Origin of the sequence: Chryseobacterium sp. HR92 (assembly GCF_045689405.1) — a bacterium.
In the GTDB taxonomy this organism is placed as follows: domain Bacteria; phylum Bacteroidota; class Bacteroidia; order Flavobacteriales; family Weeksellaceae; genus Chryseobacterium; species Chryseobacterium viscerum_A.
Genome location: NZ_CP139139.1, coordinates 4,748,187 through 4,805,857, shown reverse-complemented (window position 1 = coordinate 4,805,857; position 57,671 = coordinate 4,748,187). Strand labels below are relative to the sequence as shown.

Annotated in this window: 49 protein-coding genes (1 of these 49 only partly in view); 13 read left to right on the top strand and 36 right to left on the bottom strand. The window is 36.7% G+C overall.

Features of this window, described 5'->3' with window-relative positions; genetic code table 11:
• From SFA27_RS21760 to SFA27_RS21750, 3 genes are all read right to left on the bottom strand, one after another.
• On the bottom strand, positions 1-1,683 hold the 5' portion of the coding sequence (locus SFA27_RS21760) for an ABC transporter ATP-binding protein (protein WP_264518839.1). 156 nt of this gene lie to the left of the window's left edge; only the first 1,683 of its 1,839 coding nucleotides appear in the window; it begins with the start codon at positions 1,681-1,683; the stop codon falls past the left edge of the window.
• A gap of 235 nt (positions 1,684-1,918) precedes the next feature.
• A complete protein-coding gene (locus SFA27_RS21755; protein WP_407294844.1) occupies positions 1,919-2,839 on the bottom strand; it encodes a M28 family peptidase in 921 nt (306 codons plus the stop codon).
• A 168-nt stretch (positions 2,840-3,007) separates the two neighbouring features.
• Positions 3,008-3,397 carry a DUF4293 family protein gene (locus tag SFA27_RS21750; protein WP_255813508.1) on the bottom strand — a complete coding sequence of 130 codons (390 nt, stop codon included), beginning with the start codon at positions 3,395-3,397 and terminating at the stop codon, positions 3,008-3,010.
• Between the two features lie 143 nt (positions 3,398-3,540).
• On the opposite strand from SFA27_RS21750, the gene rho reads away from it, so the two are divergent.
• Complete coding sequence (gene rho / locus SFA27_RS21745) at positions 3,541-5,370, top strand: transcription termination factor Rho (RefSeq protein WP_264518838.1); 1,830 nt, start codon at positions 3,541-3,543, stop codon at positions 5,368-5,370.
• A gap of 197 nt (positions 5,371-5,567) precedes the next feature.
• Positions 5,568-6,164 carry a superoxide dismutase gene (locus SFA27_RS21740; RefSeq protein ID WP_047376388.1) on the top strand — a complete coding sequence of 199 codons (597 nt, stop codon included), beginning with the start codon at positions 5,568-5,570 and terminating at the stop codon, positions 6,162-6,164.
• 71 nt (positions 6,165-6,235) lie between these two features.
• Here the strand turns inward: SFA27_RS21740 and SFA27_RS21735 are convergent, their stop codons facing one another.
• Both SFA27_RS21735 and SFA27_RS21730 read right to left on the bottom strand, forming a co-directional pair.
• Complete coding sequence (locus SFA27_RS21735; RefSeq protein ID WP_047376390.1) at positions 6,236-6,655, bottom strand: DUF6146 family protein; 420 nt, start codon at positions 6,653-6,655, stop codon at positions 6,236-6,238.
• 51 nt (positions 6,656-6,706) lie between these two features.
• Entirely contained in the window at positions 6,707-7,897 is a 1,191-nt protein-coding gene (locus SFA27_RS21730; protein ID WP_047376393.1) for an endonuclease, read from the bottom strand.
• Between the two features lie 250 nt (positions 7,898-8,147).
• On the opposite strand from SFA27_RS21730, the gene SFA27_RS21725 reads away from it, so the two are divergent.
• Both SFA27_RS21725 and SFA27_RS21720 read left to right on the top strand, forming a co-directional pair.
• Complete coding sequence (locus tag SFA27_RS21725) at positions 8,148-11,024, top strand: carboxypeptidase regulatory-like domain-containing protein (RefSeq protein WP_407294839.1); 2,877 nt, start codon at positions 8,148-8,150, stop codon at positions 11,022-11,024.
• Positions 11,025-11,050: 26 nt separating this feature from the next.
• Positions 11,051-12,475, top strand: coding sequence for a DUF5689 domain-containing protein (locus SFA27_RS21720; RefSeq protein ID WP_407294836.1), 1,425 nt, complete (start codon positions 11,051-11,053; stop codon positions 12,473-12,475).
• Between the two features lie 137 nt (positions 12,476-12,612).
• Here the strand turns inward: SFA27_RS21720 and SFA27_RS21715 are convergent, their stop codons facing one another.
• The 7 genes from SFA27_RS21715 to SFA27_RS21685 all read right to left on the bottom strand — a co-directional run bounded on the left by SFA27_RS21715 (position 12,613) and on the right by SFA27_RS21685 (position 17,478).
• Positions 12,613-13,161, bottom strand: coding sequence for an inclusion body family protein (locus SFA27_RS21715; RefSeq protein WP_047376397.1), 549 nt, complete (start codon positions 13,159-13,161; stop codon positions 12,613-12,615).
• 278 nt (positions 13,162-13,439) lie between these two features.
• On the bottom strand, positions 13,440-13,910 hold the full coding sequence (locus SFA27_RS21710) for a DUF6702 family protein (RefSeq protein WP_228408605.1): 471 nt from the start codon (positions 13,908-13,910) through the stop codon (positions 13,440-13,442).
• A 58-nt stretch (positions 13,911-13,968) separates the two neighbouring features.
• Positions 13,969-14,721: a TIGR00730 family Rossman fold protein gene (locus SFA27_RS21705; protein ID WP_052184639.1), complete on the bottom strand. Its 753-nt coding sequence runs from the start codon at positions 14,719-14,721 to the stop codon at positions 13,969-13,971.
• An 8-nt stretch (positions 14,722-14,729) separates the two neighbouring features.
• Positions 14,730-15,443 (bottom strand): nucleotidyltransferase family protein, encoded by a 714-nt coding sequence (locus SFA27_RS21700; RefSeq protein WP_047376403.1) that lies wholly within the window; start codon positions 15,441-15,443, stop codon positions 14,730-14,732.
• Positions 15,444-15,513: 70 nt separating this feature from the next.
• Entirely contained in the window at positions 15,514-15,930 is a 417-nt protein-coding gene (locus SFA27_RS21695; protein ID WP_264518834.1) for an RNase adapter RapZ, read from the bottom strand.
• A gap of 85 nt (positions 15,931-16,015) precedes the next feature.
• The gene (locus SFA27_RS21690) at positions 16,016-16,420 is read right to left on the bottom strand and encodes a GxxExxY protein (protein WP_407294832.1); all 405 of its coding nucleotides are present in this window, start codon (positions 16,418-16,420) and stop codon (positions 16,016-16,018) included.
• 32 nt (positions 16,421-16,452) lie between these two features.
• Entirely contained in the window at positions 16,453-17,478 is a 1,026-nt protein-coding gene (locus SFA27_RS21685) for an aminoglycoside phosphotransferase family protein (protein WP_407294829.1), read from the bottom strand.
• Positions 17,479-17,719: 241 nt separating this feature from the next.
• Between SFA27_RS21685 and xrtF the strand changes: the two genes are divergently transcribed.
• Both xrtF and SFA27_RS21675 read left to right on the top strand, forming a co-directional pair.
• Positions 17,720-18,250 (top strand): exosortase family protein XrtF, encoded by a 531-nt coding sequence (xrtF, locus tag SFA27_RS21680; RefSeq protein ID WP_264518831.1) that lies wholly within the window; start codon positions 17,720-17,722, stop codon positions 18,248-18,250.
• The gene (locus tag SFA27_RS21675; RefSeq protein ID WP_407294825.1) at positions 18,237-18,677 is read left to right on the top strand and encodes an exosortase F system-associated membrane protein; all 441 of its coding nucleotides are present in this window, start codon (positions 18,237-18,239) and stop codon (positions 18,675-18,677) included. The genes xrtF and SFA27_RS21675 overlap by 14 nt, the downstream gene beginning before the upstream one ends.
• A 13-nt stretch (positions 18,678-18,690) precedes the next feature.
• On the opposite strand, the gene SFA27_RS21670 is transcribed toward SFA27_RS21675, so the two are convergent.
• From SFA27_RS21670 to SFA27_RS21575, 20 genes are all read right to left on the bottom strand, one after another.
• Entirely contained in the window at positions 18,691-19,689 is a 999-nt protein-coding gene (locus SFA27_RS21670; RefSeq protein WP_264518829.1) for a cation diffusion facilitator family transporter, read from the bottom strand.
• A 57-nt stretch (positions 19,690-19,746) separates the two neighbouring features.
• Positions 19,747-20,739: an aspartate-semialdehyde dehydrogenase gene (locus SFA27_RS21665; RefSeq protein WP_255813522.1), complete on the bottom strand. Its 993-nt coding sequence runs from the start codon at positions 20,737-20,739 to the stop codon at positions 19,747-19,749.
• A gap of 67 nt (positions 20,740-20,806) precedes the next feature.
• The gene (locus tag SFA27_RS21660; RefSeq protein ID WP_034691532.1) at positions 20,807-21,238 is read right to left on the bottom strand and encodes a hypothetical protein; all 432 of its coding nucleotides are present in this window, start codon (positions 21,236-21,238) and stop codon (positions 20,807-20,809) included.
• Positions 21,239-21,324: 86 nt separating this feature from the next.
• Complete coding sequence (locus SFA27_RS21655; RefSeq protein WP_264518828.1) at positions 21,325-23,907, bottom strand: TonB-dependent receptor; 2,583 nt, start codon at positions 23,905-23,907, stop codon at positions 21,325-21,327.
• 218 nt (positions 23,908-24,125) lie between these two features.
• Positions 24,126-24,986: a carboxylating nicotinate-nucleotide diphosphorylase gene (gene nadC, locus SFA27_RS21650; protein ID WP_047376421.1), complete on the bottom strand. Its 861-nt coding sequence runs from the start codon at positions 24,984-24,986 to the stop codon at positions 24,126-24,128.
• Between the two features lie 10 nt (positions 24,987-24,996).
• The gene (locus SFA27_RS21645; protein ID WP_407294821.1) at positions 24,997-25,629 is read right to left on the bottom strand and encodes a hypothetical protein; all 633 of its coding nucleotides are present in this window, start codon (positions 25,627-25,629) and stop codon (positions 24,997-24,999) included.
• A 14-nt stretch (positions 25,630-25,643) separates the two neighbouring features.
• Positions 25,644-27,215, bottom strand: a complete 1,572-nt coding sequence (nadB, locus tag SFA27_RS21640) for an L-aspartate oxidase (protein ID WP_407294819.1) — start codon at positions 27,213-27,215, stop codon at positions 25,644-25,646.
• Positions 27,216-27,248: 33 nt separating this feature from the next.
• Positions 27,249-27,875, bottom strand: coding sequence for an NAD(P)H-dependent oxidoreductase (locus SFA27_RS21635; protein ID WP_047376427.1), 627 nt, complete (start codon positions 27,873-27,875; stop codon positions 27,249-27,251).
• Between the two features lie 121 nt (positions 27,876-27,996).
• The gene (locus tag SFA27_RS21630; protein WP_407294817.1) at positions 27,997-30,255 is read right to left on the bottom strand and encodes a T9SS type B sorting domain-containing protein; all 2,259 of its coding nucleotides are present in this window, start codon (positions 30,253-30,255) and stop codon (positions 27,997-27,999) included.
• 159 nt (positions 30,256-30,414) lie between these two features.
• Positions 30,415-32,673, bottom strand: coding sequence for a lectin-like domain-containing protein (locus SFA27_RS21625; RefSeq protein ID WP_407294815.1), 2,259 nt, complete (start codon positions 32,671-32,673; stop codon positions 30,415-30,417).
• Positions 32,674-32,837: 164 nt separating this feature from the next.
• Positions 32,838-33,314 carry a ribonuclease HI gene (gene rnhA / locus SFA27_RS21620; RefSeq protein WP_407294812.1) on the bottom strand — a complete coding sequence of 159 codons (477 nt, stop codon included), beginning with the start codon at positions 33,312-33,314 and terminating at the stop codon, positions 32,838-32,840.
• Positions 33,315-33,379: 65 nt separating this feature from the next.
• On the bottom strand, positions 33,380-34,966 hold the full coding sequence (dnaB, locus tag SFA27_RS21615; protein ID WP_047376434.1) for a replicative DNA helicase: 1,587 nt from the start codon (positions 34,964-34,966) through the stop codon (positions 33,380-33,382).
• A 155-nt stretch (positions 34,967-35,121) separates the two neighbouring features.
• The gene (locus SFA27_RS21610; RefSeq protein WP_407294808.1) at positions 35,122-37,269 is read right to left on the bottom strand and encodes a T9SS type B sorting domain-containing protein; all 2,148 of its coding nucleotides are present in this window, start codon (positions 37,267-37,269) and stop codon (positions 35,122-35,124) included.
• A 102-nt stretch (positions 37,270-37,371) separates the two neighbouring features.
• Complete coding sequence (locus SFA27_RS21605; protein WP_047376439.1) at positions 37,372-39,444, bottom strand: T9SS type B sorting domain-containing protein; 2,073 nt, start codon at positions 39,442-39,444, stop codon at positions 37,372-37,374.
• A gap of 168 nt (positions 39,445-39,612) precedes the next feature.
• The gene (locus tag SFA27_RS21600) at positions 39,613-40,218 is read right to left on the bottom strand and encodes a lipopolysaccharide assembly protein LapB (protein ID WP_264518823.1); all 606 of its coding nucleotides are present in this window, start codon (positions 40,216-40,218) and stop codon (positions 39,613-39,615) included.
• A gap of 303 nt (positions 40,219-40,521) precedes the next feature.
• Positions 40,522-41,757 carry an MFS transporter gene (locus tag SFA27_RS21595; RefSeq protein ID WP_047376443.1) on the bottom strand — a complete coding sequence of 412 codons (1,236 nt, stop codon included), beginning with the start codon at positions 41,755-41,757 and terminating at the stop codon, positions 40,522-40,524.
• Positions 41,758-41,849: 92 nt separating this feature from the next.
• The gene (locus SFA27_RS21590; RefSeq protein ID WP_047376445.1) at positions 41,850-42,212 is read right to left on the bottom strand and encodes a hypothetical protein; all 363 of its coding nucleotides are present in this window, start codon (positions 42,210-42,212) and stop codon (positions 41,850-41,852) included.
• A 69-nt stretch (positions 42,213-42,281) separates the two neighbouring features.
• Entirely contained in the window at positions 42,282-43,781 is a 1,500-nt protein-coding gene (locus SFA27_RS21585) for a GH3 auxin-responsive promoter family protein (RefSeq protein WP_407294804.1), read from the bottom strand.
• Between the two features lie 135 nt (positions 43,782-43,916).
• A complete protein-coding gene (locus SFA27_RS21580; protein ID WP_047376449.1) occupies positions 43,917-44,210 on the bottom strand; it encodes a hypothetical protein in 294 nt (97 codons plus the stop codon).
• A gap of 182 nt (positions 44,211-44,392) precedes the next feature.
• Positions 44,393-44,788, bottom strand: a complete 396-nt coding sequence (locus SFA27_RS21575) for a hypothetical protein (protein ID WP_047376451.1) — start codon at positions 44,786-44,788, stop codon at positions 44,393-44,395.
• A 244-nt stretch (positions 44,789-45,032) separates the two neighbouring features.
• On the opposite strand from SFA27_RS21575, the gene mfd reads away from it, so the two are divergent.
• The 7 genes from mfd to pth all read left to right on the top strand — a co-directional run bounded on the left by mfd (position 45,033) and on the right by pth (position 53,870).
• Positions 45,033-48,401 carry a transcription-repair coupling factor gene (gene mfd, locus SFA27_RS21570; protein ID WP_407294800.1) on the top strand — a complete coding sequence of 1,123 codons (3,369 nt, stop codon included), beginning with the start codon at positions 45,033-45,035 and terminating at the stop codon, positions 48,399-48,401.
• Between the two features lie 372 nt (positions 48,402-48,773).
• Complete coding sequence (locus SFA27_RS21565; protein WP_047376455.1) at positions 48,774-49,595, top strand: hypothetical protein; 822 nt, start codon at positions 48,774-48,776, stop codon at positions 49,593-49,595.
• Positions 49,596-49,597: 2 nt separating this feature from the next.
• Entirely contained in the window at positions 49,598-50,416 is an 819-nt protein-coding gene (locus SFA27_RS21560) for a hypothetical protein (protein ID WP_407294796.1), read from the top strand.
• 8 nt (positions 50,417-50,424) lie between these two features.
• On the top strand, positions 50,425-51,162 hold the full coding sequence (locus tag SFA27_RS21555; RefSeq protein WP_407294794.1) for a hypothetical protein: 738 nt from the start codon (positions 50,425-50,427) through the stop codon (positions 51,160-51,162).
• Between the two features lie 152 nt (positions 51,163-51,314).
• On the top strand, positions 51,315-52,187 hold the full coding sequence (locus SFA27_RS21550) for a hypothetical protein (protein ID WP_407294792.1): 873 nt from the start codon (positions 51,315-51,317) through the stop codon (positions 52,185-52,187).
• A gap of 100 nt (positions 52,188-52,287) precedes the next feature.
• Positions 52,288-53,220, top strand: coding sequence for a hypothetical protein (locus tag SFA27_RS21545; RefSeq protein WP_047376462.1), 933 nt, complete (start codon positions 52,288-52,290; stop codon positions 53,218-53,220).
• 86 nt (positions 53,221-53,306) lie between these two features.
• Positions 53,307-53,870: an aminoacyl-tRNA hydrolase gene (gene pth / locus SFA27_RS21540; RefSeq protein WP_047376464.1), complete on the top strand. Its 564-nt coding sequence runs from the start codon at positions 53,307-53,309 to the stop codon at positions 53,868-53,870.
• Between the two features lie 138 nt (positions 53,871-54,008).
• On the opposite strand, the gene SFA27_RS21535 is transcribed toward pth, so the two are convergent.
• The 4 genes from SFA27_RS21535 to SFA27_RS21520 all read right to left on the bottom strand — a co-directional run bounded on the left by SFA27_RS21535 (position 54,009) and on the right by SFA27_RS21520 (position 57,425).
• Positions 54,009-54,644 (bottom strand): carbonic anhydrase, encoded by a 636-nt coding sequence (locus tag SFA27_RS21535; protein WP_047376466.1) that lies wholly within the window; start codon positions 54,642-54,644, stop codon positions 54,009-54,011.
• A gap of 52 nt (positions 54,645-54,696) precedes the next feature.
• Positions 54,697-56,289 (bottom strand): SulP family inorganic anion transporter, encoded by a 1,593-nt coding sequence (locus SFA27_RS21530; protein WP_047376468.1) that lies wholly within the window; start codon positions 56,287-56,289, stop codon positions 54,697-54,699.
• Between the two features lie 146 nt (positions 56,290-56,435).
• Positions 56,436-56,735 carry a hypothetical protein gene (locus tag SFA27_RS21525; RefSeq protein ID WP_047376470.1) on the bottom strand — a complete coding sequence of 100 codons (300 nt, stop codon included), beginning with the start codon at positions 56,733-56,735 and terminating at the stop codon, positions 56,436-56,438.
• 21 nt (positions 56,736-56,756) lie between these two features.
• Entirely contained in the window at positions 56,757-57,425 is a 669-nt protein-coding gene (locus tag SFA27_RS21520) for a carbonic anhydrase (RefSeq protein ID WP_047376472.1), read from the bottom strand.
• Positions 57,426-57,671 lie beyond the last annotated feature (246 nt).

Here is a 57,671-nt window from a genome sequence, read left to right as displayed (position 1 = left end):
AGTTCTGTTTTCCATCATTTTCTCCAGGGCATCCTGTACGAATCTTTCAGATTCCGTATCCAGTGCAGAGGTTGCTTCATCCAGAATCATAATTGGTGGGTTTTTCAATACGGCTCTCGCAATAGAAACTCTTTGCTTTTGACCTCCGGAAAGCTTACCGCCATCATCTCCGATATTGGAATCATAGCCTTCAGGAAGTGTGGTGATAAATGCATCTGCATTGGCAATTTTTGCGGCAGCAATCACCTCTTCTCTTGTAGCATCAGGTTTACCCATCAGAATATTATTGTAAACGGAATCATTAAATAATACGGATTCCTGTGTTACCATCCCCAAAAGTTTGCGGTATTCATCTAGCTTTAAATGTTTAACATTGGTTCCGTCTATCATGATTTCTCCTTCGGAAACATCATAGAATCTTGCTAAAAGATTGGCAATGGTTGTTTTACCACTTCCACTTTGCCCAACAAGAGCAACCGTTTTCCCTTTTGGAATGGAAAGTGAAAAGTTTTTAAGAATCGTATGATCTTTATCGTAGTAAAAGCCAATATTATTAAACTCGATAGAATGATTTAATGTTGAGATAGAAACAGGATTGGCTATTTCATCAATTTTTACATCAGCATCCAGAATTGCCAAAACTCTTTCAAGAGAAGCTTCTCCTTTCTGTACATTTGAAATTGACTGAGATAAACTTTTTACAGGAGGTAAAATCTGGAAGAAAATACCCAGAAAAACTAAGAAATCAGCAGGTGAAATACTTTGTTCTACAATGATTTGTTTTCCTCCATACCAAGCGATAATTAAGAATGTAACCGAACCTAAAAATTCGCTCATCGGAGATGCAAGTTCCTTTTTTCTGCCTAATCTTATGGAGCTGTTGATCCATTTCTGCATAGACTGCATAAAACGGTTGTCCATTATTTTTTCTGCACTGAAAATCTTAATCACCTTTGTAGATTTCAATGTTTCGTCTACAATGGAGAAAATAGTTCCCATTTCATTTTGGGCTTCGTGGGAGTCTTTTTTCAGGCTTTTTCCTATTAAAGCAATCATAGTTCCCATTACAGGCAATACCAGAAGTGAGAAAAGGGTCATCTCTGTACTTAAAAAGAAAAGTGTCACCAGTGTGCTTATCAGCATGAAAGGTGCATTGATCAATTCCACTAAACTTCCCAGAATATTACCTTCAACTTCACCCACGTCATTTGACATACGAGACATCAGGTCTCCCTTTCTGCTTTCTGTAAAAAAGGAAACGGGTAAAGAAAGAATCTTTCTGTACATCGCTCCACGAAGGTCCTGGGTAACACCTACACGATAATTGATCAGTAAAAATGAACCCAAATATCTGAAAAGGTTTCTCAGTAAAAACATAAAAGCCGTTATCACGCAAAGCCAAGCCAAAACATTAAGTGCTCCATGCTCAGTTACTAAACTCTGAACATAATAATTGGCGTACTCTTTTGCATAAGAGAAAAAATCTAGAATCTCTCCCGAATACACAGGTGGATGGCTGTATTTTTTAGCCTCAATGGTTCCGAAGAGCATTCCCAAAACCGGTAGAATAGTTCCTAAGGAAGCAATCTGAAAAACAGAATACATAAGGTTGAAAAACAAGCTCCCGTAGATGTATTTTTGGTGAGGTCTTGCGAACTTCAGTATTTTAATATATTGGTTCATTCAATGAAAAAATTGGATAGCAAAATTACGTAAAATTAAAAGATAAGACGTCCTTAATCCTGTTTTACTTTAATGGATAAGTTTCAAAAAATGTCTTTTTGTTACAACTCAGCGGTATTAAGCTTTATTTTTTGAATAAATTAAACCTGATGATGACGTGAAAATAGAAGATAAGAAGGTATTACTGTTTAATAAAAAAAACCACTATTTCAGCGGTTTTGATATAATGATTGAATTAAAAATTCACCTGGTCATTATACTTTGGAGCAAAATTTTTAGGATTCAATTTATCCAGAGTTTTTCCAAAATTATTGATGATCTGCGTCATATTATCAAAATCTACGATGTTGATGTCATCGTTTTCATGATGATAATGAGATGCTTTCGTCATGTCTACTGTGGAGAATGAATGGGCAATGATTTTCTTTTTTACAAAGCTTACATTGTCTGAACGGTAGAACAGCTGTTGTTTTGCATAAGGATCTGCATTGAGTTTTAATCCGTTTACTGCATTTTTATTGAAAAGCTCATCAAGATCAGAGAATCCGTCTCCTGTCATATATAATGCGTTTTTTCCCCACTGAGATTCTGTGGCTACCATTTCAAAATTGAAAAGTGCAGTCATCTTATTATAAATAGGGTCCAGATTTTGATCTGTGGAAATAGCTGTTGAACCTAACATTCCTTTCTCTTCGCCGTTGAATGCCATAAATACCATAGAGAATTCAGGCTTTTTGTTTTTAAAATAATCGGCAATACCTACCAGAGTAGTAATTCCGCTGGCGTCATCATCTGCTCCGTTATAAATATTGTCGCCACTTTTGTCACTGGTTCCGATATGATCAAAATGCCCTGAGAATCCAAGATACTTATCTGTTTTTCCTTTTTTGATACCACAGACATTGTATACCGTTTTCCCGTTATAATCAAACGGTACCAGATAGGATTTTCCTGTGCAGTATTCCAGATTGTTTTCTTTGAAAAGCTTCGCTATATAATTGGCTGCATTTTCATTTTCCTGAGTTCCGATTTCACGTCCTCTCATTTCATCTGATGCCAGTGTGGAAAGGACTGTTTTCACCCTTTCTTTTGAAACTTCCTGCGCAAAAGTGAATATGGAGAATAGTGATAAAGTAAGAAATGTTAGCTTTTTCATTGTCTTTTATTAAAATTATATGATTTGTTGCGTTTACAACCGAAAAGTTGCATGAATGTACATAAATTAATTGATCTGGCAGAGGAGATGATGTCAATTAAGAGTATGGGATAAATAAAAAACAGCTCCTAAAAAGAAGCTGTTCTCACTCAAAAAATCGTTGTAAGGCTATCGAAGTCTGTCTACAGATTTTACGAGCCTCTCATCTTTACGGATGTAAATGTTTGCAATAAGCAGACAGATTACCGCAATTAATGGGAAAATCGGCTCAATACCCTTCTCAGGAAAATGAATTCCTCCGGATAAGTTTAGTAACCAGTACGCCAATACACCAATCAACAAAACGTTTATAATGATGCTGATGGTATTCAGCAAAATTTGTCTTTTTCTGTTTTTGAAACTAAAAATACTTAATGCTCCGGTAATAACCAGCACTATACAGCCGATATTAAGTAAAGGAATACTGTCTGAAATGACAACATCCTGTCCCGTTATAAAAAGGAAAACAGCAGCTAAAACTGCTAATAAAGTCCATATAGTTTGTATTCTCTGTAGCATTGAATATTAAATTCTTGGCAAAAATAACATAAATTTTGCACAATTCAAAAATAAGTGTAGATTTGCATTATACAATGTACTTGAAAACCAAAGTCGCCGGACTTACTTTTCTTACTCACAATTAATTACATTTTTACATAAATATGTTTAACATAGAAACGTTAAGGTCAAAATCCGTAACGGAACTGACTAAAATCTTAAAAGATTTGGGCGTTAAAGTTGCAAGAACCAGCAATGAAAATGACAAGATCTTTGCTATTCTTGACTTTCAGGCTTCTAACCCTAAAGTTGCAAAAGATTATTTCAACGCCACAGAACCCGCCAGTGTAACTACTGAAGAGGCCCCAGCAGATAAACCTGCTAAAGCCCCGGCAAGAAAAGCTGCTCCCAAAAAACCAGCAGCCAAGCCAAAAACAAATATAAAAGCTCCGGCAGAAGAACCTAAAGCAGAAGAGAAAGTAGAAGAAATGGTACCCGCTTCTGAAGAGATAAAACAGGAAGAACCCAAAGCTGAAGCAGCTGCAGTAACTGAAGAGTCAGCAGCAAGCGCCCAGGCAAAAAAGAAAAGAAAAAGAGTTTCTACCAATACAGGTAACGCAGAAGTATCTCAGGAAAAAACAGAAGCTCCAAAAAACACAGAATCTCAAGAGCCGGTTCAGGCTGAAGAAAAGCCTAACAATCCTCAACAGCAACAGGCTAACAGACCTCAAAAAGGACACAACCACCCACAAAACAGTGGAAACCAACATAAAAATCAAAACCAAAACCAGCATCAGCAGCATCAAAACCAAAATCAGAATCAAAACAGACATTCTGAAAAGGCAGAAGAGCAGCATGACCATAAAAAAGAATTCAATTTCGATGGATTGGTAAGTATAGAAGGTGTTTTGGAAATTTTACCGGATAACTACGGATTTTTACGTTCTTCAGATTTCAGCTATATCTCTTCTCCAGATGATGTGTATGTATCTACAGCGCAGATCAGGAATTATGGTTTGAAAACCGGAGATACCGTGAAAGGAATTGTAAGACTTCCAAAAGAAGGTGAAAAATACTTTTCATTATTAAAACCTACAGAAGTTAACGGACGTGACCTTGCATTCATCAAGGACCGTGTTGCTTTTGAATATCTTACTCCACTTTTCCCGGAAGAAAAATTCAATTTGGCAGGAAACAATTCTACGATTTCTACAAGAATTGTAGATTTATTTGCCCCTATTGGAAAAGGTCAGAGAGCAATGATCGTTGCACAGCCTAAAACAGGTAAGACGATGTTGCTTAAAGATATTGCTAATTCTATTGCAGCCAACCACCCGGAAGTATACATGATGGTTCTTTTGATTGATGAACGTCCGGAAGAGGTTACTGATATGGAAAGAAGTGTAAATGCAGAAGTTATCGCTTCTACATTTGACGAGGCAGCTGAAAAACACGTGAAAGTAGCCAACCTTGTTCTTGCAAAAGCACAAAGAATGGTAGAATGCGGGCACGATGTAGTAATCTTACTGGATTCTATTACAAGATTGGCAAGAGCATACAACACGGTAACGCCTGCATCAGGTAAAGTTCTTTCCGGTGGGGTAGATGCCAATGCTCTTCACAAGCCGAAAAGATTCTTCGGAGCAGCAAGAAAAATTGAAGGTGGAGGATCTCTGACGATTATTGCAACCGCATTGATTGATACAGGATCTAAAATGGATGAAGTAATCTTTGAAGAATTCAAAGGTACTGGTAACATGGAACTTCAATTAGACAGAAAAATTGCTAACAGAAGAATTTATCCTGCTATCGACTTAATTTCTTCCAGCACACGTAGAGATGATCTGCTTCTGGATGAAGTAACTTCTCAGAGAATGTGGATCTTCAGAAAATATCTTTCTGAAATGAATCCTGTAGAAGCAATGGAATTTGTAAATAAGAATATCAAAGGAACTCTCAATAATGAAGAATTCCTGATGTCTATGAATAAATAAATTTAATTTAATATTGTTAAATAGAAAGCACGGATCATTTGGTTCGTGCTTTTTGTTGGCTGTAAATAAAAAAAAATAAAACTTAATTCATTCTAAATCAATGTATCAATGTTAAAGATTTATTAAAGTAATCTACAATCCTTGATAATACCTTAAATATTGGCTATTTTTGGATTATAACATTAAAAATAAAGTTTATGTCATTTGAATTACCAAAACTAGGATATGCATATGATGCATTAGAGCCGACTATTGATGCAAGAACTATGGAAATCCACCATACAAAACACCACCAGGCATATATTGACAATTTAAATAAAGCAATTGAAGGAACTGAACTAGCAGGAAAAACAATCGAAGAAATCTGCCAGACAGGAACTGACAAGCCAGCAGTAAGAAACAATGGAGGAGGACACTTCAACCACTCTTTATTCTGGGAAATTTTAACTCCGGGAGGAAGCAAAGAACCTGTAGGAAATGTAAAAGCAGCTATTGAAAACTATGGAGGTCTTGAAAAATTCAAAACTGATTTTTCTGATGCAGCTAAAACAAGATTCGGTTCAGGATGGGCTTGGTTAGTAAAAAATGCTGACGGTTCTGTATCTGTTTCTTCTACACCTAACCAGGACAACCCATTAATGCCTGTAGCAGACGTTAAAGGAACTCCGGTTTTAGGATTAGACGTTTGGGAACATGCTTATTATTTAAACTACCAAAACAGAAGACCTGACTATGTTTCTGCATTCTTCGATGTAGTAAACTGGGATAAAGTAGAAGAATTATTCAATAAATAATTTTCAGCTATTATAAAAATGAAAAGGTTCAGAATTTCTCTGAACCTTTTTTGTTGAGTATTATTTAAAATTTACCTTATTGCATCACTTCCGGATAATCCATTCATTCTGAGTTTATATTTCCAGTTCACATATACGAAAACCTGATATAATTTATATTCAAACTTGATCCCGTAATTTTCCTGCGGATCATAATCTATTCCGGATTCTATGATATTTCTGTATCTCCCGGAATTATAATAACTGTTCCATTCGTTCACCAAAAATGTATTTTTCGTCTTCAGATAAGATTCTGTATACTGGCTGATGGGTTTGGCAACTGCACTCAAAAAATAATCAAATTGTGTATCAATGACCGTAAGATCCCATTCTCCGTCTTCGTTTTTAGAAGGCTTCATTTCATGTTGTTCTTTATCTTTCTTTGGTGTTTCCTGAGAAAAACAGCTGTAAGGTATCAATGCTATCAATACCAATAAAATAATATTTTTCATGATTAAGGTATTTACATAAAAAAAGCACTCCAATAAGAGTGCCTAACTTTTTTATGGTTCTTTCTGGAGAACTACAAATGCCGGGAAGTGGTCACTGTATCCACCTGTGAACTGGTCTCCATTCCAGGATCTGAAAGGATAGCCTTTATAATTTCCTTCTTTATTGACTAAATAAGCCGGTGCAAAAATTTCTGTTTTATATACAGAGTATTCTTTGGTTACCTGATCTGAAATTACGTTTTTAGAAACGATAATCTGGTCAAACAGGTTCGGTGCATCCTGATAGGCAAGAGATGCTACTCCTTTCTTGTATAAAGGGTACATCAGATTAAGGTATGGTGTTTCCTCACTTAAGTCTTTAGGTGCTGCCTGAGCCTTCAGATGATTTTTTAAACTCGGGCTTACAGGATCATCATTAAAGTCACCCATTGCAAAAAGCTTCGTTGTAGGGTCTGCAGCTCTTATACTATCCATCTGTTGTTTCAATAAAGCAGCAGCAGCATTTCTTTTAGGTAAAGAAATTGCTTCACCTCCTCTCCTTGAAGGCCAATGGTTCATAAAGAATGCCACTTTTTCATTATCTAAAAACCCTGTTACAACAAGAATATCTCTGGTATATTCTCTTCTTCCGTTGTCACCGTAGATTACCAATTCTTTTTTTAATGAATTGGTAGGAGTGAATCTTCTTTTCTGATAGATCAATGCAACGTCAATTCCTCTGTAGTCATAAGAGTTGTAATGAATGATTCCGTAATCATATTTCTTTAAAGCAGGTTCATTGATAAGATCCTGGATGACCTGTCTGTTTTCAACCTCAATTAACCCCACTACTGCAGGAGCTGTTTTGGTATACTGTGCTCCCATTTCAGAAATTACTTTGGCTTCGTTGGCCAATTTTGCTTTATAGATTTTGGTTCCATAATTCTTTGCGCTTTTTGGAGTAAATTCTTCAGAACCACCTTGTTCTCGCACTACTTTTTTACCAATTAAAGCACCATCACTCCATGGCCCGTCATATTTTTCAGCTTCCAGAAGTTTGATAGAATCCATAGGAATACTTCTGTGAAAAGCAGGATTTTTAATGTCTTTCGTTCCATCAATATAATCTGCTGAACGGATAGTGTCCCACAGGTTTTCTACATTTAAAAAGCCTACGGTAGCTACTTTTCTCAGTTTTCCTTGTTGCTGTGAAAATGCCATGATCGAAATAATAATGGCAAACAGACTCGAAAATCTCTTCATCTTCTTTGAGTTATTATTAATACTATTTAATTTACAAATTTACTTTTTTTAATTTATTGCATTTTAAATATTTGTAAATTTAAAAGCAATTATCTCAGTATCATTTATATAATGATTCTTAAAAGCTTGCAGTATTAAGGAAAAATACTGTTAAAAAAATTGTGAATTACAAAATTTGATTAAATTTGTGCCCCCAACTTTTAAACTGTTGAAAATTAACAAGAAAAGTATTAAAAAAATAAACATACTCATGATTAAAAAATTATCATTGATCTCTTTATTTACTTTGCTGCCTGCGTCATATTATTATGCGCAGACAACTGTGTTTGCGTATCTTAAGGATGCAGACGGTAAGCCTGTAGAGCAAGCAAATGTAGATTTAAAAGGAGCAGGAAATGATGCAACGGCAGACAAAATCGGATATTTCCAATTTAAGGATTTGATGCCTGGACATTATCAGATTATGGTTACCAAGCCGAATTTTGAAACTAAAATTTTTGAATTTGACGTAACCAGTGATGAGAAAAGAAAAGATCTTGGAGTAATTACTCTTTATTCTGCATTGAACGGTGCAGATCAGGGGTTGGCTATCATAGAAGATTCTGGAGAAAATGATGGCGGTGGTGCACAGCAAACAGCAACGGTAGGATTATTACAATCATCTCAGGATGTTTTCAACAGGATTGCAAGTTTTGATTTAGGACCATATTGGTTCCGCCCAAGAGGAATTGATAGCAGAACAGGTGAGAATATGATCAATGGGGTTTCTATGGCTGCTGCAGATAATGGAGATGTAGACTTCAGTACCTGGGGAGGATTAAACGAAATTACCCGTTACCCGGAAATTGCAGCTAATCATGCACCTTCCGAATATGCTTTCGGAGGAACTACCGGAGTATTTTATAAGAATACAAAAGCCAGTGAGTACAGAAAAGGAAGCCAGCTGACATACTCTCTTACCAACAGAAACTATACCAACAGATTATCTTACAGATTTTCCTCCGGAATGAATAAGAATGGATGGGCATTTACAGGAATGATTGCGAGAAGATGGGCACAGGAAGGGATCCAAGATGGTACTGCTTATGATGCATACAGTGGATATATTGGTATTGAGAAAAAATTCAGTGACAGTCATACCATGACCTTAAATGCTATTGGTTCTAAATATGCGAGAAGCTCTTCAAGTCCAAGCACTCAGGAAGTATATGACTTCAGGGGAGTTCATTACAACTCTTATTGGGGATGGCAAAACGGAGATAAAAGAAATGAACGAGTAAAAAGAGGTTTCCAGCCAATGATCCAATTGCAGGATTTCTGGAAAATCAATAAAAACTCTCAGCTATGGACGTCTGTTTCTTACCAGTTTGGGAAAGAGTACAGTTCAAGACTGGATTGGTACAGAGCAAATAACCCGTCTCCAACCTATTACCGTAATTTACCAAGCTATTGGCTAAATTATAAAGATCCATCTCCGGAACAGGCTGCAAACATCGGAATTACAAGAGACTGGTGGACCAATGATGATCAGTCTCATACACAGATCAACTGGGATAATCTTTACAATGCGAACAGAAACGTAGAATACAATGCGTTACTAGGCGGAAGAAGAGCAGCTTATTATCTTGTGGATGATGTAAAAGATGATAAAGTGTGGAATCTGTCTACTCACTATACTTATAACTTTAGCGATACGTCCCGTTTCATTTTAAACTTATCTTACCAAAACTACAGATCTGAGCAGTACAGAGAAGTAAATGATTTGTTAGGTGCTGATTTTGCACTGAATATGGACCCGTTTGCATCCAATACAACAGCAGGAAGTGTTTGGGGTAAATTTAATACAAGAGAAAGTGATACTGATGTTGCGAAAAGAGAAGGTGATAAAATAGGGTACAGCTATATTTTCAGAAGACAGGAATTTAAAGTAAATCCTGCATTCAAATTTTCAACTGGGAAATTTGATGTTTTCATTTCCGGATTATTCGGATATACAACGAACAGCAGAGAAGGATTGTTCCAACACTATCTGTATGAATCTTCTTACGGAAAAGGAGCAGACCAAAACTTCTGGAATGCAGGGGTTAAAGGTCAGGTTACGTATAAAATCAATGGGAGAAACTTCCTTGTTTATAACGGAGCTTACTTTTCACAATCTCCTTTCTTAAATGATATTTATTTTAATACAAGAGTAAGTGGTGTTACAACTCCGGGGATCAAGAACGTTGTTGTAGATGCCAACGATCTGAGCTATGTAATTTCTACTCCAATTGTAAAACTGAGATTGACAGGTTACCTTGTTAACACTCAAAATGAAACAAGTGTACAAAGATATTTCGCACAGGGAGTTAAGCTGACTACTCTGACTGAAAGCGGAGATCAGACTCCTGTACAGGATGGTGCTTTCATTACACAGGTATTGGCAGGAGCCAATAAGAGAAATATAGGTATTGAGCTTGGTGCACAGGTAAAAGTTACCCCTACTTTAACGGCCAGCGGATTATTAAGCGTAGGGCAATATACTTATACTAATAACCCTACTGTTTATTTTGCCTCTGACGCTGTTGGAACATTCAGAGAACTTGACGGAAACGGAAATATCGTATCAAGATCTTATACAAACATGGGTGAAGCAACCCTTAAAAATTACAGACAGGGCGGAACTCCTCAGGAGGCATACACATTAGGTCTTCGTTACAGCAGCCCTAAATACTGGTGGGTAGGAGCTACATGGAACTATTTCGGACATTCATTTCTTGATCCTTCTCCGGTAACCAGAACAGAAAGATTCTATATGAACCCTAATACACCGGGAGTACCTTCTGATAATGTAACGGAGGAAGAACTTGCAAGAATTCTTACTCCTACAAAATTACCTTCAGCATTCTTCTTCAATGTGAATGCAGGGAAATCCTGGATGATTGGTAAGTATTATGTATTGGTGTCAGCATCTGTAAATAATATCCTTAATAACAGAAACTTTATTACAGGAGGGTTTGAGCAGACGAGAAACGTTAACTATACTGACTATGCTAATGATTATGACAGCGGAAATATGGTATTCGCTCCTAAATATTGGTATAATCAGGGTAGATCTTATTTTGTTAACCTTCAATTCAGATTCTAAAAAAATTAAATTAAAAATCGAAAACAATGAAAAATATATATTTTAAAGCGGCGATCTTTACAGCCATTTCAATGCTGGCGTTCTCGTCTTGTGTAAAAACCGATGATTATGACGTGCCGGAAATCAAATGTACTAACAAATTTGCAGCGGCTAACCACCAGTTATCTGAGATTACAACCATTGCAAAAGCAAAACCCGGTGAAGCCGATATCATTAAAGAAGATTTCATCGTAGAAGCTTACGTTTCTTCAAGTGATGAATCTTCAAATCTTTACAAAATGATGTTCCTTCAGGATAAGCCTGAAAATCCAACTCAAGGTATTGAGATTGATATCGATGGTGGAAGCCAATATCTTGCTTACCCGGTAGGAGCTTTAGTAAGAATCAACCTTAAAGGATTGATCGTTCAGGGAGTTAATGGAAACATTAAAGTAGGTACTTATGACCCTAATTATCCTATCGGTAGAATCAACCCAAATAAAGTTTCAAATTACATGGCAAGAGTTTGCGACGGACAGAAGCCTGTAGTAGCCGCAATGAAACCATTAGAGTTCAACTTTATCTCTGATGCCCTGAAAAACGGTGCGCACATTAACCAGCTTGTGAAAATAAAAAACGTTCAGTTTGAAGAGCCAGAATTAACAAAGAACTTTGCTGACGAATCAGCTACAGGGGATCGTTATATTACGGATAAAAAAGCAGGCAGATTAGATCTTCGTTTCAGTAACTTTTCAACTTTTGGAAAATCTCCAATTTCTCCTAAATATGAAAAAAGTGGTGATATCGTTCTTGTTTTAAGCCGTTTTACAAGCTCAAATAACGCGACGGTTTTCACAGATCAGGCTTATATAAGGGATCTTAATGATATTAACTTCCCGAACGCCAGATTCACCCCAGGGGAGCCGGAGCTTCCTTCTGCGAATGCCGTAAATCTTTTCCCGAGCTCTGATTTTGAAAACTGGGCATCTTTCCTGTCAAGTTTAAATAGCTTTGGGCTTATGCCTTATGCATCTCAGGGTAGTGGTTTGGGGTATAACGGTACAAACTCTCTTCAGATTAAAGGTACACCTGCCAATAATGACTATGTATTTACAGCGAATGCTGCGTCAGGAATACCAGCAACTCCAAAGAGAATTACAATGTATATCAAAGGTACTGTATCAGGGAAATCACTTTCTTTCAATGTATACAGAGCAACACCACTAGCTCCTAATACGTCTGCTTTCTATACATTCAATTTAGGAACATTCTCTACAGGTGCTACTTTAAGCCCTGAAAGTACCAATTCATATACCGGGTCAATCAATACGAACGGACAATGGAGGCTGATTGAGCTTACCCTTACAGGTCTTACCGATCTTAATATTACCTCTGGAAAACCTATGTTTGCCCTTAAAACAGGGAAAGATGGTATTTATGATCTTCAGATCGATAACATCAAAATTGAGTAATACATTAGGATAAAATATATTCTGATACAATTCTTAAAAATAGAATCGGGCAGCTTGAAAAGCTGCCCGATTCTATTTTATGAGTTAAATAAAATACATCGAAAAACACACATCAGCAGTGGTTTTATTATTTTCGTTTACTTAACCGTAATTGTTGGATCCCAGTAAAAGTAACCGTACAAGATCTGTTTGTTACTGTCATTCGGATCTAAAATGTAAAGTCCAAACTGTACGTAGAAGTTCTCTTTCCCTGTTGCTTTTACTTTAGAGTCGATACTGGCAAAAGTGATATCGGCAGCAGCGGCAGGAAGACCATTCTGAGAATTTAAATTAGGTACAGCAGCCTGTCTTCTTTCAACAGAATTGTATATAAAACTGTTGAAAACCTGATCTCCAGACCAGTATTTAATATTGTAGATGATGACAGCATCATCGGAATTCTGGTAGATGGATGTTCCTCTGAAAGAAACCGTATCTCCGGCTCTTGCACTGAAATTCAGATCAGCGGAACCTTGTCCGGAAATAGCGTTGGCATTGGAAACAATCATATGCTGGCTGTTATGATCAATTCCTGTAGGATTATTAGGATCTTTACTTGGGTTTTTATAAGTATCTCTTACATAATCCGTGTCAATAACAATCAGGACATCTATTTCCTGACTCGATGATTTAAGTTGTTCGTCCATGATATTTGGTTTTAGTTTGGTGTTTTCTTACTCATTTGGCTTTTCAGATTCTGCCCCGTTATTTAAGTGATTCCGGCTTCACATCTTGGTGTAATTACAATACAAATGTACATTGCTGAAATTGAATATTTTACGGTGTAAATGCTGAAATTGTTAATTAGGTATTTGTACGTAATTAATCTCTTTGATGTGATTTGTTTTAAGTATAAACAAAAAAATACCCTGAAAAGTTTTACTTTCCAGGGTACCCATTTTATAATGGTTAAATCTAATTCACGTTAAAAAGAAACCTCATTCACTTCTTTTCCTCTCTGAAAGTTCATTGTTTTCTGGCTGCCTTTGTAGGCAATGTTCACCAGATTGATCTGCTTAGGAAAAGCGCTTAAAAGGATCGTATTTTTAATCTTTAAGGTGTTGATATCTGAAACGCCTCCGGTTTCAAAATACACCCATACAGTTTCTCCACTGACCTGACTTCCTGTAAAGGTTATCGTTTTAGGAGCCCCATTGACAAATACATCAAAATTATTGTTCACATATTTTTTTACCTCTGCTTCAAATCCAGCCGTGTTGGGGTTGATCTTGATTGCATCAGAGATGTGGCTTGTATTCATTTTTGTGGTAAACTTCAATGTCTTGCTTCCATCAACATAATCCACTTTGGTCATTGAAGAGAAAAAGTCTACATACATAAAACTCATTAACACAAAAAATGTTAAAATTCCTGATATATATAAAAGTTTTTTCATCTTAATTAATAGATTTACAATCATACCTGTTAGTTATAAGTCACAAATAATATGCCAATTAAAAATTTACATTCACAGAATACTTATCATAAAAGGCTTTAATATGTGCTACAGCCTCGTCAGCGGTATCTACCACACGATAAAGATCCAAATCATCTTCAGCAATCATTCCTTCTTTTAACAAAGTTGCTTTGAACCAATCCAGTAATCCTCCCCAGAATTCACTTCCTACCAGAACAATTGGAAATTTTCCTATTTTGTTGGTTTGAATAAGAGTCATTGCTTCAGTAAGTTCATCCAATGTCCCGAAACCGCCTGGCATTACTACAAAACCCTGAGAATATTTTACAAACATTACTTTCCTTACGAAAAAGTAATCAAAATTCATAGAATAGGATTTATTGATATAAGGATTAAAATGCTGTTCAAAAGGAAGATCAATATTCAGTCCGATAGATTTTCCTTTAGCATTGAAAGCTCCTTTGTTTCCTGCTTCCATGACCCCCGGACCGCCTCCGGTAATAATTCCGAAACCTAATTTGGTGATCTTTTCCGCAATATCTACAGCCATTTCATAGTATTTGTTCTCTGGCTTCAGCCGTGCAGAACCAAATATAGAAACGCATGGACCAATCTTGGCCAGTTTTTCGTAACCGTCTACAAATTCAGCCATGACCTTGAAGACCATCCAGCTGTCTTTGGCGATTGTTTCGTCCCAGGTTTTCTGTCTGAAACTGTTATGTAGTTTTGTTTCGTTAATGTCAAGTTCCGGATTTATTAAACTTTCATCCCTAGTTCCATCAATTTCCATTGCAAAATTTATTTAAAATGTTTTTCGGCTTCTGTTACAGATGAGGGTCTTCCGACGTCGATAAGAATACTGTCGTGTACAAAACCATGTATATGCTCGGTCTGCATCAGGTCCAGATATTCTTCCATAACAGAAAATTTGCCTGTTCTTTTTATTTTTTCGAAGATCGTAGGATTGATACAATGAATTCCACTGAAAGCAAGGGCTTTAAAGCCTTTGTTGAATTCCGCCAGCCTTTGTTCACCAGTTTGTACATTCAGCCAGCCTCTCAAAACCATATCATCATTGAAAAGGAGTTTTCTCGAACTTTCTCTGTCGGAAACCGCTAAAGTAGCAAAATCTTTTATCTTTTTATGGTATTCCACCAGCGCATTGATGTTCAGGTCGGTGAGGATATCCGCATTCATGATTAAAAAATCTTCTCCATGATCAAGAAATTTTCTCGCAAAAATCAAGCCACCTCCTGTTTCAAGAAGTTCGTTGGTTTCATCAGAGATTTCAATCCTGCATCCGAAATTATTATTTTTATTTAAAAAATCAACAATCTGATCTCCGAAATGATGGATGTTAATCACAAAATCCTTTATTCCGAAACTTTTCAGATAAGTAATATTTCTTTCCAGAAGTGGAATTTCGTTTACTTTTGCCAAAGCTTTCGGATGATGATCTGTAAACGGTTTAAGTCTGGTTCCTTTTCCTGCAGCGAAAATTAGAGCTTTCATAATAGTATAAGTAATGAGTGATAAATAATGAGTAATAAATAAGCGTAATAAGAAGATTACTTATTGCTCATTACTGATTACTAATATTCAATTGCGGCTGTTCATCGTGGTGAAGGGTGATCTCGGTTCCTTCAGGATATTTTTCCCGGATAAAATCAGCGATTTTTATAGCGGAATATACCGATCTATGCTGTCCGCCTGTACACCCAAAGTTGATTTGCAGATGTTCAAATCCTCTTTCAAGGTAGTTGTCGATATTGATCGAAACAAGGGATTTTACCAATTCTAAAAACTTTGGCATTTCCGTTTTTGTCTCCAGATATTCCTGAACTCCGATGTCATTTCCGGTCTGAATTTTATATTCTTCAATTCTTCCTGGATTTAAAATTCCACGGCAGTCAAAAGCGAAACCGCCTCCGTTTCCTGAATTGTCTTTAGGAATTCCTCCTTTCTTGTATGAAAAACTGTGTATCTCGATGTGTAGCATATTCTTTTATTCTTTCTTTTAAATTTTTAAACCATTAAGATTTATTTAGGTTTTAAGGTAAGTTAAGATTTTGATAAATCAAAATTTAGTCAGGAAGCTCTTTGAAAAATTCATTGATAAAGGGTTTCATTGACTTGGTAATATTGTTCGTAAAAAAGTTAATAAGAAGGCCCTGTGGCTTTTTAAGAACTTTCATGTAAGTGAGTAGTTGTGCCTCATGTATTGGTAAGACTTCTTCTACTGCTTTTAACTCTATAATAATTGTATCATTGACGAGGAGATCTACAACAAGTTTTGTTTCAATTTCTATCCCTTCATAATTGATGGAAAAATACAACTGTTGCTTAACTTCATAACCGTTTTTAAGAAGTTCAATCTTTAAACATTCTTCATAGACACTTTCAAGGAGACCAGGACCAAGAGCCTTATGGACTTTAATGGCAAAGCCAGTAATTTCATATGACAGTTGAGTAATTTCTTTTTTGGTCATAACCTTAATATTCTTAATAGCTTAAAACTTTCTTAATGGTTTAAATTAATTGTTTCTTCAATTTTTTGTTTTGCTTTCTCTGATGTCAACTGTTGAATTACCTTCTTCAGCTCCGGATAATCATTCATCTGCTCCCATGAGTCGGCAAATTGCGTAATATTCTGAATCCCTTTTTCAAGGCTGGCCATAAAATGCTGTTTTCTCTGAATCAATCCTCTGAATCCGTAAGCACCCAAAACCTGCAAAAATCTCATCATCTGAATAGGCATCACCGCATCTTTTAGTTGAGTTCTTGTTTCAGGATCTTCAAACTGCTGAATATAAAATTCCAGCATTTCCTGTTTGAAGTCTTCTGTGAAGTTGGCTTTGGCCTGAAAAAGAAAAGAGATGACGTCGTACATTAACGGGCCCTTCATTGCAGACTGGTAATCGATGAAAGAAACTTCATTTTTTTCATTTATCATGATATTTCTTGCCTGGAAGTCCCGGATCATGATTCCTTTAGGCTCAAGATTTTCAATAAGTAATGCAATCTTTTTGAATTCCTTTAAGAGTGTCGATTTGTTGTATTCAAGCTCCAGAAAATCAGCTACAAAGTTTTTAAAGTAATAAAGATCATGAATCACAGGCAGTTCATCATAACTTTCATACTCGAAGGTTTTTGAAAAATCAATTTTTCCCTGTGTCTGTGTCTGCATTTGGAAAAGACACTTCAGTGTCTGTTGTACCAAAGACCTTACAGCCGGGGATTGCTGTTCTTTTGTAATAATCTCCGAAAGGGTGTGCTGTCCCAAAAATTCCTGGATGTACATTGTTCTGTCATCAGAAACAGCAAGAATAGAAGGGGTATTAAGTTTCAAATTTGAAAATACTTCAGAATAGTAAAGAAAACTTTCATTTTCTGGGATATTTTCATTGTACGTGATGATGTATTTTTCAGTGCCGGCAGTGGCCAGAAAATTTACCCTCGCAGAGCCGCTTTGAGCTAATGTGACGAATTCGGAAGATTTTTTACCTAAATGGTTTTCAAAAAATCGTTTTGCGTTTTCAGAAGTCATAATATGGAAACAAATATACTAAATTAACATGAGTTGGGAATTATAGTTTAAAGAAGTGAAAATGTGAAGAGAAGAGACCGCTGTAATGAGGATCTGAAAGAAGTGTTGAATATTTATTTTACTGAGTATTTTAAAGAAAAATTTTCAGTATTATGTGTGCGATTGTAGAATCTGATGGGTGTTTTTTTAAGTTTCTTAATTCAAATTCAGGATATTACAGGCTAATTTTTATCTTTGCAGAATGCTGAAAGACTTTAAACCTGTTTTAGGTATCTTATTGCGTTTCATTATTATTTACCTGGTACTTCTTTTTGCCTATCAGTTCTATCTGAATAGCGGTAAAAGTTCCGGGTTGGATTCTTTTTCAAGAGTAATTGCCAATCAGGCGGCGGCTTTGCAGAATGCCATAGGTTATCCTACGGAACTTTATGATGATGTAAAGAATGAACAGGTTTGGTTTTATGTTAAACAACGTTATGAGACGAGAATGGTGGAGGGCTGCAATGCTGTTTCTGTTATCATTCTGTTTGTCTCTTTCGTTTTTGCTTTTTATAAAGGAATGAAGACTTTTGTCTTTGTCGGGGCAGGGTTGATTATACTGTACATAATGAATCTTCTGAGAATTATAGGATTGAATATCGTCATGACAGATCATAAGGAATATGGTAAAATGTTCCATGATTTTATTTTTCCTGCCATTATTTATGGAAGTGTCGTTGTACTTTGGCTGGTCTGGATTAAATTTTTTGCTTTAAAACATGAAAATTCTTAGTTGGCTTCTGGTTATAGCAGGAATCTGCGGGTTGATAGGTGTAAGAGTTCTGGAAGGAACTATTTTTTATGATCCGTTTCTGGACTACTTTCATGAAGCAAATAAAAATATCGAATTCCCTGCATTTGAATGGGGAAAGCTGATTGGCGGACATCTATTTAGATTTGTTTTAAACCTTTTGTTTTCCTGCCTGATTATCCATGGGTTGTTTAAAAATAAACAATGGACATTGCAGGGCGCTGTAATGATGGTTATTGTGTTTATGATTTCTCTTCCAATTTATCTGTATTGTATTTCTGACAGATTCGAGATAGGATATCTTTTTTCTTTTTATATGAGAAGGTTTGTGATCCAACCTTTGATTATACTTCTGATTGTTCCCATGTTTTATTACAGAAAACAGATGATGAATAAAGAGGTTAGATAAGTGAATTTATCTATTATTCTACGGTATGCTTGTCTACACTGGTTACATTTTCAGGAGTCCATTCTACGCGTTTCACAAAGTCTTTCTCACGGACAGGGCATTCTTTGATCTGACATACCGGACATGAAATCGGTTTACAGTCATCCATATGGAAATTGAACTCAATAGTTCGTTTCATGTTTTTGGCAAGAAGAATAATTACTTTTTCCATCTCTCCATGGGCATCACGAAGGTCATAATACCATGGCAATGTTATATGAGCATCAATGTGTAGAGAAGAACCAAACTGTTGGATTTTCATATTGTGTACATCAATCCATTCTATGTGTCTGTTTTCTTCAAGGATTCTAATGACCTGATTTAGTATTTCAGGATCCTGCTCATCCATAATGCCGCTTAAAGATTTTCGGACAATTTTATAGCCTACGAATATGATATAAAGCCCGAAAGATAGTGCTACTACAGAGTCCAGCCAATAAATTTTGGTGAAGTAAACAATAATTAAGCTGGCAACTACTCCAAGAGTGGTAATAGTATCGGACTGAAGGTGTTTACCGGATGAAATAAGAACCAGAGAATTTTCTCTTTCTCCTTTCTTTATAGAAATATACCCCAGCAGATAATTGATAATTGCAGTGGCAGCAATAATCCATATCCCAAGATCTATTTTGCTCAGGGTTTTCCCTACGATAAGGCTGTGAACTCCTTCATAGATGATCATAACGCCGGCAATAGCGATAAGAGCTCCTTCAATACCGGAAGTTACGAATTCTACTTTTCCGTGACCGTATGGATGGTCCTCATCTTTAGGCTTGGCTGCAAGATGAAGGGAATAAAGTCCCATGAATGCACTGATGACATTGACAATACTTTCCATGGCGTCGGAAAATACTGCATCGGAATTGGTGAGTTTCCAGGCAATAATCTTTCCGATAAAAAGGATAACTCCAAACACTGCAATGAGTTTTTGGAATCCTATTTTCTCTTTGTGGGTATTTTTCTGGGTATTCATATAAAGTTTGATAAAAAAAAGAATCTCAATTTTGAGACTCTTTTTTATTTTGTTAGTTTATACTAAGTTGTTTGCTACAAGGTATTCTGCAATTTGTACAGCGTTTGTTGCTGCCCCTTTCCTCAGATTGTCTGCTACGATCCAGAGGTTGAGCGTTTTAGGCTGTGAAAGGTCCCTTCTGATTCTTCCTACGAAAACTTCATCTTTTCCTTCCGAATATAAAGGCATCGGGTAGTGGTTATTTTTCACATCATCCATTACGATTACGCCAGGAGTTTCGGATAAGATTTTTCTTACTTCATCCAGTTCAAATTCATTTTCGAATTCAATGTTTACACTTTCAGAATGTCCTCCCTGAACCGGAACTCTTACAGCTGTTGCTGTTAAGTTAAAGGTGTCATCTCCTAGAATTTTCTTAGGCTCCTTCATCAGTTTAATCTCTTCTTTCGTGTAATCATCATCAGAGAATACATCACAGTGTGGCAATGCATTTTTGAATATCTGATAAGGATATACTTTCGCAACTGAATCATCTCCGTTGATTTCTCCGTTTAGCTGATCTACAGCAGCCTTACCAGTTCCTGTTACAGATTGGTAGGTAGAAACAATTACTCTTTTTAAATCATATTTTTTGTTCAATGGTCCCAGAACCATTACCAATTGAATGGTAGAACAATTCGGATTTGCAATGATTTTATCTTCTTTTGTTAAAACATCAGCATTGATTTCAGGAACTACCAATTTTTTATCAGGGTCCATTCTCCAAGCTGAAGAATTATCAATCACTGTGATTCCTGCTTCTGCAAACAGAGGGGCAAATTCAAGGGAAGTAGAACCACCTGCAGAGAAGATTGCAATATCCGGTTTGGCAGCTATAGCGTCCTTCATGCTTACGATGGTAAATTCCTTCTGTTTATACTTCACCTTCTTGCCTACAGATCTTTCGGATGCTACCGGGATTAATTCTGTTACAGGGAAGTTTCTCTCCTCCAAAACTTTAAGCATAACTTGTCCAACCATTCCTGTTGAACCTACTACAGCTACTTTCATTGATTTAATTAAAAATTTAAGATTAAACTATTTATAAATTATAACGCATATAATTTCTTTGTCTGTTTTAAGCTCCAAAGACTCTTGTCCAAGGGAACGCGAATGCAAATAAACCTACCGCAATCAGTCCCATAATCACTACTCCTAAAGAAATAGTATCATTGGATTTTACCTTTTTGTTGACGATAGTCATCAAAACGGCTGCAATAAGCATAGAGAATGGGTGTTCAACATATTGGAATCTTAATGCTGCATTTTTCATTACTTCTCCCATGTTTAATCCTTTGCTAAAAGTTGTGATCAACATAATGATTCCCAATAAAAACTGAACGTGGAAGAAAATCATCGTGAATAGAGTAGTTTTCTTCAAAAATTTGTTCACTTTTCCACTGAAACCGAACATGGTAGCTAAAAGTGCAATAACAAATAATGTTACCAAAAGAATTTCAAGATACCCGAAACCTTTGTGGGCATTAAGTAAAATGTTGTAAAAATCCATAATCCTATTTTTTTGTACACAAAGATAACAAAAATCCCGGCTCAAAGCCGGGATTGATATTTATAAAATCTAATATTGTGATATTATTAGAAGTTGAATGATAAGTTTGCCGCCCATGTTCTTCCGAATCCGAAAAGTACACGGTTAGTAGGATCAATTCCTTTGTATAATGAAGATTGATAAGCCTCATATTGAGCTGCTGTAGCAAACTGATCACTAGTTTTTGTGAATACGTTTGTTGAAGCATCAGAGATATAAGTAGTATCAAATAAGTTGTAAACATTTGCACCAATAGTGAAATATTGAGAGCTGTCTCTTAATCTGATTTTGTAAGAGAATCCTACATCAAACAGATTGAAATCCGGTAACTTCATTACTCCTTTTTCTTGTGCAGCCTGATTAGAGAATGTAGCAATATCAATTGATGAGTAAAGTTTACCTACATATCTCCAAGTTCCGAAGATGCTAAGATCTTTTACTGGTTTTACAGTAGCACCTAATGATGCAGTCATCTGAGGAATACTGTTATTACTTGTTCCTCCTACTTTTACTTTATCTAAATAAAGAGTTGTTGATGTAGAAGTACCAGCTAAAGTAAGTGGATTATTGTTGTCGTCAAATGCAGCACCTGTAGCGTTTCCTTTATAATAGTAATCTCCCCATGAGAACATACCCTGGAATTCAAGATAATTAGTTGGTCTGTAAACAGCATCAAATTCAACACCTTGGTGAACTTCAGTAATACCACTGATTTCTGCGTATCCTGTAGTTGTTGTATTATCAGGTAGAGTAAACGTCTGGTTAGTTCTTCTTAACCATCTGTCTCCCCATTGGGTTCTGTATATGTTAACATTTGCGCTTAACTTTTGAGATCTGAAACCATATCCAACTTCAGCAGAGAAGATTTTTTCATTAGTTAAAGTTGGGTTAACTACCTGGAAGTTACTTGGGTATACAGAGTTGAAGAATGGCTGCTTGCTATAATATCCAACATTTGCGAAAACATTGTGATTAGCATTGATGTTATAGTTAGCACCTCCTTTAATGTTATATCCAAAAAGGTTTTTGAATCCTGTTTTTGTATTAACAACCTGTCCTTGTTGTTTCGTTACACCATCTTGGATGAAGTTGTCAATTCTTTGGTATCCTTGATTAGAAACTGATCCTTGCAAGAATGCTGAGAAATCATTTTTATTAAATTCAACCTGACCAAAACCACTGTACCAGATAACTTCACCGTCATTACTGTAACCAATCTGATCTTGGATAGGAGCTGTTTTTCCTCCAAAAGGATTCCAAGCTAGCTGTTGATAATCATAAGTTTTGTTAACAATATTAGGAGCAATATTTTTGTTATTGCTATCCTTATATCCTGAAGCTCCATATAAATCAGAAGCTACCTGATAATGGTATCCGTAGTAATATCTGTCATCTGTACCTACTGAGAAGTTCCAGTTATCATTAATTTTGTGTTGGAAATTTGCCAAGATACCATACCAGTTGTGAGAGTTGATACTTGATCTACGGATCAAAGTACTACCAGCACCAGCAGTATTTACGTTAACAGCTTTGTTCGCAGCAAAAATAGCATCGTAGTTGAAATGACCGCCTCCATCAATGAAAGAAGCATCAGTGATTCCTTTTCCGCCAACTCTACCAAGTTCACCAGTTCCACCACCTCTACCGTTAGACATGTATAAAACTGTACTTAACTTAGACTTTTCGTTCATTGTCCAGTCCCAGTTTACCATCATTACCGGCTTAGAGTAATAGTTTGCTCTGTTAGCTAATGATACTTTATTTCCATTTGCATCAGTGTAGTAACCATAATCAGAGTTGTATTGTCTGTATGGTGTTCCGTCTTGATCCGGATTGTACTTGATATAATTTTGGATTGTTGGAGAGAATGTTCTCTGATTATGCCATTGTGGTGCAGAAGTTAGGGTAAATTGGAAATTGTGTTTTTTATTTGGTTCCCAACCTAATGCAAAATAATAAGCATAAGATTCGTATTGTGTGTTTTCTATATAAGTGCTACCAGCCTGTCTGCTCATCAAGATAGATGAAGACCATCCATTTTCAGATTTACCTGTGTTGTAAGCAAAAGAGGTTTTAAGATAGTCATTGTTACCAACTCCAAATCTAAGAATTCCACCTCTTTTCATATCTGCTGATTTTGTTAAGAAGTTCATAGTACCTCCTACAGAAGCAATTGCCAATTTCGAAGAACCAAGTCCTCTTTGTACCTGCATCGTACTTGTTACATCAGATAGTCCGGTCCAGTTTGAGAAATAAACAGTACCTCCTTCCATGTCATTAACAGGCATACCGTTTACCATTACTGCAATATTTCTTGATTCAAAACCACGCATTGTGATCTGAGAATCTCCAAATCCACCACCACCTTTTGTAGCATATACTGACGGTGTTGTGTTTAACAATTCTACCAACTCCTGGTTTCCTTGTCTCTCAAGGATTTGAGCAGCTTTGATTGTAGACACTGCAACTGGTGTTTTTCTATCTTTAGCGATATCCGTTACACCTCTTAAAATTACCTCATCAATATCTTTGGACTTTTGCACTGTGTCCTGAACTTGTTGAGCGTAATAAACACTAGCTGTAGATAATGTAATAACCGCAGTTAGTATCGATTTGTTGATTAATTTCATAATCGTTAGTAATAATTAGTAATAATTAGATTTAATTTTCTGCAAAATTCGCGAAATAAAATTTAACTATTATTAACTCAATGTTAATTTTTAATCAGTCTTAATAATGTTAATAGGTTGAAATTCAGTATTATGACTAAAAACCGAAATTTTTTATGAAAAAAGTCATGTTATTGAATTTTTAACAAAGTGGGGGTGTTTTTGTTAAAAATTCAACGCTATTTCACTGCTTTGAGACTCAAATCTATATTCTCAGCAGAGTGTGTAAGGGCTCCTACAGAGATAAATGTTACCCCTGTTGAAGCAATTTCTTTCAGCATATCACGGGTAATTCCGCCTGAAGCTTCAGATTCACATGAGCCGTTGATCATTTGTACAGCCTGCTTCATAGTTTCCACATCCATATTATCAAGCATAATTCTGTCGACCTTTGCATTGATAGCTTCCTGAACTTCTTGAAGGTTTCTTGTTTCAACCTCTATTTTTAACTTTTTCTTGTTCTTTTTAACATAATCCTTTGCCATTGCCACTGCATTGGTAATACTTCCATTGTAGTCTATATGGTTGTCTTTCAGCATGATCATGTCATAAAGACCATATCTGTGATTGGTTCCACCACCTATGGCAACTGCCCATTTTTCACACATTCTGAAGTTTGGAGTCGTTTTTCTTGTATCTAAAAGTTTAGTTTTTGTACCTACTAACCTTGAGTCCCAATCATGGGTAAGGGTGGCAATACCGCTCATTCTCTGCATACAGTTAAGAACGAATCTCTCAGTGGAAAGGATGGATCTTGCACTTCCAGTTACAATAAGGGCTACATCGCCAAATTTACAAGGAGTTCCATCTTTAATGAAAATTTCCACTTTCAGGTTTTTGTCAAAAGTATTGAAAATGATTTCAGCCAGCTCAACACCTGCGAGAATACAGTCCTGTTTTACCAATAGCTTTGCGCTTTGTATAAGATCCTGGGGAATGGTAGATAACGTAGAGTGGTCACCATCCTGAATATCTTCTTCAAGGGCACTTTTTATAAATGTTTTTAATGCTTTATCGGTTACGTATGCTGGTCTTTTCATATTTTTGATTTTAGTAATAAAAGGAAGATCTTTTTCCGAACAATAAATCGTGAATAATAAAGAGCAAAAGGACTTCATTTTCCTTTGCATCTATTTTTTCAAAATCTATATTGTCTTTTATTTTTATATTGTTTTGATTAATACCCTGAAACTCTAATATTTGTTTTTCGTTTCGTCCTTGTGGTATAACTTTATAGCTCCATTTAAAATTATCCCAATTATATTCTTGAGTGTAATAAATAATTTTTTCTCTATTAAATGTTAAAATCGGATATTGAGGATTATTGACATAATATAGAGTTAAGCGTAATTTATTATCTTTAATTATATTATTTAAATCGAATTTTAAACTTCCATAATAATCTGGTTTTCCCAAACCTTTCATATTGCATAAAAGATTTAAAGCTAAAGGATATTTGGATCTGGGGATAATAATCTTTTTTAATAATGTTACTCCAAATACCCCCAAAAGAAGTCCTAAGAATATTATTCCTGCAAGGATAACTATATTTGAAAAATTATCAGTTTTTCCTTCTTTCACCCAAAAACTCAATAATATAAAACCACAGATCAATGAAAGTATCATTCTTGAATAGAATAAAATATTGACTGTTGTAAGAATATTTAAATTCAGGGTTTTCATTGATTTAATTTTTATTAAACCAAATCTTTATTATAAAATGCACCCTTATTCTCTGTCATTTCCATAGATTGGGTAATGATGAGATGGGCAACGGTTGTTAAGTTTCTTAATTCTGACAGTTGAGGGGAAAGAATAGAGTAGTGATAGATTTCATCTACAGCAGCAGCAATCTCCTGATGTTTCTGGAGCGCCATGTTCAGACGTCTGTTACTTCTTACAATACCTACCAGGTCGCTCATCATTTCCTGAAGCTGTTTTCTAAGATAGCTTACGATGACCATTTCGTCCATGATTTTCATTCCTTCTTCATCCCATTCAGGAACTGCCTTCAGGTCATCAAAGTTGAAACTGTTTTCATTCAGAAGTTCCACAGTTTTCATAGCTGCATTGTGCCCGAAAACTAAGCCTTCAAGAAGAGAGTTGGAAGCAAGTCTGTTAGCTCCGTGAAGTCCTGAGTTGGTACATTCACCCACAGCAAAAAGGTTTCTGATGGATGATTGTCCGTCCCGGTCTACTTCAATACCTCCCATTAAATAGTGGCATGCGGGTACAACAGGAATTAATTGAGTGAAGGGATCAATTCCTTCATCTCTGCATTTTTTATAAATATTGGGGAAATGTTCTAAGAATTTTTCATGGTTCATTTCCTTGCAATCTAAGCCAACAAATTCGTCTCCGGTAATTTTCATTTCAGCATCAATGGCTCTTGCAACAATATCTCTGGATGCTAATTCTTCACGTTTATCATACTTGTGCATGAATTTTTCGCCCCTTTTGGTTCTTAATTTTGCTCCGTCTCCACGAACTGCTTCTGAAATTAAAAACAACATTCCATCCATTTTGCTGTACAAAGCTGTGGGGTGGAACTGGTAATACTGCATATTGGAAACCTTTCCTTTTGCACGGGCTACAAAGGCAATTCCGTCTCCTGTAGCAATAGTAGGATTGGTGGTGTTTTTATAAACATGTCCGGCTCCTCCTGTGGCAACCAGTGTTATTTTGGAAGTGATTTTTTTGATGGTTTTGGACTTTTCATCCAGAATATAAGCGCCATAGCAATGGATATCTCCTTCGTTGAGTTCCTTTCCGGGCACATGGTGCTGCGTAATGATATCAATTACATAATGATGGTCGAGGATTTCAATATTCGGGCTGCTATTGGCTGTTTCCAACAAAGCTCTTTCAATTTCAAAACCTGTAATATCTTTGTGGTGTACGATTCTGTTTTCAGTATGGCCTCCTTCTCTTCCTAAAGCGAATTTGCCGTTCTTCATGTCAAATTGGGCGCCCCATTCTACAATTTCGTTGAATCTTGCAGGAGCTTCTCTTACTACCATTTCTACGACATCGCGCTTGTTTTCTCCGTCACCGGCACGCATTGTATCGTCAATATGTTTTTGGAAATTGTCATTCTGGAAATCTGTAACAACAGCCAGACCTCCTTGTGCATATTTGGTATTGCTTTCATCTTCATCAGATTTTGTTACAATAATGATTTTGGCATCAGGGAGCTGTTCAGAAACTTTAATGGCATAGGAAAGTCCGGAAATGCCGGAACCGATTACTAATACATCCGCTTTTATCATATGCTTGCTTTAGGTACAATCGTTTAAAAACGATTAAATAAATTTAAACAATTTTTCGTTTGGTTTCCTTACTTTTTTCATGTGCTGGAAAAGGTCTTCTTCAGAACGGTAGCCTAAAGCGAGGGTAACGGTTACTTTTTCTGTTTCGGGATTGATATTCAGAATTTCTTCTATAAGATCCTGGCGGAAGCCTTCCATAGGGCAGGAGTCTATATTTTCAATAGCAGCGGCATACATAAGATTGGCCAATACTATATAGGATTGTTTTTCTGCCCAGTTGAAGATTTCATCCTGTGTTTTCTGGGTGATATGCTGATTAATACTATTTCTAAAAGGATCCAGCTGTTCAACAGGAGTATCTCTTACTTCAGAAATATGATTAAAATATCCGCGGATATAGTTCTCTTCAATGATTTTCTTTGAAATGATGACGATAAGATGAGAACAGGTAGATATCTGAGAAGGATTATAGAAAGCCGGAATCAGTTTCTGCTTCATTTCCTCGCTCTCAACAATCACAATTTTATACGGCTGAAGTCCCAGCGAACTGGCAGACAGCTTTCCTGACTCAAGAATATTGTGAAGGGTTTCCTGAGGAATAATCTGATGATTGAATTTTTTTACAGAATATCTTCTGCTTAAAGCTTCCAAATAATTCATAGGACAAATTTAAGAATTGAATATGAATAAAGAGTCTTTAAAATGAAATATCTCCGCCCCGTTAATACAAAAAATCACCCTGACTGGCAGGGTGATTCTTTTGATGTGATGGAAAGTGTAATTATTCTCTGTTTTTTACAACAATCCAACCTGAGAATTTTATCGGAGTACTGTTTTTATTATTTTCATTCCATGAAACAGAATACCAGTAATTTCCTGTAGGAACTTTTTTACTTCCATTAGTGGTACCTGCCCATTTATAACCATTGGTTTTATCAGCCTGGAACAATTTGTAGCCATATCTGTCGAAGATCCCTATTTCCAGATTCTGTTTATTAGCAAGTGCAGAATAATCAACAAAATCATTAATACCGTCATCATTAGGAGTGATCACGTTGATCAGATTAGGGACCGTAATATTGACTTCCACAGGAACACAATTATAGCCGTCTCTTACATATACTTTAGCTTCTCCTCTGGTAATATTGGTAAACACATTGGAATCCTGCCAGTTGATATTATCCATTGAATACTGGTATGGAGGGGTTCCTCCGTTGGCATATATTGTTACTGTACTTCCTGAAATATCAACCGTGGTAATAACCGGATTGTCGGAAGGATATACTGTTACTTTTTGTGTGGCAATACAATCTCCGGTTTTAAGTTTCACCCAATAAGTGCCTACTCCTACATTTTTGATAGATTGAGTGGTGGCACCCGTGCTCCATTCATAGCTTTTGAAACCAGCACCTGCATCTAATGTTGTTGTATTTTCTATACAGATCGTCTGATCTAGTAATGTTCTTGAGAAAACTGGAGGGATGACAGTTAAAGTCACTTTAGCAATTGAATAACATCCGTTTGCACTGAATACTTTAATGTAAACAACCCCATTTGGAGCAATGTATGCCGCCGGAGTAGAGATTGCATTAGTTCCGCTGATGGCGTCAGCTAATGATGGGTAATATTCTTTTGTAAGTCCGCCCTGGGAAACAATAGCTCCTGTAAGATTAAAAGATGCCATAGATGGATTGGTTTCTATAAAGCAGGATTTTATTTCAACATCGTTGACAACAACAACAGGGTAGATGTTCAGAGTAACTTTAGCTGTACTTACACAACCTTGAGGAGTAGTTACCCTTACATATATTGTAGCAGCTGCAGAAGCATAGGCTGAAGGGTTTGTAATCTGGTTTGTACCATTATTAAGGTCATATAAAGTAGGGTAGAATTCCTTTGTAACTCCGGTAACAGTTGTTACAGCAGCAGAGTTAAGATCAAAGGTTGCTGTTCCGGCATTGTTGTTATTACATCCGGTAAGGCTGGCGTCTGTTGCTGCAAATGGGGTGGGGTTAAGCTGAATGACTCCGTCACCATTATCGCAAAGAGTGGAAGTAGGGTCTTTTACAACAACCTTGATGGTGGTATTTCCAGAATATTGGAAACTCGCAGGATTGGCGATAGGCGTGGAGCTTCCCAAAACATAATAAGTGAAAATATAGTTTCCAGGATTATTTACAAATTGAGAGTTAAAAGAAGTAAGATCTACTACACCATTTCCGGTAGCAGGATTGGTACATACGAAAGGAGTTACCGTATTACTTAAAATAGGAACTTTATCTACGAATACTTTAACATCTTTAATAGAATGTCTTGCACTGGCTCCTCCGGTTGCTGCAGAGAAACCGAAATACCCTTGTGACATTCCTACTGCACCTCCAGAAGGAGCAAAAGACTGATCTACAATAAGTACGCCGTTTATCCTTACTTTAATAATCCAGTTTGTTGGATTGGTAAGGTCTGTTTCTCCGTTTACTTCAACGTGTCTGTAGGTGTCTCCTACAAACGGCTGAGTAGCGATAAGGTCCTGAGAATGGTATGTGCTTCCAGGAGTGGTGTTGAATTCGATATTGTTACCTGCTGTATTATTGGTGCCATAAAGAATATGAACTTTACTCATCTGGCCTTCAGTAGTGTTGTTGAAAATATCAAAACCAACCATTAGTCCGGAAGCATTCGCAGGAATACCAAGTCCTCCTCCTGAAACGAATCCTGTAGGCGGGTTGGCAAGATACCAAAAGGTAAAGCCATCTCCTTTTCCAAACTGAGTAGTTCCGTTTCCGTCAATTCTGAAATCGAATTCCACTTTCCATTTATCACAATAGCTCAGGGTGATAGGGGTGGATAATTTTACGGCCCCGTATCTGCTGGTCTGGTCGGTTGTAAGTCTTACAAAGTCTCCGCTTACGATAGCATCAGAGACAAGATCCCAGCCTGTTGTATTTACAGGGTTTCCGGTAAGTTGGTAGGTTTGTGAAAATAAGCTTCCCGGCAAGCATAATAAGATAGTCAGTACAAAAATGAGTATATCTTTTTTCATAGTGGATGGATTGTGATGTTATACTTGTTCTTAGAAATAAAATTGTTTTTTGAATGTTTGAATTGCTAATAACAATATCTGATTCCAATCTCTGATTGAGCAGGTGTTGTTTTTAATATCAAAACTACCCCAAAATGAGGTAGTTTCTGATAGTAAAATTTATTCTCTGTTTTTTACCAATACCCAGCCTGAGTATTTAGTTTCAGTATTGTCTTTATTGTTTTCGTTCCATGAGATGGTGTACCAGTAAGTTCCTGTAAGAACTTTTTTACCGGAAGCAGTTCCGTCCCAGGTGAAGTTTCTCATCTTTCCGGCTTCATACAATTTATTACCATATCTGTCGTAAACAATGAATATCAGGTTTTTCTTGTAAGCAAGTGCAGAATAGTCAATGAAGTCGTTTACGTTATCACCGTTTGGAGTGATGGCGTTAATCAGATTGGGTACAGTGATCTGAACTTCAACAGGAGTACAGTTATAGAAATCTTTTACATATACTCTTACTTCTCCTCTCGCTAATCCGGTGAAAATATTGCTGGTCTGCCAGTTGACTCCATCCAGAGAGAATTGATACTGGGGTTTTCCACCTGCTACATTTACCGTTATCGTGTTGTTATCAATGTCAATGCTGGAGATCACAGGATTTGCAGATGCGTTTATTTTTACAATCTGTGTAGTGATACAGTTACCTGTTTTAAGCTTTATCCAATAAACGCCTACTCCAAGGTCTTTAACAGATGAGGTGGTTGCTCCGGTGCTCCATTCATAGCCGTCAAACCCAGGGCCTGCATCCAGATCTGTCTTTTCACCAATACAAATGGTTTTGTCTTTCAGAACAGATGATGGTACAGGTGGTAATACGATAAGGTTGATTTTAGCAATATTAAAACATCCGTTGGCATCTGTTACTTTTGCGTAAACGGCAGTACTTGTGGATAGGTACTGAAGAGGGTTCATAATCTCGTTGGTTCCGTCAAGGGCATTAGCAATGGAAGTGTAGTATTTTTTTGATACACCTGTGGTTAATGTGGTAACATCTGCAGTCGTCAGATTAAAAATAGCACTGGTGATATTGTTTTCAATAAAACATGATCTCAATGTAGCTTCTTTTACGGGAGTGTCAGGGTAAAATTCCAGCGTGATTTTTGCTGAACCTGTACATCCCTGAGGAGTTGTTACTTTTACATATACAACTCCCGGAGCAGATATGTAGTTGCCGGGATTTTGAATCTCATTAGTATCTGCATTGAGATCTGCTAACGTTTTATAATATTTTTTAACAGCTCCCGGAACACCTGTTACATTTGCAGTATTCAGGTTGAAAGTTGCAGTCCCGGCTTTGTTATTATTACATACCGTAATGGTTTTGTCTTCAGCTTTGAAAGGCGCAAGAACCAGTAATATCTTACCATCCGGGTTGTCACAAAGCAGGCCTGCATTATCTTTAATGACAACTGTAACTGTTGTATTAGCATTGAATTGATAATTGGCAGGATTAGCAATAGGTGTGGAGCTTCCCAGTGGATAATAAGTAAATGTGTAATTTGAAGGATTATTGACAAATTGCGAATTGAAAGATGTCAGGTTTACAGATCCGTATCCGGTAGTAGGATTGGGACAGAAAGACTGGGTGGCTGAGTTTTGTAAAATAGGAACTTTATCAGTATAAATTTTTACATTTTTAATAGAGTGTCTTGATCTTGCACCACCTGTGGAAGCTGAAAATCCAAAATATCCTACAGTCATTGCGGCAGCCGTTCCGGAAGGAGCAAAAGACTGATTACAAATTACATTACCGTCTATTGTTATTTTTAATATCCAGCTGGTAGGTGCCGCAGGATTTACCTGTGCTGTTACTTCAACATGTTTATAAGTTGTCCCCTGAAATGGCTGGGTGGTATTCAGATCTGGCGAGTGAAAAGAGCTTCCTGCAACGTTAAAGAACTCAACATTATTGGTATCACTCGTATTTTGAACCTGCCCATAAGCAACGTGAACCTTGCTCATTGTAGTGCTTGTAGTATTATTATAGGTGTCAAATCCTACGACAAGACCTACCGCATTTTGAGATACTCCGAGGCCGGAACCCAATACACTTGCAACAGGCGGATTGGCAAGATACCAGAAAGCAATTCCGTCTCCGTTGTAGGTTTGGTTGGAATCCATTCTGAAATCAAATTCCACTCTCCATTTATCACAATATTTTAAATTGATAGGGTCATTCAGCCTGATAGAACCGGATTGGTCATTGGTATCCGGGGTAAGCTGAATAAAATCTGTGTTTACCTGGGTAGGGGAAACCATCGTCCATCCTGTAGTAGTTACTGGGTTTCCGATAAGCTGATAAGTCTGGGCGAAGGACTTCCCAGCTATACAAAGTAAAAAAACAGATAAATACAATAATAGATTTTTATTCATTTAAATGGGACTTTGATTAATGTGTAAAGATATTAAATCCCAATCAATTAATGTATATTTAATGTTAATTTTGTTAAATATTTTAATTATTTTTTAATAAATAACGTTTCTTATGATAGAATAAAGAAAGTTATAGTGGTAATGATGTGTTTGTGTTAATCGAATTAAAATAATGAATTGTTATCCAGATTCTCAAAATAGGTATCAATTTCAAGATCAGGAGAGCTGGCTGCTGCAACGGCTAACTTGTCGCAAAGCTCGTTTTCAAAATGGCCCGCATGCCCTTTTACCCAATGCATTTTAGGAGTGTGTTTATTGTATAGTTCAACGAATTTTTTCCAGAGGTCGGGGTTTTTTACATTCTTCCAGCCTCGTTTGATCCATCCCGCAATCCAGTTTTGGTTGATTGCATCAGATACGTATTTACTATCTGTATACACGTGGATGTCATTTTCTGTGGATTTTAGTTTCTCCAATGCAGTGATGACAGCCAGAAGTTCCATTCTGTTGTTGGTGGTTTTCCGAAACCCTTTGGAAAATGTTTTCTGGTAATTTTTTTCAGGAACGCGCATGAGAATTCCATATCCGCCTTTTCCCGGATTTCCGCTGCAAGCCCCGTCGGTATAAATTTCGATTCTCAAATCTGCTTTTTAAAAAATTGAATTATGGGTTGTGAATTTAAACTGAATTTGGATTAGTCTTCGACTTAAAACGGAAAATCATCATCATCATCAAAGTCATTCATGGATGAGCCGGAAAGTTTTGAACTGTCCGGAAGGTCAAATGCTGCCCCTGGCTGAATGGTAGTTTTGATTTTGTCAAAGCCGCTTGGTTCTCCAAAGTTAGAAGGATATCCTCCTCCGGCTCCGTCCATTGCAGCTTCAATATCACCGAATTTTGCAAAATGTTTTAAGAAAGATAACCGGACATCTGCTGTGGCACCATTCCTATGCTTTGCAATAATCAGCTCAGCCTGATTTTCAGTAGAAGTTTCCTGTCCTTCTTCATCATTATCCCAAACGGTAATTTTATAATATTCTGGTCTGAAGATGAAAGATACAATATCCGCATCCTGCTCAATCGCTCCGGATTCTCTCAAGTCTGAAAGCTGAGGTCTTTTTCCCGGGCGGGCCTCCACACTTCTCGAAAGCTGTGAAAGAGCAATTACCGGAACGTTAAGTTCTTTTGCAATCGCTTTTAATGAACGTGAAATCATGGAAATCTCCTGTTCACGGTTTCCAACTCCTTTTCCGCCGCTGCTTCCTGCTGTCATCAGCTGAAGGTAGTCGACCATGATAATTCTTACTCCATGCTGCATTACAAGTCTTCTGCATTTTGCACGGAAGTCGAATATGGAAAGGGAAGGAGTTTCGTCAATATATAAAGGAGCGTTTTCCAACTCAGATACATTGGAGAATAGTCTCTGCCATTCTTCATCATCCAAAGTTCCTTTTCTTAATTTTTCAGAAGAAATCCTTGTTTCAGAAGCAATCATCCTGGTGATCAGCTGTACAGATGCCATCTCGAGAGAGAAAAGAGCCATAGGGACTTTGTGTCCTACTGCAATATTTCTTGCCATGGAAAGAAGGAATGCTGTTTTACCCATCGCGGGACGTGCGGCAATAATAATAAGGTCAGAATTCTGCCATCCACCGGTTTCTTTATCTACATCTCGGAATCCTGAAGGAACCCCTGAAAGCCCCTCCTTATCTTTTAAAGATTTAATTGTATCAATAGCCTGTTTTACCAATGAATTGGCTGTATCGAAACCCTTCTTAATTGTTCCGTTGGTAATTTCGAAGAAAGATTGTTCTGCTTTATCCAGAAGTTCAAAAACATCTGTAGATTCTTTATAGGAAGAATCTATTACGTTGGCAGAAACATTGATTAGGCTTCTTAAAATATATTTTTCAAGAATAACACGTACATGATATTCAATATGGGCAGATGAGCTTACTCCCATCGTCAGATCGATGATATAGTGGTCACCGCCTGCCTGGCTTAGTTTATCTTCTTTTTTTAAATTCTGAATAATGGTCATTAAGTCTACCGGTTGGTTTCCCTCATAAAGCTTCAGGATGGTAGAAAAGATGACCTGATGTCTCGGATCATAAAATACTTCTGGTGTAAGAAGGTCGATGGAATGGTCAAGCCCCTTTTTGTCAATCAAAAAAGTTCCGATAACAAGTCTTTCAAAATCCACTGCATTGGGAGGCATTTTGCCATCCGCAATAGACAATTCTTTTGCAAAGTTTCCGTGTGTCAGGGATGATAATGTTTCTTTCTGCGCCATGGTGCAAAGATAGTTTATTTAAAAAATAATAAAAAAATAGTATTCAACAAATTATTAGCAGTCTTTCGGAAAATGCTGTAAACAGGAGGTTGATCTTGTTGATAAAAAAAATCACCTCGGTCTGAGGTGATTTTTTCAAGAAGATTAAGTATAGCTTATTCTTTATTTTTTACCAATACCCATCCTGAATATTTGGTTTCTGTATTGTCTTTATTGTTTTCGTTCCATGAGATCGTGTACCAGTAAGTTCCTGTCAGGATTTTCTTACCAAAGGCTGTTCCGTCCCAAGAGAAGTTATTCATTCTGTTAGCCTCATGAAGTTTGTTTCCGTATCTGTCATACACAATGAAGATAAGGTTTTTCTTGTAAGCTAATGCTGAGTAGTCAATAACATCATTTACATTGTCTCCGTTCGGAGTGATTGCGTTAATAAGGTTAGGAACTGTCACTGTCACCTGAATAGGAGTACAGTTGTACGTATCTTTTACATATATCGTATTCTCACCTCTTGGAAGTCCTGTGAATATGTTGGAATCCTGCCAGTTAACACCGTCTACAGAATATTTGTAAGGAGGAACCCCGCCTATAGCTGTTACTGTGATGTTGTTGTTGGTAATTTCGATTCCTGAGATTACTGGCTGAAGGCTTGCGTGAACACGTACTTCCTGAAGCGTGAAACATTTTCCAGTCTGAAGTTTTACCCAATAAACACCAACTCCCACGTTGCTGATAGACTGTGTAGTTTCGCCCGTGTTCCATTCGTAGTTTGCAAATCCAGGTCCTGCATCCAAAGTTGTTTTGCTTTCAGCACAAATTGTTTTGTCTTTTAATACGGCTGATTTTACCGGAGGTAATACTATCAGCTCTATTTTAGCAATCGAATAACATTGTTTATCATTGTCTACTCTTACATATACCGTTTTGCTTTCCGAAAGATAATTTAATGGTGTTGTAATAGGGTTGGTTTGAGCTTTGGCATCAGCTACTGATGTGTAATATTTAATAATAGTTCCTGTAGGGGTTGGAACGGCTACTCCGATATCAGCTTTAGAAAGATCGAATGTTGAACGGGTAACGTCAGTATCAATATAGCAGTTTTGGAGTACAGCATCTTTCAATACAACTGTTGGATAGAATGATAATCTGATTGTAGTGGTTGCAACACATCCGAAAGTAGAAACAACCTTTACATATACTGTCCCTTCTGCAGAAACATAATGGGTTGGATCTGTAATTTCATTCACCTCTGCATTCATATCGGTAACGGTCGTATAATACTTAATCGTTGCTCCGGTTCCTCCAAATACATTGGCTGTTGTTAGATTATACATTGCAGTGCCTGCTCCATTATTGTTACAAGAGTATAAAGTGGCAGTATTGGCTGAGATGCCCACATTGACAAACTTAAATTTCCCGGTTATGAAACATCCGTTGACGGGATTGGTTGGGTTGGTTGGGTCTTTATATACTACTCTGTAATAGTATGTTGTTGTTCCATCTACAGTTGCTATAGTAAGAGGATTTTCTCCTGTAAGAGCATCGTTGGTAGTTTTGTGATAAGTAACCTGGAAATTAGGATTGTTACCGTTAATAATAGCTGCTGAAAGTGTTGAAAAATCAAACTGAGTTGGTAACGCACAAACCATCACCTGGCTAGGATCGTTAGGCGCAGCTCCTGGAATTCCCGGAGGAATGAATGGATTCGGTGAAAGAACCGGATCGTTGAATGCAGAGCTTAAGCTTGCAGTACCTGACCATTCCATAGAAAAACCATTAACAGATCTACTGAAGTTGTCAATAACTAAATAATAGGTTTGACCTACCAATACATCCATGTAAGGGCTCCATTTACCATTGTTCATACTCGCTGTAGTACCAGGAGGATTGGTAGGGAATACTGCGGGTGGAGCAAGAGTAAGATCCAGACCTGTATCTCCCGGAGTACCGCTATAGTTACATCTTATGGGTTGTATGAAAACATGATCTGCATTCTGTAAGGAAGCACAGCCATTGGCTGTTGGCCCATATACAGCAAAATCATAATCATCGCCCTGATCGTTAGGTTTTATTTTAAATGCAAGTGTACCTGGTGTAGATACAGTGAAAGTGTACCAAACGGTATATCTTTCATTGGTGCTAAGACATCCTCCGTTTGCATTAAGAATTTCTATAATGTTTCCGGGTCCTGAAGGGGTGTAAGAAATATCAGAGTTACCACAGATAGGAATTGCTGTGATACAATCTGACTGTGAGTAGACTATCTGTGTTATCAATAAAATAAAAAGAAGTAGTATTTTTTTCATTGTTGAAACGATTTTTGTTAAACAAAATTGGGATCAATATATTTTATCATGATTTGCTAAAAGAAAAAGCCGCCAAAGCGGCTTTTCCATATTGTATAAGGATTATTCTCTGTTTTTTACAACGATCCAACCTGAAAACTTGAAAGGAGTATTCTTCTTGTCATTCTCATTCCATGTTATGGAGTACCAGTATGTGCCTGTCGGAATCTTCTTTCCTGCAATTGTTCCGTCCCATTTGTATCCGTTGGATTTATCTCCCTGGTGGATTTTTGTTCCATATCTGTCAAAGATACTCAATACCAGATTTTGTTTGTCTGCAATGGCAGAATAATCTACAACATCGTTCACACCATCTCCGTTCGGCGTAATGATATTGATCAGGTTAGGAACTACTATTGTCACTTCGATAGGTTCACAGTCATAAGCATCTTTTACATATACTTTGTATGTTCCTCTTGCTACATTAGAGAATGTATTGGAGGTTTGCCATAGGATTTTATCCATAGAATACTGATAATCCGGAGTTCCTCCTATTACATTGATTGTTAATGTAGTGTTGGAAACATCAATGTTTGTCACTACCGGCTGCTCAGAAGGATATACTGTTACCTTTTGAGTGGCAATACATTCTCCCGTTTTTAATTTTACCCAGTAAACTCCTACTCCTACATCTTTGATAGATTGTGTTGTAGCTCCTGTGCTCCATTCATAGCTTTTGAATCCAGGACCTGCATCTAATGTGGTAGTGTCTTCTACACAGATGATTTTGTCTTTCAGAACACTGGATGTTACCGGTGCAATAACTGTTAGACCGATTTTTACAACTACAAAACATCCTCTGGTATCAGATACTCTTACATATACCAGGCCGCTTGGTGCAATATAATTAGCATTTAAAATCTCGTTGGTCCCATCTATTGCGTCTGTCAGTGAAGGGAAGTATTTTTTCGTGATACCTGCCTGTGGCGTGATGACGGCAGCGTTATCAAGGTTGAATAAAGCTGTGGAAGGATTTGCTTCAATAAAACATGATCTTAGCTCAGCATCTTTTGCAATAATTTGCGGATAAAACTTAAGAGTAATTTCTGCAATATCAGTACATCCGAATACAGAAGTTACTTTTACATATATTTTACCCTCTGCAGAAACAAACTGATAGATATTGGTGATCTCATTGATTGAGTTATTCAGATCATATAAAGTATAATAATATTTTTTTGTTGCCGTAGGATCTGCAAAAACAGCGGCTGTTGTAAGGTCATAAGTTGCCGTACCTGCATTGTTGTTGTTACAGCTTGTTAAAGTAACGTTTGTTGCCTTGATCGTCCCATCTTTAAATTTAAATTTACCAGTCTGTCTACATTTATTAATAGGACTGTTCGGATTAGTAGGATCAGTGTAGTTGATACTGTAGAAATAAACACCTACAGGAGTAACTGTCTGAGGGCCAACAAGAGGGTTGTTACCTGTTAATGCATCATTTTGACTTGTATGGTAACTAATACTGAAGTTCGGGTTACCGTTAAGAATTCCTGCTGTTAATGAAGAGAAATCAAAAGTTGCAGGGTTTGCACACACCACTACTTCTCTAGGATCTGTAGGGTTTGCTCCTGGAATTCCCGGTGGAATGAATGGATGAGGCTGTATATTCGGATCTGTAAATGGAGAAGATAAAGTAGCTGTTCCACCCCATGATAATTTGAATCCGTTAGCGGTCTCTCTGTGGTTATTTACAATTAAATAGTACGTCTGGCCAGGTAATACATCAAGGTATTTCACCCATTTATCTCCTGAAGCATCCTCGCTAAGGTCTGTAGCTGTCATGTTAAGTCCTGTGTTTCCAGCTGCTCCGGAATAAGAACAGCGGATTGGAGTTCCAAGGTTACCACATGATTTGTTAGGTCCATATACACCGAAGTCATAATCATCGGTCTGATCATTGGGAATGATTTCAAAAGTAAGGGTTCCGGCTGTAGCTACCGTAAACGAGTACCATACAGAGTACTTTTCATCGGAAGATAAACATCCGCCCAGGTCTTCTGCAATGTCTCCATGCCCGCCCGGAGTATATGATATATCCGAGTTTCCGCAGACTGCCATTGCAGTAGGACAGTCTGACTGGGCAAATAAAAGATGTGAAAATATAATTGAGAAAACAAGTAATGCTTTTTTCATAAGAGTTGATTTTAAAAACAAATAGTAAAATTGTTTAATTACTAAAAAAATGTGGTGCTTTATCTGATACAAAAGGTTCCTGTGAACATTATATAACATTAAAGTCTTTTGTGTCAAAATAAAAACTGACCGCCCGATTCACTCAGGAGATCATACATTTTCTTACTGTTAATTTGTTCCGATCAGCTGTCTTCCCCAGTTAGGTGAGCTGGATGAGGCATTTGATATTTCGAATTCTGTGACTGCTTTTTGATATAATTTGATCGCTTCTGTCTTGTTGCCTTGCTTTTCAGCCATTTCAGCTTTTAAGAAAGAAAGTCTTGGATTGTTCTTTACAGTGGTTTCCGCTTTCGTCATAAAACTTGTAACTGTCTTTAGCTCCTTTTGGGGATCTGTAGCCGTTTTTATCCTGATTTTCTGAAAGTGGATGAGGGCAAGAAGAATATTTACTTCTCCGTTATTCTTTTCAGAAGCAAGGGCCTGCATAGCAAGTTTTCTTGCAGATTCATTAGACTCTCCAAGAGGGCTGTTCGGGCTGTTCTTTAAAAGGAAATTTGTTTTAAGATACAATGCTGCAGCAGCATAATAGTTGGCCTGCCATTTTTCTGAAGTTTTAGTTTCTGAAAACTTAGAAAAAAGAGTATCATAGTCGTTTTCTGTTTTTGCATTATTCAATTGCAATACAGATTGCTGTAAGGTTTGATCTGAAAAAAATTGGGCATTCATCAGCGAACCTGTGACGAAAAAGCTCAAAGTTAGTAAAAGTTTGTACATAGGGGGATATTTTATAAGGCAAATATAAAAAATTATTAACGTTAAATTAAAGATTTTGAGATATATTTAAAGAAAGTAATATATTGATTTTTAATATGGTATTTTATGGGTTGGTTAAAATTATATGGAGATCGTAAAGATATTATTGATTTGAATGAATATTTGAAATCTAATCGTTTAAATTATTTTTAAAAAAGGTCTATAAAAGTAAAATCAGAATAGAAAACGTTCTATTCTGATTTTAAGTATTTCGGATTTTTATTTTTACCGTTTGGAATTTGAAATAGATTGATAAAGAATAAGTTAATATTGCATTTTTCTTAGTTTAGGATTGGTGCTCCCCACAAGTAAAGCAACTAGAACAGTCATACAGCCTCCAAATACCACAGAACGTACAACCCCCAGTAATTTAGCCATAACACCGCTTTCAAACTGTCCCATTTCATTGCTGGACATAATGAAGATTGAATTTACACTGAGAACACGTCCTCTTATATGATCAGGTGTCTTTAACTGTACAATGGTACCTCGGATAACTACAGAAATTCCATCAAGCATTCCGCTCATTACAAGGAACATGAAAGACAGCCAATACAATTTGGATAAACCGAATCCAATAATACAAAGTCCGAACCCGGTAACAACGGCAAGAAGTATTTTTCCCTGATTTTTTCGGAGTGGAACAATAGATAAAATAGTAATAATACACATTGAACCAATATCAGATGCTGCGTTCAGCAATCCGAAACCTTCGGCTCCTGAATTTAGAATATCTGTAGCAAATACCGGAATCATCGCTACTGCACCACCAAAAAGTACGGCAAACATATCCAGACATAAAGCTCCTAAAATCTCTTTGGTTTTGAAAATATAAGAGATTCCTTCACGCATACTTTCCACTACATTTACAGTTTCCTTTTTGTATTCCGAATGCTGTTTACGAAGCTGCCAGAAAAATAATGAAGCAACAAATATTAATGATAAAATAGCGACCAATGTCCACTTTACCCCAATAAATCCAATAAGAATACCGCCTACTGCATGTCCGCAGACAGAAGAGATCAGGAAAGTGGCCTGGTTCAGTGTTACCGCATTGGGAAGATTTTCTTTCTTTACAATTTTAGGAATCATGGAAGGAACAATAGGACCGATAAAGGCTCTTGCGATCCCAGTAAAAAAGATAACTCCATAAATATAATAGGTGATCTGATGGCCGGTGAAATGCATCTCTACATCAAAAAATGCAGGTACCAGAAGAAGCCCGATCAGGAAAATATAAGCATAATTGCAGATAAGAAGAAGTCGCTTTTTCTCATTCATATCAATAACGTGTCCGGCATACAGCGCACAGCTTACAGCAGGAATTACCTCCGACAGGCCGATAAGGCCTATTGAAAAAGGATCTTTTGTTAATTGATATACCCACCATCCCAATAAAGTGGCCAGCATTCTGAAAGCTAAAACAATAAAAAATCTCCCAGTGAGAAGATTTCTGAATTCAACATTTTGTAATGTTTGTAACGGAGTAAAGGAAATCATGAACAAAAATAGCCCTAAAAATTTATTTAGGACTATTCATATGTTGATTTTTAAAAGATATATTAAATATATCCTGAAAGATAAAATCTATTTTAGTCTGCTCTTGAAGAACTGATTACAATTGCCGCAACACCCGCAGCTCCAATAATAGTAGCTCCGGCAGCAATTCTTGCCTTCCTTCTGTCTTTTACAGCTGCTACATTTGATTTAGGGATTACCACTTCTGTGCTGTCTTTTTTACCTGCCGTACCTACAAGATTATCACCAACAACGTTTCTGAACAGGATGGTCTGCTTTGGAGAGCCGTCTCTCATAGTTACTTTGTATATCTTTCCGGCTTCAAGATTGGAGTAATTGTTTTTTGAAATATCTTCGCTGTATTTTGTAGTAGCACAAGATGTAATAACAAATAAAGATGTTAGTAAAGACGATTTCAACAGTACAGATGCTTTCATTATTTTCTTTTAGTTTTTCAAATTTATAATTTTTTTTGAATATACGTTTTTGGAATTGAAAAAATATGATTAATTTTTGTAAATTTCTAAGAGATCTGCAATGTTTCTGTCATTAGCCAATCTCGGAGTCTTATTTTGCCCTCCCAGTTTCCCCTGAGATTTGGCATATTCGTGAAAGGCATTCTTCTTAAGTCTGGTGATATGCAGTTTCTGTAAAATATTCCCGGAAATAAGATCATCATAATAGGTGTTTCTTGCTCTCAATTGTGCATCCAGCTCATCTCTGAATGTATCTAAATGCTCCGGTTCTTTTTCAAATTCAATCAGCCACTCATGATATGGCAGCCCTTCGTCAGGATTCACCTGTGGAGCAAGATGGAACTCTGTAATCTGTGCCGGATGTTTTTCAAGAGTAGCTTTCATTGCCTCTTCCACCTCAAAAGCAATCACGTGTTCCCCAAATGCCGAAGTGAAATGTTTGGTCCTGCCGCTTACCAGAATCCTGTAAGGGTCTTTGCCGATAAACCTTACAACATCTCCGATAGAATAAGCCCAAAGTCCGGAATTGGTTGTGAGAATTAAGGCGTAATCTTTATGAAGTTCAATTTCTTTTAACGTTAATCTTCTAGCTCCAGGCTTGCCATATTCTTCCAAAGGAATAAATTCATAGAAAATTCCATGATTGGTCAATAGCAGAAGGCCTTCTTTTGTATAATCATCCTGAAAAGCAAAAAAACCTTCAGAAGCAGGAAATGTCTGAATGATATCCACTTTCCCTCCCAGGAGATCTTCCATTTTGTCCCGATATGGCTCGTAATTGACCCCTCCGGTAACGATAAGCTGCAGATTCGGGAAAAGCTGTTTGATTTTTTTACCATGTTTTTCTGTTAACTTCTCAAAATACATGATCAGCCATGGCGGAATTCCTGAGATCAGGGTCATGTTTTCACGCTCCGTTTCTTCAATGATTTTATCTACTTTGGCTTCCCAGTCTTCCATGATATTGGTTTCCCAGCTTGGTAGACGGTTTTTTTGAAGATAATTCGGGATGTGGTGCGCTACAATACCGGATAATCTTCCTGTTTTTATTCCAAAAACTTCTTCCAGTTCAGGACTTCCCTGCAGAAAAATCATTTTCCCGTTCACAAAGTCGGCATTGTTCTTTTTACTGATGTAATGAAACAGGGCACTTTGGGCAGCGGCAACCTGAAGCGGCATTCCATCTCTGGAAATCGGAATGTATTTAGATCCGGAAGTTGTTCCCGAAGTTTTGGCAAAATATTCAGGAGTTTCTGTCCATAGAATATTGGCTTGTCCTTTTTTTACTCTTTCTATATAAGGTTTCAGATCTTCATAATCTGCTACGGGAACTCTGTCCTGAAAATCTTTCACAGAACGGATGTTTTCAAAATCATGTTCCCGGCCAAAAAGTGTTTTTTGAGCCGTATTAACTAGAGAAAGTAATAAATCCTCCTGGTTTTTCTCTGCATTTTTTTTGAATTCCTCTGCTTTCAGAACATGTTTCTTTGCCCAGATCAGCGCTGCATTTTTCTTGAAGAAGTTTAACATGGGTCAAATTTATAAATAAGTAGAGAATATGGAATCATTTTTTACGAAGCTTCACATAAAAAAACCGATGGAACAAGTTCCACCGGCTTTTCGAAATTTGATTATGAAAATAACAACTATATGTTAATGTTATGCTTATTTGTTCACCTTGTACCTTTTATCAGGAGTACCATCTTTTTTCAGGTGCTTGTTTTCTTTATATCTCTTATCAGGAGTGCCGTCTTTTTTCATTTTGGCGGCAGGAGCAGCGGGCTTTGCTGCTTTTGCATCCATTGCTGGTTTTGCAGCTTTTACTTCTGCTGGTTTAGCGGCTTTCACTGCTGTTTTTACAGGAGGATGAGCCTGAGTGCTTGTAGCGGGAGCAGTCTGCTGAGCAGTTGCAAGTCCTAATCCAAGGATCAATGACATTGCAGATAATAGTTTTTTCATAAGAATTAATGTTTGTTTTTTGTTGAATAAAGATATACAAAAAGCAGGCTAGAAAATTGAGATTTTCAAACTTAACTAAAGTTTATTACTGCTTAAAAAAAAATTAAAACACTTCATTTCCAATAGAAAAGCCTGTCTTCAGATGAAAACAGGCTTGCAATAATATATAAATAGACAGGAGGCTAGCGTGTACAGTTGGCTGTCCACGTTTTACCATCCTTTGCGTATAGGATTTTTAACGTATTGTTGTCAATTCTGATATAAGAGGTTGCTGTAGAACCAATCATAACAAGAGTATGATCTCCTTCCTGATTAAACTCTATTCCGTTAAGATCCGGAATGCTGTTTGAGAAAGCGAAATTATACTTGGTGCCGCTGGCGATCTTCGTTACAAAAACACTTCCGTTATCTGTGCTTACATTAGTAGATCCACCGTCTTTATAAGATATACTCCCTTTATATGTTCCTGCAAAGAATTCATTGTTTACCGGGTCGTCATCCTTGCTGCACGACGAAAAAGATAATGCTGTAAATACCAGCATCATCATCACTCCTAAGATTTTAATTGCTTTTTTCATAATACTTAATGTTTGGTTAGGCTTGAAATGCCAAACACTATGCCATTAGGTGATAATTGAATTTTTTTAACGGGTTATTAGATAAAATTGTAAAAAATTAAGATTTATTAGCTAAATCATTCATTTTGAATCAGAAAGTCAATCCTGGTTTAATCGGAAGAAAAAAATATCCGTACCTTTGTATATCATAAACGGTTTCGGAAAACTCCCGAAATCGCTTTTGTCGTTTATATCATTACTATTTATGCAATTAAAATCCATCAACGAAAAGTTTCTTCCAGATCTGATGCAGAAAGAGTTCGGGAAAGAAATTTTCACTCAGTTAGAACACGGTCAGCATATTGCTGTGAAAGGAAGTGCGGGATCTTCAGTTTCTGTTTTTGTGGCTGAACTTTTTTTGGTTCAAAAGAAAAATATTCTTTATCTGGTAGATGATAAGGAAGATGCATTGTATGCTAATACAGAAATGGAAGACCTTCTTGGTAAGGATAAGGTGCTGTATTTTCCTGCTACCCATCTTGAACCTTATCAGGTGGAAAAAACACAAAATGCCAATCTGGTTTTAAGAACTGAAGTTTTAAATAAAATCAATTCCGGGAGATCTCCGAAAGTCATTGTAGCCTATGCCGGAGCTTTGTCTGAAAAAGTGCTGAAAAAAGAAGATTTTAAAGCCATTTCTCATCATATAAAAGTAGGAGATCAGCTTGATTTCGATTTTGTAGACGAACTGCTTACTCATTACCATTTTCAGCAGGCTGATTTTGTTTCAGAACCGGGAGAGTTTTCTGTAAGAGGGGGAATTGTAGATGTGTTTTCTTATTCATATGAAAAACCATATAGGATTACATTCTTTGGTAATGAAGTGGAAAGTATTAAAACTTTTGATATCGAAACTCAGCTTTCTGTAGATAAAGTAAAGGATTTTCAATTGGTTTCCAATATGAATTTTTCTGTTACAGGCAGCAGAGTGTCATTGCTGCAGCTATTGCCCAATGAAAGTTTTGTGGTTTCTAAAAATGGAGTGATAGGAATGCAGAAGATCAGGACGTTCTATGAAAAGTCCCTGGAAAAGTATGATACATTAAGTAAAGATATTGCCCACAGAACTCCTCAGGAACTTTTTATTTCTGATCAGGAGTTTTTATTTGATTATAAAAAATTCAAAACAGTTGACTTTGGTGGATCAGTGATTGAAGGATTGAAGGAGATTACTGAAGTCAAAATGGAGCAGCTTCCACAGCCGTCTTTTCATAAAAACTTTGAACTGCTGATTGAGGATATCGAAGAAAAGCAACATAGTGGGTTTGATACATGGATCTCCTTTTCAACAGAAAAACAGAAAGAAAGGCTGGAGTCTATCTTTGAAGAACTTGAACACGAACTTCCTTTTAAAAGCTTTAAATCTGAACTGCATGAAGGATTTGTAGATAATGGGCACAAGCTGCTTGTGTATACAGACCACCAGATATTTGACCGTTATCAGAGATATAAAGCCAAAAATACTTTTGCAAAATCAGAACAGCTTACTCTGAAAGACCTGATGTCTTTAAAGATTGGAGACTATATTGCCCATATTGATCATGGAATAGGAAAATTTATGGGGCTGGTAAAAGTGAATAATGATGGTAAGATTCAGGAATGTTTTAAGCTAACTTATAAAAACGGAGACTTATTATATGTAAGTATTCACTCTTTGCATAAGATTTCAAAATACAACGGACCGGATGGAAAAGAAATCGTTTTGAGCAAACTTGGTTCTCCAACCTGGAAATCATTGAAACAAAAAACGAAAGCGAAGGTAAAACAAATTGCTTTTGACCTTATTCAATTATATGCACAGCGAAAAACAGCAAAAGGTTTTGCTTATACACCGGATTCTTATCTTCAGAATGAACTGGAGGCAAGTTTTATCTATGAAGATACTCCGGATCAGGAAAAAGCAACAATAGATGTAAAGAAAGACATGGAAGCTGATACTGTTATGGACAGACTGGTTTGTGGTGATGTAGGTTTCGGTAAAACAGAAGTTGCAATTCGTGCGGCATTTAAGGCAGCAACAGACGGTAAACAGGTTGCGATTTTGGTTCCTACAACCATTCTTGCTTTTCAGCATTACAGAAGTTTTAAAGAAAGACTTAAGGATTTTCCTGTAAATGTTGACTATGTAAACCGATTCAGAACGGCGAAACAAAAATCAGAAACCTTAGATGCTTTAAAGAATGGAAAAGTGGATATTATCATTGGAACACATCAGTTGGTAGGTGGTTCCGTGAAGTTTAAAGATCTGGGTCTGCTGATTATTGATGAGGAGCATAAGTTTGGAGTTTCCGTAAAGGATAAATTGAAAACACTTAAAAATAATGTTGATACGCTTACGCTGACAGCTACTCCTATTCCGAGAACTTTACAGTTCTCATTAATGGCCGCAAGGGATTTATCCGTTATCAAAACACCACCGCCTAACAGGCAGCCTGTAGATACACAGTTAATTGGATTCAATGAAGAGATTCTTCGTGATGCCGTTTCTTATGAGCTTCAGAGAGATGGACAGGTTTATTTCATTAATAACAGGATTGAAAATCTGAAAGATATTGCCGGACTTATTCAGAGACTGGTTCCGGATGCAAGAGTGATTACAGGACATGGACAGATGGAAGGAAAGCAGCTTGAAAAGAATGTGCTTGATTTTATGGAAGGAAAATATGACGTCCTTGTTTCTACAACCATTGTAGAAAGTGGTGTGGATGTCCCAAATGCCAATACTATTTTCATCAATGATGCACAAAGATTTGGTATGGCAGATCTCCATCAGATGAGAGGAAGGGTAGGACGTAGCAACAGAAAGGCGTTTTGTTACCTGATTACCCCTCCTTATGATATGATGACTTCGGATGCCAGAAAGCGTCTGGAAGCCATTGAACAGTTTTCTGATCTTGGAAGCGGTTTCCAGATTGCAATGAAAGACCTTGAAATCCGTGGTGCCGGTGACCTTTTGGGTGCTGAGCAAAGCGGGTTTATCAATGAAATGGGGTTTGAAACGTATCAGAAACTAATGCAGGAAGCACTGGAAGAACTGAAAGATGATGCTGACTTTGAAAGTCTGTTTGAAAACGAGGAAGACAGACAAAAGCTTTTCAAATCTGTAAAAGATGTCAATATCGATACTGACCTTGAGCTGATGCTGCCTGATTTCTATATCTCCAATACCGAAGAAAGATTAATGCTATACCAGAAAATTGCAGAAATTAATAATGAAGTAGATCTTCATCAGTTTGAACTTGAGCTGATTGACCGTTTTGGAGCATTGCCGAAAGAAGCAGTCAATCTGTTGAAAAGCGTTTCTCTGAAATGGCTTGCTGCTGATATCGGTTTTGAGAAGATTGTTATGAAAAACGGAGTGTTCTTAGGGTACTTCCCGGGGAATCCTCAGGATAAATTCTACCAGACGGATAGATTCAGACATATTATTAATTATCTAACCCGAAATCCTGCCGAAGCCCAGCTTAAAGAAAAGTCCGGAAAAGAAGGTAATCAGCTGATGATGAGGAAAGAAAGGATAAAAAATGTAGATGAGGTCAATACATTACTGAAAGCTATTATTGAACATAATTAAATTATAGGTTTTGTTTTTTGTAAACAAATCTGTAAAAGGAGTAGAAAGCGTATAAAAATCTTAAATTTTTATACGCTTTTTTGTGATTGTTATCATGTTTTTGTTGAGTAATATTCCTTGAGAAGGGAATTAAGGCCTTTGTAAGGGGTTTAAAATCACTTTTTAATGATTAAAAATATTCTGTGGATTCCCGTACAGTAAGGGTTTGAGACGTTAATGGATTTTTTTTAAATGTAAAAAGTGGAGTTATGTAGAAATAATTCTACTTTTATGTGTGATTAATTCTATGTTGTAATGTGTTTATTTCTATAGGTTTATGGATATGTAACTGGAATTTTTAGGACTTCATTGTGTACCTTTGCAGTCCTTATTATGAAAAAAATTATATATTGCTGCGTGGCTGGACTTCTTTCATTCTATGCCAATGCACAGGTGGGAATAGGTACTACGAAACCTAAATCTGTTCTTGATGTGAATGGAAAAACCACCTTAAGAAAAGAACTTAGAGTAGGCGGGACTTCAACTCAGGCTGGAAATGCCGGGTTAAACGGCCAGGTTTTGGTTTCTCAGGGGGAGGGTTTGCCTCCCGTGTGGAAGTCTTTGAACATTTCCTTTATGGAAGAGGGACAGTATAAGTTGATCAACTCTTATCTGTCGTCAGATCAAGCTGGTATTATATCACTTACCAATGGTACTGCTGGTGATGGTATTTATAAAAACAGTGTTGGAGATAATATTACTGATGCAACAAAAGGAGTCTGGAAAAAGATTGATGGTCTTAAAAATACCTTTACCATCAAAAATGGTAAAAACAGACTTACCTATCAATTTCAGACAGGAGTTGAAATAAAAGCACCTACGTCTACTACAATAGAAAGTGTAAGATTTACCTGCGGTGTTTTCAGAAATGGAACGCTGGTAGCTGTACGCCCGGATAGAATTGCTTCCAACAACAACAGCGGAAAAAATGGTCTTCAGGACTATATCTTTACCCTTAATTATACCGAACAGAACGTTCCCGTTGGAGCGCATACGATTGAGATTGCATGCAGAAAAATTGATACTTCAAATTCTACATCACAATTTGCTATCGGACGTGATGTACAGGCTTCAAATGGAGCTTCCAGTGCATTTACTTTGGAATCTACAATGAAAATGGACGTTATTGAATACGTGAGCTATAAAACAAACTAATGATGAAAAAACTATTATCAACACTGTTTCTGACCATTGGGCTTTTGATTTCAGCTCAGGTAGGAATAAAAACAGAGGCTCCAAAAGCAAATCTTGATGTGAACGGAGATCTTAACTTCAGAAATAAAATTGCGGTCCTTAACGCTACAGATAACTCAATTTCTCAAGGAAATAACGACCAATTACTGGTTTCCCAGGGAGAAGGCTATGCCCCGATCTGGAAATCACTTCGTATTCCTGAATATGAGCCTAATAAATTTTATCTGATCTACAACAACTCTTTTTCAGATAAAGTAGGGATTTCATTTACTTCTTCTGATGATTCCTCAGTAAGTTTGGCCTCAAGAGGAGGGACTTTTACCAAAGGAAAAGAGATCAGCAGTCTTACTAATTTTAAAAAAATAAATAATCTTTCGCAGGTGATCAGTGTATTCAGTACTCAGAGCAAGGCTTATTTTCAATTTGAAACTGTTGTACAGGCAGACTTCGGAGCAGTAGGGTCTACAGATACTTCAATAGATTATGCCTGTGGTATTTTTGTAGACAACAAACTGGTGAATCTGAGACAGAGAAACTTAAAAGCAATCAGTACTTCATATCCTTTTCTTACCCATACTCAGATTGGTATTGTAGATAATCTTGCGAAAGGAGATCACACCGTAGATGTGGCCTGTACAAGATTGGGTTCTTATGGAGCAGCCAGCAATACCCTTACGATAGGTACTAATGTATATAGTAATATTAATGGCTTTATTTCACAGTCATCTCTTAAAGTAGATGTGTATGAAGTTCCAGAAGTGTTTAACACCATTATAAACTAAAGCGGATTATGAAAAAAATATTATTTGTAGCATCACTTCTGTTAGCTGTTGCAACTACTGCCCAAGTGGGTATTAACACTCCTAATCCGACTAATATGCTGGATATAAACGGAGACCTGAATGTTAGAAAAGAATTAAGAACAGGAGGTACAGATGTACTGAGAGGATCTGCCGGAACAGCAGGTGATATATTTCACAATAACGCAGAACTGATTACAAATGACTGGAAGGCGATAAAAATTGCAGATGGGCAGGGAAGTATGTCTGTTTTTTCAATTAATACCGTTGCTGATAAAACAGGAGTTACTTTTGTTGCACCAAACGGAGCTACTACTCCTTATAACGATGGTGATGCTTTAGCAGGGAACTGGACTGTGCTTCCCGGAGCAGTGGATACATTTTCTGTAACCAATATGGTGAATAAAGCTACATTTTCTTTTCAGACTACGGTTCAAAAAACAGGAACAAGTTCTGCGAGTTTTGCCTGCGGTATTTTTATAGATGACAAACTTAGAGCGGTAAGAACAGATGTTTTATTAGGAGATAGTGGTGCATACAAGATTTTTAATCTTAATGCTACTCTTGCAAATCTTACTCCTAAAAACCAATATAGTGTGAAAGTGGCCTGCATTAAAAGAGCGATCTCAGGAACAACTCTTGGAATAGGAAAAGCTGTTGATGCTACTTATCTTAACAGTGATATGTCACAATCCGTTTTGACAACATCTATCCTTCAGCCTTATTAATTTTTATGATAATACAATAATTAGAAATCTAAAAACGTTATGTTTTTAGATTTTTTTTGTTTATTAACTCTATTTCTTGTGAATTTGTCCATATAAATTGAAGTGTATTATCGAAAATTGAATTATATTTGGGCAAGCTAAAAAAATTCTATATGGTAAAAAACTATTTTTTTAAAATATTTGCCGGTATTGCTTTTCTTGGGCTTCTGACAGCATGTACTACTACTTCAGATCCCACAGAATCTATCCCGAACCCTGATGATGGACCGCCGCCTAAAAAGGTTTTAGCAAAGGTTAGTGCCAATAATATTTCTCAGGAAGAATATGTTACAGCAGCAGTGACCGGAGATCTACAGACTGCAGTCTCTAAAGATGAATCTGCTTCAGGTGCTTTTTATACAGGAACGATAACGTATACCAATAAAAATATTACTAAAATTAAATATGTAAGTTCAGCCGCATCAAGTCTTGCTTATGAATTTAATATTGTTCCTGATGCTACAGGTAAAAAGATTTACAATGCCACTTCTACTACAACGGGTGCCACTCCAGCAGCCTCTGTTATAAGTGACTATACTTTTACTTATAATCCAACTACCAATAAACTTACTAAGATTCTTGAGAAGAGAAAAGAAGGCGGAATCAGTGCTTATAACAAGTTTATAGACTATACATTTACGTATAACGGAGAAAATGTTATTCAGGTAGTTTGTTCCAAAGGAATATTGGATATCAATGGAGCCCCGAATATGGGTACAGCAGTGGTAAGCAAGTATAGCTTTCAGAACTATGACTCTCAGAAAAGCCCTTACTCTACACTTCCAACGGTGTATTTCATCACACGAAGTCTGATAAACCCGGCTCAATTCTATAAGACTTCTCCGAATAATCCTACTTCAATGTTCATAGAACTGCCGTCACCGACTGCTCCTGTTAATACAGCTCAGAGTTATTCTTATGATAATCAGGGGTATGTGGTGATTGAAAAAAATCAGAATGTTACTTTTACTTATAAAAATTTATAAGAGAAAGATAATTATTAATCTTACCAGAATATAACATAATCATATAATTTTTAGGTAAAAAAAAATTATATTTGTCAAAAAAATAATCAATTACAAGGAAATGAAGCAAATTTTCTATTTTATTTTACTAATCGCAGGGTTCTCCTCAATACATTCCTGCAAGGATATGCTGGATGAGGATGGAAATCCATTGTTAGATCTTAACAATACAGGAGGATTAAGCGGCCCCAGAGCATTATACAGAGAAATTACAGATAAAGATACTATCGCAGAATATCAGTATAGCGGACTTCTTGTGACCAAAGTAATCACAGACAGTGCCTCAATTACTAATATTATGTATAGTGGAGATAAAATCAGCCAGATTAATTTCAACGGCTTTTTGGATCTTGACGGAAACGGAAAACTGGATAAAGACAGTGTATCATACACTCAGTTATTCACTTACGGAAACAATAGCAAGCTACAATTGATTTCTGAAAACCGTGCTATCTTCAGAAGACCTCCGCCAGTACCACCGGCAACTACTCCGGGTCCGCAGACATTACTGAAAAAAGAGAAAAGCCTTTATACTATTAAATATAGTACAGCTACTGGGAAACTTGATTCTATCATCATGAAGAATGGTCCGGATGTAGCAGGAGTGCCACTTGCTTTCACAGATTACTCTAAAACAGCTTACACATATGTAGGAGACAATGTATCTAAAGTGGTAAGAAACTATGGAACAATGACTGGAGGTGCATTCGGTGCTGTTACAGGAAAGTACAGCTATGAATACTACGCTTATGACGATCAGGTGAGCCCGTTCACTTTGTTGCCACATGTATACAAGATTTCAAGACTATTATCTACAGTAATCAATGATAAAGAAAGTCTTATTTTATCTCCAAACAATCCTAAGAGATGGTCGGTGACAGATCTTTCGCCACCTATCCCAACTCCGATTGTAAAGAGTACCAATTACGTTTATGATCCTCAGACTTATATGACAAAAGGATATGGCGTTAATTACATCTACAAACCACAATAGAAGACTTTTTTAACAATATTCAAACTCAATCTTTCATAAGGTTGAGTTTTTTATTTTTTATCCCTTAATTTTGCAAAAAATTTCTGATGAAATATTTAATCGTTGGGCTTGGTAATAAAGGCTCAGAATATGAAAATACACGACATAATATAGGCTTTAAAGTAGCTGAAAAAATAGCGGAAACTCTTGAAGTACCATTCAATACCTCCAACTTTGGCTGGCTGGCAGAAGGAAAACATAAAGGCAGAAAAGTTTTTATCCTTAAACCTGATACTTATATGAATCTTTCCGGAAATGCTGTGAAATACTGGATGCAGAAAGAAAATATTCCTTTGGAGAATGTACTGATCGTTACAGATGATCTGGCTTTACCTTTCGGAACTTTAAGATTGAAAGGAAAAGGGTCTGATGCGGGCCATAATGGGCTTAAAAATATTAATGAAGTACTGCAGACTCAAAACTATGCAAGGCTGCGTTTCGGAATCTCTGCTGATTTTTCTGCAGGGCGGCAGGTAGATTATGTATTAGGAACCTGGAATGAAGAAGAATCAGAAAAGCTTACAGAAAGAATTGAAACTTTTTCCAAGGCGAGCCTTTCTTTCGTTTTTGCAGGCTTGAACAATACAATGTCTGCCTTTAATGGGAAATAGAAAACAGATAGCAGATTCCAGGTAACAGGAGAGTCTCACTTTTATTTGCCCGGATCTAAATCATGATAAAAAATAAATGCCATCGAATTTCGATGGCATTTTCTGTAAATTATAATTGAAATTTAATGAGTGTATCTTTTATAACCAACTTACTGCACCTGTTTCAACATCGTAATTGGCCCCAACAATTTTAATTTTACCTTCTGCTTCAAGGTTTTTAAGTGTTGAACTTTGTTTACGGATATCATCAATTGCATTTTTTACATTTTGTTGATTAAGCCTTTCCAGAAGCGAGCTGTTTTTTGATGAGCGTTCCTCATTCTCTTCGATAATATCATCGATGATAGGGTTGAAATGATTGATCAGGTGGTTAAGATTATCCATTCCCAATCCTTCAATTTGTGCTGCGTCAAGACCTCCTTTCAAGGCTCCGCATTTCGTGTGTCCTAAAACTACAATAAGTTTAGAGCCTGCAACGTTACAGCCAAATTCCATAGATCCAAGAATGTCCTGATTAACAAAATTACCGGCAATTCTGATACTGAAAACGTCTCCTAATCCCTGGTCAAAGATAAGCTCTGCAGAAGTGCGGCTGTCTATACAGCTTAAAACTACAGCGAACGGCCACTGCCCTTCACGGGTAGCATTCACCTGTTCAAGAAGGTCTCTGTTTGCCTTAAGGTTGTTTACAAATCTTTGATTTCCTTCTTTTAAGAATTCTAATGCTTTCTCTGGAGTGATTGTAGACTGGGTTTCGTATGTATGTGCTTTCATGTTATGTATTATTATCAAATTTAAAGTTAAAAAAATTAATTATAAATGGAGATTACATGGCTCTTTTGTGAGTAACCAGAATATGGGAGTCCTCACTTCTTTCGTAATCTCTGTATGAAGTTTTAAAGCCTAGAAGTTCGACGTTGATGTCCTGTTCCTTTGCGCGGATATTGGCAAAATCCTGAATCATTTCCAGTACATCTGTTGCAATGTAAGAAGTGCTTCTGGCATCAATGATGACTGTAGAACTTGGTTTTATATTTTTAAGTGTTTTTTTGATAGCTGCCTTATTTAAAAATGAAACTTCTTCAGCCAGTTTTATGTTAATTCCATCCGCATCATCCAGCCTTTCTCTGCTTAAATAATAAGCTCTTTTCATATTTCCCTGAAGAATATAGAAAACAGAGATGGTAAGACCGATTCCTACTCCTTTTAATAAATCTGTTGCTACAACAGCTACAACCGTTGCTACAAAAGGGATAAACTGGAATTTTCCTAAATGCCAGAAATGCTTGAATGTAGCTGGTTTTGCCAATTTATATCCTACTAAAATTAATACCGCAGCCAAAGTAGCTAATGGAATTAAATTTAAAATAACAGGAATAGAAAGTACACAGATCAATAAAAAGATCCCGTGAATAATAGCTGAAACTTTAGAAGTTGCTCCTGCATTAGCATTGGCAGAACTTCTTACCACAACAGACGTCATTGGAAGCCCGCCGATAAATGAGCTGATAAGGTTCCCGATTCCCTGAGCTTTAAGCTCAAGATTGGTATCCGTAATTCTTCTCTGTCTGTCTAATCGGTCTGACGCCTCAATACAAAGTAACGTTTCAATAGAGGCTACAATAGCAATAGTAGCACCTACGATCCATACTTTAGGATTGGTAAAACCATTAAAATCAGGAGTGGTAATCAGGTTCTTGAAATCATCAAAAGACTGCGGAACAGGTAAAGAAACCAAATGCTGGGTTTCAATAGCCAGAGAACTCCCGGACATTTTAAAGAGCTGATTCAACAGAATACTTACAATTACTGCAACCAAAGCTCCCGGAAGCATTTTCAGTCTTTTCAGAACGTGGATTTTATCCCATGCGATAAGAATAGCTACAGAAATCAAAGTGATAACGATAGCTCCCGGATGGATCGCTCCAAATAATTCTGTAAAATATCCGAAATTTAAGCCATTATCAAAGATAGATTCATGACCTTCATAATCTTTATCAAATCCTAAAGCATGCGGAATCTGTTTTAAAATAATAATGATTCCTATGGCGGCAAGCATTCCTTCAATCACGTTATTCGGGAAATAGTTGGAAATACTCCCGGCTCTTACAAATCCTAAAATCAATTGAATAAGTCCCGCAATAATCCCTGCACAAAGGAAAAGTTCAAATGCGCCAAGATCTGTTATAGCTGTTAAAACAATTGCCGTTAAACCCGCTGCAGGCCCGGAAACTGAAATATTAGAATTACTGATTGTTCCTACTACCAGGCCACCTACAATACCGGAAATAATACCGGATAATGGGGGAGCACCTGATGCTAAAGCAATTCCTAAACACAACGGAAGTGCTACTAAAAATACCACGAGTCCTGAAGGAAAATTCTCCTTGATTCCTCCTATTAATGATGTCTTTTTCATAATGTGAAGCTGTAAAGTATAACCGCCTTATTTGTTTTTAAATAAGTCAATTATAAGAGTTGAGAAAAAATAATTTTTAAAGTACATGGGTATCCGATATCAAAAAATGATATGGAAATAGTATCAAAAAAATCTAACTATAGGAGTTACGCTTCCGGAGGGGGAGAAAATATAGTAAGTAAGGGTGAAAGATGAAAAGAATCATCTATCAGCACAAAAGACATGCCCTGAGTGTCAGGTTCAGAAAACTTCAGATAGTCGAAAACATCTAAAGGTTTCGGAATCGTCTTTTCGTAAACAATAAATGAAGACGGGTGAGAATGTGGTTCTTCTTCGTTGATTATGATATTCGTTCTTGCAATATCCCAGCCCGCTACCGCAGCAATGCCTGGCAGCGCTGTAAAATTCAGAAAAAACGTTAATACAATAATACTCCAGAATTTCATTTTACATTCTTTTTAGAAAAACTACTTCGTCTTTCTGCTCATTACCCAATCTGAACTTGTAAGGTTGTAGATCTTTTGGATGTCTTTTAAAATTTTCTCAAAATCAATTTCCAAATCTATGATCTTACCTGTTCTAAGGTCAAATACCCAGCCGTGCACAATAGGTTGTTCTTCTAAAATATACCTTTCCTGTACGCAGGCCATTTTGATCACGTTGATGCACTGCTCCTGAACATTAAGTTCTACAAGTCTGTCATAACGCTTGTTTTCGTCTTCAATAGAATCCAGCTCTACCTGATGTAATCTGTAAACATCACGGATGTTTCTCAGCCAGGGATTCAATAATCCCAGATCCTGAGGAGTCATCGCTGCTTTTACACCACCACAGTTGTAATGTCCACATACAATAATGTGTTTTACTTTCAGATGTTCTACAGCATATTGAATAACTGCTGTGGAACTCATATCTAAAGTATTGACAACATTAGCAATGTTTCTGTGAACAAATACCTCACCCGGTTTTGCTCCCATCAATTCTTCTGCAGTAGCTCTACTATCTGAACATCCTATGTAAAGGAATTCCGGATGCTGAGTTTTTGCAAGTTCCTGAAAGAAGCTGGGATTTTCAGCTACTTTGGATTCTACCCATTTTTTGTTGTTTTCAAAAATAACCTCGTACGATTGTGACATAATTTTAAATTTTTAAAAGTTTATAATTATTTATTTCGTTTAAATTATTTCCAAAATCAATAGACTAAATCAATAATTGTGCAAAAATATACTTTTTGTTAAAAAGTCAATCACTTTTAACAAAGTTTAATATTAAAATATGCTTAAAATCATATCTAATATTCCGATATACTTTGCTTTACGGCCATTAGGCTCTATATGGTAATCCAAACGTTTAAAAAACATGATAAAATTACGAAGTATAAA

What these genes read in the sequence shown, in the direction of transcription:
- SFA27_RS21740 (WP_047376388.1), top strand. Translation starts at nt 5,568, where the DNA reads ATGTCATTTGAATTACCAAAACTAGGATATGCATATGATGCATTAGAG.
- SFA27_RS21535 (WP_047376466.1), bottom strand. Translation starts at nt 54,644, where the DNA reads ATGAAAGCACATACATACGAAACCCAGTCTACAATCACTCCAGAGAAA.
- SFA27_RS21565 (WP_047376455.1), top strand. Translation starts at nt 48,774, where the DNA reads ATGAAAAAAATTATATATTGCTGCGTGGCTGGACTTCTTTCATTCTAT.
- SFA27_RS21630 (WP_407294817.1), bottom strand. Translation starts at nt 30,255, where the DNA reads ATGAAAAAAGATATACTCATTTTTGTACTGACTATCTTATTATGCTTG.
- SFA27_RS21660 (WP_034691532.1), bottom strand. Translation starts at nt 21,238, where the DNA reads ATGGATTTTTACAACATTTTACTTAATGCCCACAAAGGTTTCGGGTAT.
- mfd (WP_407294800.1), top strand. Translation starts at nt 45,033, where the DNA reads ATGCAATTAAAATCCATCAACGAAAAGTTTCTTCCAGATCTGATGCAG.
- SFA27_RS21610 (WP_407294808.1), bottom strand. Translation starts at nt 37,269, where the DNA reads ATGAAAAAAATACTACTTCTTTTTATTTTATTGATAACACAGATAGTC.
- SFA27_RS21685 (WP_407294829.1), bottom strand. Translation starts at nt 17,478, where the DNA reads ATGACTTCTGAAAACGCAAAACGATTTTTTGAAAACCATTTAGGTAAA.
- SFA27_RS21600 (WP_264518823.1), bottom strand. Translation starts at nt 40,218, where the DNA reads ATGTACAAACTTTTACTAACTTTGAGCTTTTTCGTCACAGGTTCGCTG.
- SFA27_RS21665 (WP_255813522.1), bottom strand. Translation starts at nt 20,739, where the DNA reads ATGAAAGTAGCTGTAGTAGGTTCAACAGGAATGGTTGGACAAGTTATG.
- SFA27_RS21560 (WP_407294796.1), top strand. Translation starts at nt 49,598, where the DNA reads ATGAAAAAACTATTATCAACACTGTTTCTGACCATTGGGCTTTTGATT.
- SFA27_RS21720 (WP_407294836.1), top strand. Translation starts at nt 11,051, where the DNA reads ATGAAAAATATATATTTTAAAGCGGCGATCTTTACAGCCATTTCAATG.
- SFA27_RS21690 (WP_407294832.1), bottom strand. Translation starts at nt 16,420, where the DNA reads ATGACCAAAAAAGAAATTACTCAACTGTCATATGAAATTACTGGCTTT.
- SFA27_RS21625 (WP_407294815.1), bottom strand. Translation starts at nt 32,673, where the DNA reads ATGAATAAAAATCTATTATTGTATTTATCTGTTTTTTTACTTTGTATA.
- SFA27_RS21645 (WP_407294821.1), bottom strand. Translation starts at nt 25,629, where the DNA reads ATGAAAACCCTGAATTTAAATATTCTTACAACAGTCAATATTTTATTC.
- SFA27_RS21575 (WP_047376451.1), bottom strand. Translation starts at nt 44,788, where the DNA reads ATGAAAAAAGCAATTAAAATCTTAGGAGTGATGATGATGCTGGTATTT.
- SFA27_RS21635 (WP_047376427.1), bottom strand. Translation starts at nt 27,875, where the DNA reads ATGAATTATTTGGAAGCTTTAAGCAGAAGATATTCTGTAAAAAAATTC.
- SFA27_RS21605 (WP_047376439.1), bottom strand. Translation starts at nt 39,444, where the DNA reads ATGAAAAAAGCATTACTTGTTTTCTCAATTATATTTTCACATCTTTTA.
- SFA27_RS21735 (WP_047376390.1), bottom strand. Translation starts at nt 6,655, where the DNA reads ATGAAAAATATTATTTTATTGGTATTGATAGCATTGATACCTTACAGC.
- SFA27_RS21750 (WP_255813508.1), bottom strand. Translation starts at nt 3,397, where the DNA reads ATGCTACAGAGAATACAAACTATATGGACTTTATTAGCAGTTTTAGCT.
- SFA27_RS21715 (WP_047376397.1), bottom strand. Translation starts at nt 13,161, where the DNA reads ATGGACGAACAACTTAAATCATCGAGTCAGGAAATAGATGTCCTGATT.
- xrtF (WP_264518831.1), top strand. Translation starts at nt 17,720, where the DNA reads ATGCTGAAAGACTTTAAACCTGTTTTAGGTATCTTATTGCGTTTCATT.
- nadB (WP_407294819.1), bottom strand. Translation starts at nt 27,215, where the DNA reads ATGATAAAAGCGGATGTATTAGTAATCGGTTCCGGCATTTCCGGACTT.
- SFA27_RS21550 (WP_407294792.1), top strand. Translation starts at nt 51,315, where the DNA reads ATGGTAAAAAACTATTTTTTTAAAATATTTGCCGGTATTGCTTTTCTT.
- SFA27_RS21525 (WP_047376470.1), bottom strand. Translation starts at nt 56,735, where the DNA reads ATGAAATTCTGGAGTATTATTGTATTAACGTTTTTTCTGAATTTTACA.
- SFA27_RS21585 (WP_407294804.1), bottom strand. Translation starts at nt 43,781, where the DNA reads ATGTTAAACTTCTTCAAGAAAAATGCAGCGCTGATCTGGGCAAAGAAA.
- SFA27_RS21580 (WP_047376449.1), bottom strand. Translation starts at nt 44,210, where the DNA reads ATGAAAAAACTATTATCTGCAATGTCATTGATCCTTGGATTAGGACTT.
- SFA27_RS21700 (WP_047376403.1), bottom strand. Translation starts at nt 15,443, where the DNA reads ATGAAAGCTCTAATTTTCGCTGCAGGAAAAGGAACCAGACTTAAACCG.
- SFA27_RS21710 (WP_228408605.1), bottom strand. Translation starts at nt 13,910, where the DNA reads ATGAAAAAACTTTTATATATATCAGGAATTTTAACATTTTTTGTGTTA.
- SFA27_RS21695 (WP_264518834.1), bottom strand. Translation starts at nt 15,930, where the DNA reads ATGCTACACATCGAGATACACAGTTTTTCATACAAGAAAGGAGGAATT.
- rho (WP_264518838.1), top strand. Translation starts at nt 3,541, where the DNA reads ATGTTTAACATAGAAACGTTAAGGTCAAAATCCGTAACGGAACTGACT.
- SFA27_RS21705 (WP_052184639.1), bottom strand. Translation starts at nt 14,721, where the DNA reads ATGGAAATTGATGGAACTAGGGATGAAAGTTTAATAAATCCGGAACTT.
- SFA27_RS21730 (WP_047376393.1), bottom strand. Translation starts at nt 7,897, where the DNA reads ATGAAGAGATTTTCGAGTCTGTTTGCCATTATTATTTCGATCATGGCA.
- SFA27_RS21545 (WP_047376462.1), top strand. Translation starts at nt 52,288, where the DNA reads ATGAAGCAAATTTTCTATTTTATTTTACTAATCGCAGGGTTCTCCTCA.
- pth (WP_047376464.1), top strand. Translation starts at nt 53,307, where the DNA reads ATGAAATATTTAATCGTTGGGCTTGGTAATAAAGGCTCAGAATATGAA.
- nadC (WP_047376421.1), bottom strand. Translation starts at nt 24,986, where the DNA reads ATGAAAAGACCAGCATACGTAACCGATAAAGCATTAAAAACATTTATA.
- SFA27_RS21755 (WP_407294844.1), bottom strand. Translation starts at nt 2,839, where the DNA reads ATGAAAAAGCTAACATTTCTTACTTTATCACTATTCTCCATATTCACT.
- SFA27_RS21725 (WP_407294839.1), top strand. Translation starts at nt 8,148, where the DNA reads ATGATTAAAAAATTATCATTGATCTCTTTATTTACTTTGCTGCCTGCG.
- SFA27_RS21520 (WP_047376472.1), bottom strand. Translation starts at nt 57,425, where the DNA reads ATGTCACAATCGTACGAGGTTATTTTTGAAAACAACAAAAAATGGGTA.
- SFA27_RS21670 (WP_264518829.1), bottom strand. Translation starts at nt 19,689, where the DNA reads ATGAATACCCAGAAAAATACCCACAAAGAGAAAATAGGATTCCAAAAA.
- SFA27_RS21675 (WP_407294825.1), top strand. Translation starts at nt 18,237, where the DNA reads ATGAAAATTCTTAGTTGGCTTCTGGTTATAGCAGGAATCTGCGGGTTG.
- SFA27_RS21555 (WP_407294794.1), top strand. Translation starts at nt 50,425, where the DNA reads ATGAAAAAAATATTATTTGTAGCATCACTTCTGTTAGCTGTTGCAACT.
- dnaB (WP_047376434.1), bottom strand. Translation starts at nt 34,966, where the DNA reads ATGGCGCAGAAAGAAACATTATCATCCCTGACACACGGAAACTTTGCA.
- SFA27_RS21590 (WP_047376445.1), bottom strand. Translation starts at nt 42,212, where the DNA reads ATGAAAGCATCTGTACTGTTGAAATCGTCTTTACTAACATCTTTATTT.
- SFA27_RS21530 (WP_047376468.1), bottom strand. Translation starts at nt 56,289, where the DNA reads ATGAAAAAGACATCATTAATAGGAGGAATCAAGGAGAATTTTCCTTCA.
- SFA27_RS21595 (WP_047376443.1), bottom strand. Translation starts at nt 41,757, where the DNA reads ATGATTTCCTTTACTCCGTTACAAACATTACAAAATGTTGAATTCAGA.
- SFA27_RS21655 (WP_264518828.1), bottom strand. Translation starts at nt 23,907, where the DNA reads ATGAAATTAATCAACAAATCGATACTAACTGCGGTTATTACATTATCT.